We start from the raw sequence: 57,671 nt of genomic DNA, 5'->3' as shown, positions 1-57,671 counted from the left end.
CAATCCCAAAACCTATCAGATTCAGCCTTACACTTTTTATGTATGGCTTGAAGTCGATAATGATGAGGCATTTTGTCAATTTGCGTATAAAAAAACAGGTGTGTTAGTTTTACCCGGAAGCTACTTAGGGCGAAAGGGGCAAGGTAAAAACTATATCAGAATCGCTTTAGTTTATGATCAACAAAGCACGAAAAATGCACTTTTAGCACTTAGAGAATCTCTTAATTTATATCAAGAGGAGAAAATGTGAAAATTCATTTCATTGGCATTGGTGGGATTGGCATTTCAGGATTAGCGAAATATCTGTATGCGCAAGGTATGCAAATCACAGGTTCAGATATAGCACAAAGCAATGCGACCAAATATCTTGCGTCTTATGATATACCAATCAACATTCCTCATTCTGCCTCTGCTATCACCGATCAAGATTTAGTCATTCATTCTGCTATCATCAAACCCGATAATGTCGAGGTGCAAGAGGCTCTTAGAAAAGGTATTAAGGTATTATCAAGAAAAGAGGCATTAGCTTTTATTCTTGGAAAAAAACGCGTTTTTAGTGTTTGTGGTGCACATGGGAAATCTACCACGAGTGCAATTTTAAGCAGTCTTTTTCCACATTTTGGTGCAATTATCGGTGCAGATTCTAAAGAATTTGGCTCAAATGTGCGCGAAGCCAAAAGTGAAAGTATCGTATTTGAAGCTGACGAATCTGACAAAAGTTTCTTAAACTCTAATCCTTATTTTGCCATTATTCCCAATGCCGAACCCGAACATATGGAAAGCTATCATCATAATCTTGATGAGTTTTATGGAGCATATCATCATTTTATGCAAATGGCAACAAAACGGATTATTAACCTTGCAGATCCTTATCTTAAGGGTGTCAAAGACTTAGAATCTATCGTGCTTGACCCTCAAAATGATATTACAGACATCAGTTTTAACCTCTGTAATGATGAACCCCAAACGACTTTTACCTTAAAAAATTATGGCTCATTTAGCGTATGGGGATTTGGCGAACATATGGCTCAAAATGCAAGCTTAGCTATTTTATGTGCGATTGAAGAATATGGCGAAGAACAACTTCCACAAATCAAAGCCAATCTTGCTCATTTCAAGGGTATCAAAAAACGTTTTGATATTATCCAAAAATCTTCAACAATCATCATTGATGACTATGCGCACCACCCTACAGAGATTAAAGCAACACTCAAAAGTGTGAGAATCTATGCCGACCTCAAACAAATCAACAAAATCATCGCAATTTGGCAACCACACAAATACTCACGGGTATTAGATAATCTCACAGCATTTGTCGAATGTTTTGAGAATCTGTGTGATGAGCTTATCATTTTACCTGTATGGAAAGCAGGTGAAGCACATATTGATATTGACTTTGAAACACTTTTTAAACACTACAATCCTGTCTTTGCGACACATCTTAAAAGAGTGGGTGAATCGTTGCATCTTTATCAAGATCAAACGATGATTAAAACCCTCAAAGATGCTTTGATTATAGGACTTGGAGCAGGAGACATAACTTATCAATTACGGGGAGAAAAATAATGGGCTATATTATATTTCTGATACTAGTGTTTTTGAGTGTATTTCTTATCATAGCGATTTTTAAAACAAGTGCTACAATGTCTAACAAGAGCAAGAAAGTAATCGGTGTTTGTCTGCTTCTTGTAGCGATTCTAATCGGCATTTATAATCTGTGGCAAGAGCAAGAAAGTGAGCAGTTTGGACATATTCAAAGCGCATTTAATCAAGGTAAAGCAATACCTTGCGTATTTGAAGGAAAAGAATACCAAATCACTAATAACACTTTTAATTTCAACAATGGCACAATGAGCTTTTTAGGGAAGCCCTCTTCGCCATTTAATACCCTCATTATCCCGCTCAAAAATTGCAGCGTTAGCGAATCTGACAAAGCCGACAATGACAGAAAATAACATACTTGCTTCTAAACTTGACTTGCAAGAGTTTTTAGCAAAATTTGCGACTTTCTTTGCTCGTCAAAAAGATGTTTTTTTTGAAGGTGATAGGGTATTTTACGCAAAGATTCTCAAAGAAATTGAGCTATCACCGCCCTTAGCCCCGCCTCGTCTTTGCAATCTTGATACGCCCTTGATACACTTACAAAAATTTGGCACACTTAAATTTGATGAAATCTTTGAAATGATAAAACTTGTGCGTTATTTTGTTGCACTTAAACATAGTATTCTCCCGTCTTTACCCTACACTTTTCAATGGCTTGAAAAAATCCAAATCCCCATAGCCATTAAAGAAATGGATTCTATCTTTACACTTGAAGGTGAGCTTAAAGAGGGTATATATGAGCAAATTGATTATCTCAAAAGGCAGATTCAAAATACAAAAGGACATATCAATCAAACACTCAATCAATTGTTACACTCTGCTAAACTCGCACCTTATTTAGTAGATTCATCAGTGCATTATCTCAACGAAAATGAATGCTTTTTGCTCAAAGCGGGCTATCACCATGCTATAAAAGGTATGATATTGGAGCGTTCAGCAAGTGGGTTTTTTTACCTTTTGCCCGATGTGATTATGACGCTTAAAGAGCGACAAAACACACTCAAAGATAGTCTCGAAACAAGCCTTTATGAGGTTTGTAAATCTCTTTCAAACACACTACACAAACATCTCCCATTCTTGCGTTTTTTAAATAAAAGCTTTGATCAGTGGGATCATATTTATGCGCGTTTATGTTTTGCCAAAACTCATAGCCTTGAGTTTGTTTATGAAATGTCCAAAAAAACACCCATTATTCTCAAAGACTTTTGCCACCCTGCTCTTGCAAATCCTAAGGCGATTGATTTAGAATGGGATAAAGATCTTTTGATGATTACGGGTGTGAATGCTGGGGGCAAAACAATGCTCCTTAAATCTGTGCTTAGTGCGTGCTTTTTGACGAAATTTCTCCTCCCGCTCAAAATCAACCCTCACAAATCACAAATCCCCCATTTTAAGCATATTATAGCCATTATCTCCGATCCTCAAAATAGCAAAAACGATATTTCAACTTTTGCAGGTCGTATGCTTGAATTTTCGCAGATTCTCCAAACTCAAAATATGCTACTTGGCATTGATGAGATTGAGCTAGGCACAGATGCGGACGAAGCAGCGAGTCTTTATAAAGTCCTTTTAGAACATCTTTTGCAAAACAATACAAAGATTCTACTCACCACACACCACAAGCGGTTGGCTTCATTAATGGCAAACAATCACAGAATCCAGCTTTGCGCAGCAATGTATGATGTCAAGGCTCAAAAGCCACTTTTTTCGTTTCTCTATGGAAGCATTGGTAAAAGCTATGCGTTTGAAACAGCCCAAAATTATGGCATTCCTAGCACACTTATCACACAAGCAAAAACATTATATGGTCAAGATAAAGAGCGTTTGAATGATCTTATCCAACGTTCAAATGAGCTAGAAATGCAACTACAAGAAAAATCCGCTGTTTTAGATTCTCACATCAACACATATAAACGGCAGATTGAGAATCTTAACGATGAACGCACCGCACAAAAAAATGAATTCCAAACGCTTAAAAATGCGCTTGAACAAACCTACAATCAAGCACTACAAACACTTAAAAATGCACTCAAATCTCAAGATTCTAAACAAATGCACCAAGCAATGAATAAAGCTCATCATATCATCAAAACTGATGCCAAACATTCCCTTCCACCCCTTCCGCATTCTGCTAAAATATCTCCTCTCAAAGTGGGTGATTTTGTCAAATATGGCAACACACGAGGAAAAATCATCGCAATCAATAAAGATACCTATAGTGTCGAGCTTGAGAGTGGTTTTAAACTTAAAGAAAAAAGAGAGAATCTCAAACCTTTAGGCGCATTTATCCCCACATCATCACCGCAAAAATATCAAGGATTCAGTAAAGCCAAAAGTGTGGGGGTGAGCTTGGATTTGCATGGAATGCGTGGTGAAGAAGCCATTGAACGACTTGATATTTTCCTTAATGATGCGCTTATAGCAGGTTATGATGAAGTGCTTGTCTATCATGGTATTGGCACAGGTGTGCTAAGTAAATTAGTCAAAGAATATCTGTGCCAACACCCAAAGATTCTATCCTTTGACGATGCTCCACCACAAATGGGAGGATTTGGCGCAAAAATCATTAAACTCTAGCCCTTTCTTGTTGTGTGATAATCCTTTTTAGTTTAAGATATTTCACGCTACAATTAAGATTTTATTTTTATCTCACTCTAAAGGATAGTAAAGATGTCTCTTTTTTCTGTAAATCTGCCTCCATTGCCTGATGATGTCCCTGTTTATCGTATCGAGGATACTCCATTACTCAAACGAGCAAAGAATCTCTATCTTTTCACTTTTTTATTAGCAATCATCGGCAATGTATTGCTTCAGATTATGCTAATGAATAACAACTCGGTTGAAAGTTTTTTATTCATCAGTTATGCTACTAATTTTGTGTGTGTTTTGTCCCTATTTCTTACATTTTTTTATCTCTGCAAACTTTCACTGCGTAAGATTCTTTTCAAACTCTATATAGTGGTTTTTGGTATCTCATTTGTTGCGAGTGTGCTAGGCTGGTTTTTAGGTATAGATACTAAAAGTATATTAGAGAATCCGGAAATATCCTCAAGCTCTTCATTTCAAATCTATATGTTTTTAGTTTTGATTATGCTCGTCATTGATTATGTCTTGATGTTTAAAATTGCCAAAGAACAAAGCTTTATCCTCCACCAAGAAGGATTCTTAAAAGGAGCTAAGATCATACTATGGAGTTTTGCTGTTATGGGGTTAAGTGTATTTCTGCTTTTTTGGGGATTAGCTAGTGCATCTAATGGAATTACATTAATCGCATCTGTAATAGTCATAGCAGCCAGCATTGCTACGCTTGTGGGTTGTGCTTATTATCTCATTGCTGTGTTTAAAATCAACCTTATCATTGCCTATGGCGAACAAACGCCCAATCCTTTATGATAGAAAACTTTAGGATTTATATATGCAACAACAAAAAATTGAGATTTACTTCAAACACACGCTCAAAGATTCTATCGTAGATATGTTGCTTGAAGATGGCTATGATGACTTTTTTTACATTCATTGCGCCAAATACGCTTCAAGTATGTTTTTGGCAAGCCCTAAGGAACAAGTGGGCGGGCGGCAAGAATATGGGATTTTTAGAATATTTTTGACCGATGATGACAAGGCAAAATTTATCATTAATAAGCTTCTTCAAGCTTTTGGCAAAGAGCATATGAAAATCTATACTTATTGGGTGGAAAGCCATTAATACTTTAAGAATCTCACATCTTAAAATTATGTTGGGATTCTAATCCATACCCTACAAATTCATTTCACAAATCCCAATTTTCATAAAGCTTTGATTGTCTTACCCCTTCATACAGCACTGCACCGACACAAGTCGCGAGGTTGATACTGCGAGTATGAGGTGTCATTGGCATTTTATAAACATTATCCGCAAAATTTTTCAGAATCTCCGCATTAAGCCCTGCATCTTCTCTTCCAAAATACAAATACCCCGCTTGAGCAAGAGGAGCATCATAATAAAGTCTCTTTGCCTTCGTGCTAAAGAAAAAATGTTGCTGCGCATCAAAGGGGTGAGATTCCCAAAATGCGGCTAGATTCTGCCACTCATACACACTTAAAGACTGCCAATAATCCAACCCTGCCCTTTTGAGCTCTTTTTGAGATGTGCTAAAGCCTAGTGGGTGTATGAGATGCAAAACACTTCCACTTGCCACACACAATCGCCCGATATTACCAGTATTTTGTGGGATTTGCGGCTCTACAAGCACGATATGAAACGGATTGACACCTTTATCTGACATTATTACTCCTCAATTTTTCTTTGCTAGAATTTTTAGAATCTTGCGCCACTTTTAAACTCTTTTAAACTCATCAGTCAATGAGTAATTATATAGATTCTTTGTTTTCAAAGAAGTTTCAATGCAAATGAGTTGGCAATAATTTAATACAAACATCATTTTTGTTACTTTATGACAATACAACCGCTCAAATCTGCGGATATTCATAAAGTATTACTAAATCCTAATTAAATTTCTAGGATAATCACGCATTTAAATTTTAACACATAAGGAGGTCTTGCGATGAATTTTCTTACATCATTGCCTGAAGGGTGGCAATTTGCTATTCAGCTGATTGTCGTATTAGTATGTCTTTTCTATGGAGCGCGAAAAGGGGGGATTGCCTTAGGGCTTTTGGGTGGTATTGGGATTTTAATGCTTGTATTCTGTTTCCATATCAAACCGGGCAAACCTGCTATTGATGTGATGCTCACAATCCTTGCTGTCGTTGTGGCGAGCGCAACCCTGCAAGCAAGCGGAGGGTTAGATGTGATGCTACAAATCGCAGAACGGATTCTTAGACGCAATCCAAAATTTTTAACAATCCTTGCGCCTTTTGTAACATGTTTTTTGACAATCCTTTGTGGCACAGGGCATGTGGTTTATACGATAATGCCTATCATTTATGACATTGCTATTAAAAATGGAATCCGCCCCGAACGACCGATGGCAGCGGCTTCAGTATCAAGCCAAATGGGAATCATCGCAAGCCCCGTAAGTGTAGCGGTTGTGAGCCTCACCGCAATGTTACTTGCAGCTGACCATAAACTAGCAGGTTTTGATGGTTATATTAACCTTTTGCAAATCACAATCCCTAGCACACTTGTCGGGGTGCTTTGTATAGGTATCTTTAGCTGGTTTAGGGGCAAGGATTTAGACAAAGACGAAGAATTCCAAAGAAAAATTCAAGATCCTGAATTCAAAAAATATGTCTATGGGGATTCAAAAACTTTGCTCGGCGTAAAGCTTCCTAAGAGCAATTGGGTGGCAATGTGGATTTTCTTAGGTGCGATTATAGCTGTGGCAGGGATTGGTGCTTTTGAATCTGTCAAACCAAATTGGGGACAAAAACTCTCCTATGAAGCGACAATCCACGAAGACACAACTATCAAATGGACACCTAATGGTGAAAACAAAGGTGTGGTTGATATAGCCAAACTCGGATTTGACCAAAAGAAAAAAGAAGGCGAAGAAATGAGTAAATTTAAAGCCGCCATAGAATCTGGAGAGATTCAAGTAATCCCTCAAAAAGATAAACTCGGTAATCCTTCTATTGATTATATTTCAATGGTAAATGTGATTCAAGCATTTATGCTTCTTGCAGGTGCGCTTATCTTGATATTTACCAATACAGACGCGAAAAAAATCGCAAACAACGAAATCTTTAAATCTGGTATGATTGCGCTTGTAGCGGTGTTTGGTATCTCTTGGATGGCAGATACAATGTTTGCCGTGCATACACCAATGATGAAAACTGCACTTGGAGGCGTGGTGCAAGAGTATCCTTGGACTTATGCGATCATGCTTTTGCTCATTTCTAAATTCGTCAATTCTCAAGCCGCAGCACTTGCAGCATTTGTGCCACTTGCGCTAGGTATCGGTGTAGAACCCGGCATCATCGTAGCATTTGCCGCAGCTTGTTATGGATATTACATTTTGCCAACCTATCCTAGCGACTTGGCGACAATCCAATTTGACCGCACAGGCACAACACATATTGGACGATTTGTCATCAATCATAGTTTTATTATTCCCGGACTTCTAGGAGTATTCAGCTCTTGCTGTGTAGGATATGTGCTTGCAAAAGTAGCAGGATATATTTAAACCATAGCTTGGTGTAAGCAAGATTTGTTATAATCTTGCTTACATTGCCAAACGAAGGATTAAATAATGCAAGAGCAAACGCCTTTTCAAAGTAAGACATTACAAAACATCAGCAAAATCACCACACATTGGATTCCCATTGCGCGTTATCGCCGCAAGGCTAGAAATGCTCTCTACCACAAAATAAACCTCTCTTTCAATCAATGGCTTTTGTCTCAATACCGCAAACAACATCAAGAAGAACTTCTTAATGTCGATATGGCGGTGAGCTTAGGAGATGCGTGCATAGCAGCACATTATCTGCAAAAATTCGGTTTGCGGGAGTTTGCCTCGCCGTTTGATTGGATGATGTGTTATACTCTTAAAGATATACAGAATCTACTTGCAAATGATTTTGAAGGATTTTTTGTGGATATTCAAGACAAAGAAGGTTTTGATGCAAATAATCACTGCAGGCATATCACTGATATGCGTAATGGTATGGTATCCATTCATACATTCAGAAAAGACCGCAGTATTGCATCACAATATCCTCTTTTTATAGAAACGATGCGGCGTAGATTTAACAATCTCATATCACACATCCGCCAATCACGACATATTTTATTCGTTACCACGCGTAGGCATGATCAAGAATCTTTTAATGAGTTTTTATCCTTTATGTCCAAATATCACGATGCACACTATACGATTCTTAATATCACTAACGCGAAAGAGACAACAGATTCTATCCTTTCTCCTGCCCAAAGAAGCGTCATTAAGCTTAACGCGAAGCTTACAATTATCGAATATTCTTTTGTCAATACCTTTCCTCATTATGAAGTATTACAATCCTTGCTAGGAAACAATACAAAAGTTACGGGGGGGGGGGGAGTCGCATAATATCAATACAAATTCACCTAGTGAGCTAGATTCTCAAACTTGCTCATTTTTACACCAGACTTCTCGCAAAGATTTTCACGATATTCTTATTAAACGCAACAAACAACATATTCTCATCTTTTGGCAAATCCCCATTGTGTGGCTTCCTTTTTTGCAAAAACCTTTATTATTCCGTGTGCGATTAGATTCTATCTATGGTGAGCGAGGGGATTGGATAGGTAATTTCATACAATGGAGCAAGATTATGCCTTTAATCATTATCAAAAAGCAAAATACGATAGATTCTCAAAACTCTCTTCATACTGAAGATGCAAAACCTACCATGATTGATGATGAATTACTTCAGGAGCCAAACACAGAATCTCCTAGTTAAACAAGAGCATAACAAATGACAATATCAAATCAAATGATGCAGCTCTACAGAGAGGTTACACGAAAATATCGGTAAAAATGGTGTTTGGCGTTTGATATTTTTACAAAAATGGACAATATCTTTTCCTTCTTGAATGCAATCTTTGAGGATTGATAGAATCTTAGGCGCGTCATCTTTAGGGATATGTTTAGGCGCGCTAGAGGGCGTGGTAAAATGCTTGTGAATTCTATACACAAGCATTTTATTAGTAATCTCTACAATCAACGAATCAATAGGTATCTTAAAAAACATAATATGTGCTTTTGGGTTAATCGACATATAAATCGTATCAATACCTGAAACTTTTGTCGTTTGTGAATCAAAAAAATAAAGGCTTTTGTTGTAATTATCCTCGAAAGTCTTTAACATCAAGTCTAAAACTGCAATCTTTTGCGAAGTCGTGTAAAAATTCCCAATGGGTGAAAAAGCAAAATGCAAGAGCGATTCAATCGAATACCACTCCACACTTTCAAAACCATAATCAAGGATATGTTCACAACGTCTTTTTCGCAATGCCACTGCTTGAGGTGAATTACCAAATTTGTAGGGAAAAGTAACAATTTTATCACGATATGCTGGACCAGGAAAACGCGAGTGTATCACAAACCGCCGATCGTATTCCTTTTCTAAAATATATTCCAAACCACCTTCATAGCCTTTATCAATGATTTTTATTTCACTTTGAGGAATATGCTCAAGTAAGGCTAAAAATTCATCTTTATCACATTCTTGGTCCCACACGCGCTCCGAATAACGAAAAAATCGTGTGATAGATTCTAACACTTCTTTGGGGGGATCTTTGCACACACTTTTATCAATCCAAGAAGTCAAAGTGCGCCTATCTTTACCAATAATAGAAGCAAAGCGCGACACGCTTAAACCTGAACGTTGATAAATCATAATCAGCTTGTCTAAAGTATCCAAAGATATTTTTCCTTATAAATTGCACATTTTTTGTTCAATTATAACATTTATGACTAAAAATTGTCTAAAGAAAACAAAAATTGTTCAAAACAATTTTCTCCATTCAATGTTAGAATAAACACTCATAATACAACAAAAGCAGATAATTTCATCTGATTATCGACCAAAGATTCTAAATTTAATTAAAGGTGTTTGACAATGGATATACAAAAAATGTATCAAGAAAAGCTCACAAGTGCAGACAATGCTGCAAGTGTGATAAAATCGGGTGATTGGGTTGATTATGGTTGGGCGATCACTGCTCCTGTGGCAATGGATAAGGCATTAAGTTTGCGTATTAAAGAACTCAATGATGTGAAGATTCGCGGAGGAATCTTAGTGCAAATGCCTGAAGTCTTCAAAGTCGATACCAAAGGGGAGCATTGCTCATGGCACACTTGGCATGCTAGTGGCATCGGCAGAAAATTGATTGAGCAAGGATTGGGATTCTATATACCTATGCGTTATTCTGAACTTCCTCGTTACTACAAAGAAATCTCTGCTACGCCTAATGTAGTCATTATACAAGTTACTCCTATGGATAAACACGGATATTTTAACTTCGGACTTAGTGCCTCACACTTATCTGCTTGTATTCAAGAAGCAAAGACCGTGATTGTTGAAGTCAATGAAAATATGCCTCGTTGTCTCGGTGGATTTGGCACAGATGTGCATATTTCAGAAGTAGATTTTATCGTTCAAGGGGATAATCCTCCTTTGATTGAAGTGCCATCTGCTGAAATTACCGATGTCGATAAAGCAGTCGCAAAGTTGATTGTCGAAGAAATCTCTAATGGAGCGTGCATACAGCTCGGTATCGGTGGTATGCCTAATGCCGTAGGCTCTTTTATCGCACAATCAGACTTAAAAGATTTAGGAGTGCATACTGAAGTGTATGTCGATGCGTTTGTAGAAATGACACTTGCAGGAAAAGTTACCGGTAGTAAGAAAAATATCAATCAAGGCAAACAAACCTATTCTTTTGCTATGGGAACAAAAAAACTTTATGACTTTCTAAATAATAATCCCGAGTGTATGAGCGCACCTGTGGATTATACAAATGATATACGCACAATCTCGGCTTTGGATAATTTCATCTCTATAAACAATGCCGTAGATATTGATTTGTTTGGACAAGTCAATTCAGAATCTTCGGGGACACGTCATATCAGCGGAGCAGGCGGACAGCTTGATTTCGTATTGGGAGCGTATTTATCAAAGCATGGCAAAAGCTTTATTTGCTGCTCTTCGACAATCAAATCCAAAGACGGCACAATCAAATCCAGAATCTTACCCACTTTGCGTGAGGGAAGTATTGTTACAGCTACAAGAGCTAATGTGCATTATCTTGTTACCGAATACGGCAAAGTAAATCTCAAAGGCTTATCTACATGGGAAAAATGCGAAGCAATCATCTCTGTGGCGCACCCTGATTTTAGAGAAGATTTGATTCAAAAAGCAAAAGAGATGAAAATTTGGCGACAAAGCAATAAGATTTGCTGATTTAATGAGATAATTAAGACAATGGAAAATTGAGAATCTATGCCAATAGCGCAGATTCTCAAATGATTTAGTGATTTAGGCTTGGAACTCTTTTAAAAGTAACTTTTGTGTATCCATAATACTAATACCGCGTTGAAGAACATTTTGAGCAATACTTTTTGCCTCGTCCAAAGAGTGCATCACACAAGTGCCACATTGAAGAGGATTTGCTTCGGGGATTGCTTGAGCATTTAAAATATCATTCATACTTGCTTCCCATGCCCTAAGGACACTATCATCACTAGGTGTGCCAATCACACTCATATAGAATCCTGTCCGACAACCCATTGGCGAAATATCAATAATCTCGGCTTGAGCATCATTCAAATGATCCCGCATAAAACCTGCAAAGAGATGCTCTAAGGTGTGAATGCCTTTTTCAGAGAGAATCTCCTGATTTGGCACACAAAAACGCAAATCAAACACGCTAATCTTATCTCCTTTAGGTGTTTCCATCACCTTCGCAAGCCTCACTGCTGGGGCTGGCATCTTTGTATGATCAACCTTAAAACTATCAAGTAATGGCATAAAAACTCCTTTTTAAAAAATCACGCGCATTATAGCACAAACAAAAGACTTACAAATAGATTCTCTCACACTAAAACGCTTGATTTAGCCGATAAAATCGCGAATATTTTGAGCCAAAAGTTTGAGTAACCTTTCCCTTGCATTATCATACGCCCAAGCGACATGCGGTGTAAGGAGTAGCTTATGGGCGATAGAAGTATCAAGCAAAGGGTGATTAGGCTTCATGGGTTCAGATTCTAAAACATCTGTTGCAAAATACATTTCTTTAGTTTTAAGAATCTCCGCTATGTCTGCTTCATTGACAATACCGCCACGACCGACATTAATCAAAATCGCTTGAGGCTTTAATAATGGTAGATTCTCACGATTAAGCAGATTCTTTGTCTGGTCGTTAAGCGGAGCATGAATCGAAATAATATCATTGGTCGATAAAAGCTCTTTCAGACTTTGTTGCGTATAAGTGCTGTCATTATTTTTCCCACTTGTAGAATAATAATGCACCTTTGCTCCAAAACAACTCACGATTTGCGCAACGCGTTTGCCAATGCTTCCTAAGCCAATAATCCCCCATTTCAAGCCTTCAATCTCGCGTAATCCCTCATTGATATGCACAAAGATTTCACTTTTACACCATTGTCCGCTTTTACAATAATCATCGTAATAACCGATTTGAGCAAGCAGCGATAATGCCATAGTGAGTGTGTGTTGAGCGACTGATGTTGTCGAGTATCCCGCGACATTTTTTACCGCAATACCTCGTTCTTTCGCATACACCAAATCCACATTATTCATACCCGTAGCACTGATACAAATAAGCTTCAAATCTGGTAATTCAGAGAGAATCTCTTTGTCCAAAACGACTTTATTTGTGATGACAATTTCTGCACCTTGACATCGCTCAAGTGTTTGTTCTCGTTTTGTGGAAGGATAGATTGTCAAAGAACCAAGCTTTTCAATCTCGCCTAAATCGCATTTTCCCAATGTGTCTGCATCAAGTATGACTATTTTCATTTCAAATTCCTTTATGGTTTGATTTTGAGAGTATTTGGATATAATAACATCAATTTTATTTTTAGAGGACAAAAATATGCGAAAAAATGCCAAAGTTGTTCAAATATTGCTCGATTCTCTACCATTTATCCGAATCTTTCGCGGGCAAGTTATCGTGATTAAATATGGCGGTGCGGCACAAATCAATCCTGAACTAAAGGAAAAATTTGCACTTGATATTGTAATGATGTATATGTTAGGACTAAAGCCTGTTATCATACATGGTGGAGGCAAACGCATCACACAAATGCTTGAAACGCTCAATATCAAAAGTGAATTTGTCGATGGCTATCGTGTTACTTGTCTAGATTCTATGAAGATTGTTGAAATGGTGCTTAGTGGAGAAATCAATAAAGAGCTTACCGCTTTTTTGAATTTTCACGGAGCAAAGGCAGTCGGTGTAAGCGGCAAAGATGCACATTTACTTGAAGCAGTGGCAAAAGATAATGGCAAATTTGGCTATACCGGACATATCACAAAAGTCAATCCCGAATTTTTACATAATATCATCAATGATAATTTTGTGCCTATTATCGCTCCTATTGCTACGGGTGAAAGCTCCGGACACCCGGGCTATAATATTAACGCCGACATTGCCGCTTGTGAAATCGCCAAAGCACTCAAGGCACAAAAGATTGTTTTTCTTAGTGATATTCAAGGTGTGCTTGATTCTGAAGGGAATCTGTTTTCTTCGCTCACTCCCACAGAGATTCAGACTTTGCAAAATAATGGTGTCATATATGGAGGAATGATTCCCAAACTCCAAGCTTGTGTGGATTGCGTCCAAAATGGTGTCCAAAAGGCTCACATCATTGATGGGCGTGTGGAACATTCTTTGTTGCTAGAGCTTTTCACCACACAAGGCATTGGCACAGAAATTTGCAACGATCAAATCATGCAAGATTAATCCCATGCAGTTAGAATCTTATCATTACAGCATTATTAAGCGTATGTGGCTATGGTTTGAGATGCGTTCTTTAAACAATGATACCAAACAAATCATCACACTGATTTCTGTCATTTTGTTTATGGAAAAAGATCGTTTAGAATCATTACTTGATACGCTTCCTGATATTTTGCGCCCATATCTTAAACCGCATTTGGTGCAAAGGGTTTTTAACCGCATTATTTTAAAGCTCCAAAAATATAAGAAAAATCAGCAAATCTTTATGCAAGATCGCGACAGAATCTTTGACTACCTTGCATCAAATATCCAACTTTATGGCTTAGTGCTTGATATATTTGCCGGCAAAGAAAATGCACCGAATTTAAATATCATTGAACAAATTGTGCGTAAAAAGTTCGATAAAAATTATCAACTTAATCGCACTAACCTGCGATTATTGTCTTATCAAGAAAAATATTGTCAAGTAGAAGAGCCAAAAAATCCACCCACCAAAAAATAAATTTAAATCTTTCAAACCTTAAAAGAATATTAAAGTCCATCTTCTAAAAATCCTTTAAAGGTAACTTTATATTATAATTCTCTACCAAATCTTGAAATTTATTTACCTAAAATTTTGTATTATTTTACGATATATATTAAGGTGTATATACAACTATTTTTAAATAGTCAGGGTCTTATGATTGCAAAACAGATTTAAAATACGGGTGAGCATAAGGCTTTTATCTAATAAATGTTTTATCGCCACTTCTCTTTAATTTTAAATATCAGAAGCCCTTTGTGAGCATTTGGTTGAAGGATATTCTGCCTTTGCACACCCCAAAATATTGTTTTCAATGTGTTTTTATAACATCTCTCAAGTCCTTAAAAACACTTATCAAGAGTTTTTATATTACAAATAAGCAAATTGCACAAGGAGAAACGATGAAAAATCTACTTTTAACTTTAGTAGCTTTTATGATAATTTTTGCAGGTTGCAAATCAAACCAACAATCTCAAAATGCAAATATGAGTCTTCCTGTATCAATGCAAAAGGTTACCCCGCAAGCAGTGAATCTTAGCTTTGAATATCCTGCAAAACTTAAAAGTCTTCAAAGCGCAAATGTTTATGCACGGGTAGAAGGCACATTGACAGAAAAGTATTTTAGGGAAGGGGATATTGTCCAACAAGGGGATAAACTCTTTAAGATTGACCCTACGCGTTACATCACCAAAGTTGATATGGCAAAAGCACAATATGCAAATGCCCAAGCCAACCTCACTAAAGCAACAAAAGACTGGAAAAGGGTAGATAAACTCTACAAACAAGGGGTTTATACCATAGATCAACATGACGAATCTTTGTATAACTATCAATCTGCTCAAGCCAATCTCGCCAATACTAAAGCTGCTCTTGATGATGCCCTGATTGATTTAGGCTATACCGATGTAACGGCTGATTTTACCGGGCGCACAAGTATGAGGAATTACGATGTAGGCGCGCTCGTGGGCAGAAGCGGGGGCAATGATATTTTGACTACTATCACGCAGCTAAGTCCTATTTATGCAGAATTTTCTATCCCTAACAATGACTTTTATTATATGAGAGGGCTAAATAAAGAAAATATCCAAGTAGAATTCATATTGGGCAATGGCAAAAAATATGATCATATAGGGAAAATGGATTTTCTTGATAGTGTTTTAGATCCCCAAACCCTTTCAATCAAAGCACGCGCAATTGTCGATAACAACGACTATAAGCTTTTGCCTAATGAATTTGTTCGTGTGCGATTACAAGGTTTTGAAGCTCAAAATGGAATAGCAATTCCGCAAAGTGCATTGATGCAAGATGCACAAGGAAGCTATGTCTTTGTCGCACAAGATGGTAAAGCCGCTACTGCACGCGTTACATTAGGACAATCACTCAAAAACAACCAGATTCTCGTAATGAGTGGATTAAAATCTGGAGATATTCTTATCACAAGTGGTTTATCCAAACTTCGTGCAGGAATGGGCGTAGTCAATGCAAACTCCAACCCAAACACTAAAAATGACAATCAAAAAAGCGACTCTCAAACAAAAAATCAGCAGGCACAATAGGGGGAAAAGATGATTTCTAAATTCTTTATTAATCGCCCTGTGTTTGCGATGGTGATTTCTATCATCATCACACTTGTAGGGACAATCTCTATATGGGTTTTACCTGTAGAAGAATATCCTCAAGTAGTGCCTGTGCAAGTGGTTGTGCAAGCGACTTATAATGGTGCAAGTGCAGAGGTTATTGCAAACACCGTAGCAAGCGTGTTAGAAGATTCTATCAATGGTGTGGAAGGTATGCTTTATATGCAAAGCTCCTCTTCATCAGCAGGAAGTCTTAGTATCAATGTGTATTTTTCTAATGACACCGATCCTGATATGGCAACCGTCAATGTCAATAACCGCGTGCAGTCCGCCTTGAGCCAGCTTCCCTATGAAGTCCAAAGGCTCGGTGTAACGGTGCGCAAAAGATCTTCTACCATTCTTACCGTTTATGCCCTACTATCAGAAAACCCAGCGCATGATGAAATTTTCGTCGCAAATTATGGAATCCTCAATGTTATCAATGAGCTTAAAAGAGTGCCAGGTGTAGGTGATATAACAAATTTTGGACAAAAAGACTACTCTATGCGGATTTGGCTCGATATTGACAAGCTTTCTGCAAACAACATTACACCCGCTGAAGTTGCAAACCTCATCACAGAGCAAAACTCCCAATTTGCAGTAGGTTATTTTGGACAAGAGCCTGTCAGAAATGATTTGGTTTTTACCTACACGGTAACGACGCAAGGACGATTCGTAAGTCCTGAAGAATTTGGCAATATCATTTTACGCGCTAATCCCGATGGCTCATCTCTCCGATTGAAAAATGTCGCGAGAATCGAGCTAGGGGCAAAAGATTACAGCGTAAGCCCAAAATTTAACGGCAAACCCGCCTCTGCATTTGGTATCAATCTCCAGCCCGGGGCAAATGCCCTTGATGTGGCTGAAAATGTCGAAAAAAGAATGCAAGAGCTTGCAAAAGATTTCCCCGAAGGTATGCAATACAGAATCGCCAAAGATTCAACAGAATTTGTAAAAATATCAATCAAAGAAGTTGTCAAAACTTTCATTGAAGCTATTGTGCTAGTAGTAATCATCATTTACTTCTTCTTACAAAATTTCCGTGCGACAATTATCCCTGTGATTGCTATCCCTGTTTCTATTATCGGTGCATTTGGTGGTATGTATGCGCTAGGATTCTCTATCAATCTTCTTACGCTTTTTGGACTCGTTCTTGCGATTGGGATTGTGGTAGATGATGCAATCATCGTGATAGAAAATGTCGAACGCATCATTCATAATGAAAAACTCCCCGTGAAAGAAGCGACAATCAAAGCAATGAATGAGATTCAAGGTCCTATCATTGCCATTGTGCTTGTGCTTTGCTCTGTGTTTATTCCTGTGGCATTTATCGGTGGTTTTGCAGGAGCAATTTATAAGCAGTTTGCTATTACCATTGTGATTTCAGTGATCATCTCTGGTTTTATTGCTTTGACTTTAACACCAGCTTTGTGTGTTTCGATTCTTAAAACAAAAGAACCCAAACCATTCTATGCAGTGAAACGATTTAATGATTTCTTTGATTGGCTCACACATAAATTTAGCGATCAAATTGCACGTGCTTTAAAGCGAGGGACGGCTTTACTCTTAGTGTTTGTAGCTATCATAGGAGCAAGCTATGGACTTCTAAAAACATTACCTTCCGGACTTGTCCCTGCTGAAGACAAAGGTGAATTGCTCGTATTCTATCAACTCCCTCCTGCTAGCGCACTTTCACGCACAGCTAGTGTGGCTGATGGAATCTGGGAATTCTTAGGAAGCAATCCTAATGTCAAGCAAGCGATGCTCATACCCGGCTTTGATATGTTAGCAAGCGCACAACGCACAAGCGGCGGAGCAGCATTCATTACATTAGAAGATTGGGATAAGCGTAAAAAAGCAGAGCAAGGCTCTTTTGCACTAGCTCAAAGCTTTATGGGCTATCTCAATCAAAAATTTGATGCTTTCATTTTAGCTCTGAATCCTCCTGCTATTATGGGCTTAGGACTTGCAGGAGGTTTTGAAATCTATGTCCAAGACAGAAGTGGCGGGACAATCCAACAATTAGAATCTTATGCTAATGCCTTAGCTGCTGCTGCAAATCAAAGACCAGAGCTTACAAGTGTGCGAAATATGCTTAGCACAAATATTCCGCAATATTATATCACGCTTGATAGAGATAAAGCAAAAGCCTTAGGAGTAAGTGTCAATGATGTTTTCACGACCTTACAAAGCACTTTTGGGAAATATTATGTCAATGACTTTAATCTCTATGGCAAAACTTACCAAGTCAATGTCCAAGCTGAATCCCGCTTTAGAGAATCTCCGGAAGATTTAAGCCAAGTGTTTGTCAAATCTTCCAATGGAAACTTTATCCCTATCAGCACACTCGTAACATTTGAACGAATCGTAGGTGCGGATATTATCGAACGATTCAACCTCTTTAATGGAGCAAAAGTAATGGGTGAAGCGCAACAAGGCTATTCAAGCGGTGATGCACTCAAAGCAATTGAAGAAGTCGCTAAAGAAGTCTTACCCGAAGGCTACACGATTGCTTATTCAAGTATGAGCTACCAAGAAAAGGCGAGCAGCAGCACAGGAGCATTAGCATTTGTGTTTGGGCTTATTTTCGTATTCTTGATTCTCGCTGCTCAATACGAACGATGGCTCATGCCTTTAGCAGTGCTTACAGCTGTGCCTTTTGCATTGTTTGGCGCACTTTTGGCAACTTATATTCGGGGATTAAATAACGACATTTATTTCCAAATCGGACTCATCACGCTCATTGCACTTGCAGCAAAAAATGCAATTTTGATTATTGAGTTTGCCCAACAGCTCAAAGAACAAGAGGGTAAAAGTATTGTAGATGCTGCTATCCATGCGGCAAGGCTAAGATTCCGACCGATTATGATGACCTCATTGGCTTTCTCTATCGGGGTTTTACCCTTAGCACTAAGTAGTGGGGCGGGTTCAGCATCAAGACATGCTATCGGCACTGGGGTTATTGGGGGAATGCTTGCTGCGACCTTTATCGCGATATTCTTTATCCCTCTGTTTTGGACATTCTTTGCACGACTAAGTGATTGGCTCAAATCAAAACGATCATAGAATCTACACAATCCCTTGACTCATTGCGCTAAGGGATTGGATTCTCTCTTCTAAGCTAGGGTGCGTGGCAAACACACCTTTAAAGCCCGAGAGAAAAAACATATGCGAACAAGCCTTTGCTTTGGCTTTGTGAGCCTAAATCACGTGTGTAAGCCAATAAAGCACCACGGCACGAATGACAATAAAAAGATAAACCAAAAAATGGAATCCAACCAAAAGTTATAAAAAAATAAGATTACATTATCTCCAAATTGATTCCAAAAATCAAAATGCGCATTATCTAAGGTTATCCCGCATATTTTAAAAAAATTTACTATAGAGCTTAATACAGATTCCATTATCACTCCTTGTTAGCTCTTTTAAAGTTATTGTGCTTTATTATATTTTGGTTTGGCATTTTAAAAACACAGAATCTAAGATTCTGCAATTAAAACTGCACTTTAAGCTGATTATATAAACTCCCTCTTATATCACAAAAAATCACAGCCATCTGCTAAATCCAAATCCAAACTCTAAACCAATCATCGCTTGTAAGGCTTGGGGATAGGTGCTTGAAACACCATAGCGGTTTTTGGCCATTGAGCGGGCAGCATCAAGATGAGTGAAACTCAAATGAAGCTTTGCATATAGCCCATAGAGCTTGTTTTTATGTAATCCTATAAAAGCTTGTATGTGATGATTATTGGGCTTAAGACTTACATAATCACTAGATTCATAAGCAAACTCATCGGGGCTATAACGAGCAGGATAATAATGAAATCCATACACGCCATATTGATAAGAAGCCCCATACTCAAAGGCGAGATTATTGCGTAGCATATATGAGCCACTTAGCCCAAGCCCGAGTGTGAAAAGCGTAGAACTTGGCACGCTGTATTTTTGATCAAAAAACAAGGATTGAGCCCCTACTACAATGCCTAGAAAGAATGGATTATGTGTCTCACTTTTAAGATTCTTAGCAAAGAATAAAGTCGTATCAATGTATCCGCTAAAGGCGTTAAACGAATCTTTATCATAGGCAATTACCTCATTTTGCGCGTTTTTGACATGAGCATTAAGCAAATTGAGATTGAGATTCCAAGTAAAGCCATATTGAGGGTTGTATCGAGAAAAAAGTGTGCTGATGCCCGCACCTTGTAACGCTATATCATGCAAAGAAGTGTTATGCACTCCCGCTAATGCTCCCAAGCCTATCTTATAATCACTGCATTTGTCTTCATCACAGCGATATTCTGCCTTTAGGAGAGATAAACCCACGAAACATACAATCAAGATTCTGTGCAATTTAACTCCCTACTTAAAAATTACCATAATAAAATGATAATAGCTATTATAAACTTATAAAATACCAAAATCACTTAATTGCTTTATAGCAATAGGATTGTTAGAAAATTATTTGCACCTGATGAATAAAAAATAAAACCAAAAAGAATTTCGTTAGATTCTAAACTAGAATCTAACGCTTGAGATTGATTGCTTCTTTGACTAAATCATCGCCTGTGGTGAATGCTTTGGCGTTCATCGAATAACCCCTTTGCATAACGATAAGCTCTGTCAAAGCATTTCCCACATCAACATTACTTGTCTCCAAATGTTTGTATAATACCGAACCATACTTGAGATTTAATCCGTCCCAGCCTAGAATCGGACGCCCACTCACGGTATGAGCATCGCCATTAACAACCATTTCAGTCATTTCGAAAAGATTCCCACCGACTTTCTTTAAGCCTTGATCATTGACAAATGCAGCGATACCAACGCGTCCCATAGGCTCATACGCACCATTATCAAACGCTAAAAAGATAATGCCATCTCTATCGATTCTCACATCTCTCAAATGCCCCTCTGCGCGTCCATCTTGATCTTTACTTAATAATTCAGAATCCCGATAGACAAAATTTGAACTTTGAGAATCTTTTGCACCTGCAATATTGTATTGCAATGTTTTATCACCAAATATCAGCTCCACAGGCTCTGCTTCAGGTTTGCCCTCTGCATCAAAAGAGATATTATGAATCACATAATCCGGGCTTACCATAATCTCCCCGTGTTGGTCAAACACCGCAGAGCGCACTTCCCATTGTTCTTTTGTCGGTGGATTCCCTTCAGAATCTCCCGAAGATACCATAAAATACCGACTTTGCACGAGGAATTTTTTACCGCTTTCATCATAAATCTCAACATTGGTTTGATAACTCGGCATTTGGATAAATTCACTATGAAAACTATCGCCTCTAAGTGCTTGCCAACCGACAGAGTCAAGCTTTGGATCACTTGAACCACTACTCACGATTTTGCGATAAAGCTTGCCCTCATAGCTCACAATATCATCGACTTGATAAGTCGTATTGCTTTCATAGGCAGGGGGCATACTTTTTTCTGCTGAGCCTATTTCTTCCCAATTTCCCTCATTGATAGGATTATTACCAGCTTCATCAATCCTGCGATAAATTTTACCCTCATACTCAACCACATCGCCCTCAAAATAAGTTGCATTTTCACTCCATTGGAGCAAAGCCCCCGTATCGAGAATCTTCCAATTTTCTTGGTCCAAAAAGGGATCTTCACTTTTACCTAGCTCACCGGTGCGTAAAAATACTACGCCTTTATATTGCACAATTGCGTTTGTATCATAAGCTTTATTAGCATTGAAATTCACCCCTATACCGCTTTTAAAATGATCGTTTTTACCTTTGAATCCAAGCTTTTCAAACAAACTCCCCCCAAGCTCAATATCAAGATTCTTATAGGAATTATTGCGGATTTCTAAGCTCACCTTTTCGCCGACTTTCCCATCAATATCTTTACTAAGCTCCAAGTCAAGCCCTAACTGTTCACGAAGCAATTCTTTAAGCTCATTAAATGTCCTAAATTCACCTGCTTCTACGCCTCCTTGTCCGTATTTAAAACTAACGACTTCTTTTTTACCCTCTTTATTTAAAATAATCTTTGCTTCATTATAGCTCGGAGTATTGAGCGGTGTGTCATCGGTGGCAAAAGCATTCATATCGGTATTCATAAAACGCTCTTCATCGAAGCTCCCATCGGGCTTTTTGAAAAATATCGAAGCAGAAATTACATTTTCATTTTTATTGAGATTTGTTGTAATATCAAGCTTAGTCGTCAAAACCGGGCGATAGTAGAGATTTTGAGGAATATACATCGGTGTCAATTTACCCGAAGAAAGTGCTTGTGTGTCGATTTCCTCATCTTTATTAGAAGTATAAATCCCCTCTTGAATCTTGCCAAGATTCACACCATATAAATAATACCCGCTTGAATTGACAATATACCCCTCACCATCACGCAAAAACGAGCCATCACGCGTAAAATAATTTTTTTGCTTTTTCTCATAGCCATCGTCTTTGATTTCAAACGAACCGCTTTTTTGCTCACCGACAACAAACCAACCCTTGCCCTCATAAGCCACATGAAACTCACCATCACTTGACTTATAGCTCCCGCTCTTTGTGGAGATTCCATTGCTGGATTTGGTCGCTCCATAATTCATATCGTTATTGATTGGAGAATTGGAATTAAGCGTGTCCATATTAGCCGTGAAAAGACTTTCAAATTGCGGTTGATTCTCTCGATAACCAATCGTATTCACATTGGCAATATTATTAGAGATAGAATCAAGCCCAAATTGATGCGTTTTGATTCCACTGAAAGAATTTACCATTGTTCCATTCATAGATTGTGATCCTTGTTGTAAAACTCAATCGCACTATCAAGAGGCAAAATCATATCGCCCATACGAAGCATAGGTATGCCTTTATCAAAGATGATGCTTTGCACTTCACCTCGCCCTACTCGCGCAGTGTGATATTGTTTGGTCTGCTCATCAAGATTATATTCTGCTCGAATATTATAAGTGCCATCATCGACTTGCTTGCCTTGCTCACTTATTGTATCCCACACAAATTCCAAATACCCACTTTGATTCGCCCGATCTTTGAGCGAAATGCTTTTGACCATTTCGTTATTACTATTAAAAATATAAATCATTGGATCGCCCTTTTGAGGATCGATTTTTTGATCAAAATAAATAGAGAATTTCACGGGTTTATTTTTTTCCACATTCACACCAAACACATCGGTTTCTGCGACCTTACCAATCATTGAGACGGTGTTTAAGGCGTTGAGTTGAGCGGTGGCGACATTTGATCTTGCAGTATCTTGCATACCTTGATTTAATGCCTCCAAAGATTCTTTCATCTGTGCTTGAAACTCTTTAAGCTCTTTATTCGTTTCTTGTGTGCTTTTCATCGCTTCGGCGACTTCAACCATCGTCTTTTTATTTTGCTCTTGCATTTCTACTTGCGTAAGTTGCGCTGTTTGGGTAATAATCTTATCAGTCTCCATTGGGGCAGTAGGGTCTTGATTCTTAAGCTGTTCCAAGAATAAACGCATAAACGCATCATTATCAAGTTCATTAATATTGCGCACTTTTTCTTTTTCTTTGGCAATTTTTGCCGCGCTTCCTGTTACCTCTCCTAAATCAATCGCCATTTTCAGCTCTCCTTATTTAAGCATATTTGGGCAATACGATATTCATCGTATCAATTCTTTCATTTTGAGAATCTTCTAAGCTATTTTTGTTCCCTTCTTGCGATGAGGAATCATTTGCAGAAGTATGTTGTTGCGATGAATCTTTACTCCCACCGCCATTTCCTCCCTCACTAGAAGTAAAACTCAAATCGACATTATCAAACCCCATTTGATTGAGATTGTTTTTAAAATCTACTTGATTTTGCAAGAACAATCCCATTGCAGTAGAGTTTGAAACCACTTGAATGTGCAAATCCTTGCCCTTCTTGGAAATCGTAACTTCCAACGCCCCAAGATTCTGTGGATTAAGCTCCATTGAGAGCTTCGTAATCGGTGGCTTATAATTTAACACCTCTTCTTTGAGTGATTGGGCAAAATTACGCACAGATTCTCGTGCAAGATGCGAACGATACAGAATCTGTGTGCGCTGTGTATTTTGCGTGCTTACACTTTCTTGAAATGAAGCTTTGGAGCTATTTGATTGAGCCTTTGTCTCTTTAGTCTCTTGTGTTTTTTCTCCTCGTGTGTTTGCCTCTTTTTTATTCTCACGCAAGATTTCTTCAAAGGATTGTGGTTCTAGCTCTTCCTCACCCAAAAGCGCATTTGCCAATGTCGCACTACTTGCACTTAAAGACTTTTCTGTTTTTTGCTCACTTGCTTTATAAGCATCTTTGAGATTCTTACCACTTTGATTCTTAGACTTTTGATCCTTTTTGCTCAATTCCTTGACCTTACCTGTTTCAGTAGCAACTAATGTCTCCAAAAGGCTATCTCTTGCATTTTTTGTCTGCATCTTGCCCTGTGAAGAGAGTTTAGGCGCAGTCTTTGGCTCGGATTCTAGAATCTGTTCTTCAAAGTCCATATCCTCAACATCTGCAATCGCCTCTTGAGAATCTTGCACTATAGATTTAGGCTCTCTAATCACTTCACCATTCTTTTTAGCTGCATTTATTGCACTTGCCTGTTCGAGTTGAGGCGATTTTTGCTCATTTTTTTCTCCTTGAGCGACTTTTGTAGTGAGAGATGATTTTTGCTCTTTAGGTTTTTGTGCTGTTTTTGATACCTTTTTACCTTTTTTTGTTTTGGGCAGATTCTCATCAGAATCAATATTCACATCTTTTTCGCTCACTTGACTTTTAAGGCTTTCTTTCTCTGTGCGCACACTTTCTTTGATACCTTGCGCAATGCGTCCTTTTGAATCTTGACTGACAGATTCTAAAACTTCCCCTTGCGCGAGATTCTGCATATCTTTAGCTATGCGTGTAGCCTCTGTCTCACTCACACGCTTTTGTGCTGATTGCTCATTCAAAACCTTCGCATTTTGGGGTGCATCTTTACTCTTTAGAGTATCTTCAAGGACTTGAGAAGAAGCTTTGTCTTTGCCTATTTTTACAGAATCTTTATCCGATCGGGGGTCTGTCCTTTAGAGAAACTTTTGCGTCAGCTGTGTCATTGTCTGATTTTTTTTCAGGATACACATTTGAAATTTTGCTCGTGATATTTTTAGGTTTTTTTACTCCTCTTTGGACAATCGCAATGCGATCGGTATTGTTTTCATATTCGTAATTAATCGCTTCTTTTGCTGAAGCTGGAATCGTGCGAGGCTTTTGCACAGGTGCGCTTTGTTGGGCTTCTTCTTGTGCTAAAAGTGTTTGGATTACAGGATTCTTAGTCGTTTCAGGGAGACCTTGAGCAGTAATTTTAGTCGGGTTTAATCCCTTTGCTTGAGCCAAAGACTGCACATCTGCAAGTGTCTTTTCACCTTCAGTTTCAATCTTTTGCGCTGCTACCGGAGAAGGCATAGACTGAATCACAGGCGTTCTTGCTGCAGATGCAGGCAAAGGTGATGTGTCTTTAGCAACACCACCTTTTTGTGCATTCTCCGTCTTGCCTAAAGATGCAGAAGCCAATGCTTGAAGCAATGGATTCTCTTCAGCCTTGAGATTTTCTTGCGATGCTTTAGCGATTTTATCTTGCAAACCGATTCGAGAATCTTTACTCGAAGTATCTTTGACTTCAAAAGGTGTGGAAGATAAGGACGATGTTTTTGATGTCTTCTCACTCTCTTTACTCAATGTCGGAAGTGTGTTGCTTGATTTTTCATCATTTAAAGCCTTTGATTTATGAGCCTCTTCACTCAAGAGATTCTCAAATCGGCTATCTTGGTCTTTAGATAATACAGACTTCTTATCCCCAATCACAGAATCTTTAGGGTTCATAATAGGGGTATTTTGCACAGCAGTATCAATCATCTTTAACTCCTCTAATAGATTTTTCTTTTGCATTAGACAAGCAAAATATATTCCTAAAATAAAGAGTAATGATTTTATGGCACAAATAAATCAACCACTTCTCGATTGCAAGTTTCAAGGGGATTAAGACACGGCGCATAGTCCTTTTCTATCCTCGTTCCAAACTGCCAATCAGAGGATTTTATATGACAACCACTCATAAGTAACAACAAAAATAAGGATAAGATTCTTGCAAACATTTATAACCTCCATAGAGATTTAAACAATAAAACAATCATGATATTACTCACTCAAAGCTTATGTCTATCATAAGATTCGCAAATACGCATCACTTTTATGCTATAATCCATACACAAGGAGACTTATGTATCGCATTATCACTCACATTGCCTTTGTGATTTTACTATCACACACATTTTTTTCGAAACTCTCTGCAAAAAGCGGATTTGAAATTTATGGTGATGTGATGCAGGTTTTGCCAGTCGCAATGATGGCATACAGCTGGTATTTGAAGGATTATCAAGGCATCAAAGAGCAAGCAATCGGTGCGGGCGTAACGCTCGTTAGCACACATATTATCAAAGAAGGCTTTGTGATTCTCTCGCGTTCTCACCCGAGCTATGCGCGCATATCCCAACGCCCCAATAATGGCAGTTTCAATGGATTCCCCTCTGGACATACTTCATGGACTTTTTCATCAGTGGGATTCTCTCTCAAACGTTATGGCTGGAAGCTCGCCTTACCCACAGGGATTATCGCCACTTCTGTGGGTATAAGCAGAATCTATGCCGAGCGACACACCACTACACAAGTGATCGCCGGAGCGATTCTCGGATTTGGCACTTCTTATCTGATTGCTTCAAAATACCAAAATCCCACGCAAAACATCAGCTTTTATACGGATAAAGCCTTTGATGGCACGCCAAGCTACCATTTTCAGTTTATAAAGCGATTTTAAACTAGTGTTGATTAGCCCTAAGCTTAATCATCTCATAAACTAAAGAAGAGCGATTCTTATGAGTGAGAAAATCAGGATTGATCTTTTGATGCTCTTGTGCGGGAAGAACGACAAGAATCTTGCCCGGGTGGGTTAAGTCTTTCCTCTGATAAAACATTTCTTGAAACTTAGCAATACTTACTCTCATATTACCAAAACTAGGGTCAGCCAAATACACAAATTGAGAATCTTGCCCTTTATAAACGCTAAAATGCTCCATATCGCGGACATTGACATAAATAATCACCGGAACTTTAAGCCTTGCAAGAGATTGTAAATCTAACGCCAACCCTGCAGTTTTAAAACCTTTTTGCTGGGCAAAATATGCCAAATCCGTAAAAGAAAACGACACCTTTTCTCGCAATTTTTCATCAGATTCTATGCGCTCTTTTTGTGTAATATCAATACCCTTTGAAATCAATATCGAATCCAAAATATCCCTCTCGCTCACATCTTGCCCATAATAATAAGTCAAAATTGTCGAAAGCGAAGCACTCCCGCAACTATAATCATACTGCTGTTTAGCGAGATTTTTATCTTTAAATTCCGCCCACGAAGTAACGCCTTTTTGTAACATCATAGATTCGTTGTGCATATAGACATCACTAAGGCACATGCCACACAAAAGCCCCCACACAAATAAAAAACGCATCAGATTCTGTAAGAAAGTGTAAGATTAATAGCATTACTAGAATAAGTATGCGTATCTAATCGCTCTATATCTGCAAAGAAAATAAGTTTTGTTTTAATCTCATAAGCCATACCAAACATATACCCCACTGACGAACCCGCCGAGCCGACTACGACATCATTGAGACGATCTTTTGTTTGATATTGATAACGCACACCAGCATTTAAAGAAACATAGGGATTAACCGCAAAATAAACCATAGGACTAAGAGAAAAAATATCTGCATCATTGATTTTCGCTTCCTCAAATCGCTTTGGGAGATTCAGTCTAAAACTGCCTTGTAGCAAGAAAACGATAGGATCGACCGTGTAAAAAGTTGTCGCAAAGAGTGAATAGCCTTTTGCATATTGCAGATGCTTTTTTGTAGCAGAAAAATAAGTCTGATCTACAATATCAGCACTCCCACCGACAAGTAAAGCAGGGAGTTTTCCCTCCTTTTTCGCCTCCACAAGGAATCCAAAATTTAGTGAGCCAAAATCCCCATGGCTTTGCTGACTAAAGATTCCATTATTTTCTGCATAACTATTTTGCCAAAAGGCATTCAATGTGCTAAATAACTCCACGCGTTTAGAGATGCCATATCGCGCATTAAGTGAGAAATTTAAATAATCTTGATTAATATTTTCATATCCTGCAAAAGGGATAGAGATATAAGAACCATCTGGCATTTGAAAAGGAATAGGACTTAGGGAAAAGTTTTTACGCTGTAAATTGATATAAGAAAATGAGCCAAGAATCTTGAATTGATGCTTAGGAGTGAATATCTCATCGACACTCACGGGCTTCGCATAAAGGATAAAAGGCAAACATAAAAGCAAGATTCTAAATTTTTGCATTAACACTCTCTTTTCAATTTTCATTAAATTAAATACCAAATCCCCATAGACACTTTTAAAGCCTAAAAGCATCTATGGATTCTCATCTAAAAACCAAACCCTAGCTCAAGCCCTGCCGTGTAACTCCTACTTTGTGGATAATATGCGATATTATTGGCAACATCATTCAAAGACTGATATTTGAGATTTGCTTTCATATAATAATGCACATTCTGTGTAATATCATAGGCAAAGCCTAGACTACCACGCAAGGTATAGCCACCTTGCGCCCTGATACGAGAACTAGAAATGCCATAAATCCCATAAAACCCATCAAAAACATAGTCATAGCCTAAGCTGTATTCGATACGAAGCTTTGAGCTTTTCCTTACTATTCCATCAAGTTCTAATCCGACTTGATGAACAATCGTTTTAATACCATTATCTGAAGAATAGTGAGAAATCGCATTGTTCAATGTATAGACAACATTAAGATACAAGGGGCGATGAGATGTGAGGAGATTCACCCCTACCTTGGGACGCGCTTCAACAAACATTGCGGTGTTTTTATCAAAATCCCTCCCCATAAGTGTAAGAGATTTGCTAGAAGCGTTGCTTTTTGCTGCACCTGCATGACCTGCAATGACAAACTGAAAGCGTCCTTTTGGAGTAGCACCTCGATACTCAAGATTAAGATAGCCTCCATAGTTTCTTATATCATCTTCCGCTTGGTAGGCGGCATAAATGCCACCCACACCGATTCTAAACCTATCCTGACAAGATTCGCAAATCTCGCAACTTGACGGATCACTTGCACACATTGCACCGATAATATATCCTGCTGCAAACGACATTAAACCTCCTTAAGATTTTCGGCAAGTTTTATCGCCGCCAAATTTTCCAACCTTTAACCCATTTATAAACATCTTTACCTACTTCCATAAGAACAGCTGTTGCTATTGTGGTAGCGACAAATCCCTCCCCCTGTGTCAAAGCCATTTCTTCATCTGAAAGTGTGATGACATTGACATCAGAAGAATCAAATAAAAATGCCATTTCTGCTTGTGTCAAAGCTGTGTTTTGCATACTTGGAGATTGAATCTTTATAGATTCTGTCGCACATAATGAACTTGTCCCTAAAGTCAAACTTAATACAAAAACTGAAAAAATCTTCTTCATAAAAAACCTCCTAAAACAAAAATTTTATTCTTAAAAATTCATTTAGCTTATAAGTATTTTTACTTAAAAACTAAACTTTATTTATAAGAATGATTATTATACTAATTAAAACTTAAATGATATTTAATAATGATTATTATTGATTGATATTAAATACTATAAAGAATCTATGAGTATTTTGTATCACAAAAACATCTCATAGATTCTAAATTTTAGATTCTAAAAACCAAACCCTAGCTCAAGCCCTGCTGTGTAACTCCTACTTTGTGGATAATATGCGATATTATTGGCAACATCATTCAAAGACTGATATTTGAGATTTGCTTTCATATAACAATGCACATTCTGTGTAATATCATAGGCAAAGCCTAGACTACCACGCAAAGCATAGCCTCCATTAAGCTTTAAAGTAGTATAGGAATTATCATAAGACCCCCCAACGACATAATCATAACCTACGCCATATTCGATACGAAACTTTTCGCTTTGCCTTACTATCCCATCAAGATCTAATCCGACTTGATGGATATATGTCCTAATTCCATCATCTAAATCCATATGAGAACGAGTGCCATCAAATGTATAGGCGATATTAAGATACAAGGGGCGATGAGGTGTGAGGAGATTCACCCCTACCTTGGGACGCAGCTCGACAAACACCGAAGTGTTTTTATCAAAATCCCTCCCCATAAGCGTAAGAGATTTGTTGGAGGCATTACTTTTTGCTAGCCCTGTGCGACTGATACCGACAAATTGGAATCGAGCATTAGGAGTAACGCCTTTAACTTCAAGATTCAAATAACCTCCATAATTCCCTATATCATTTTGCGTCTGATAGTTCGCATACATACCGCCTATGCCTACTCTTACCCAACTTTGGCAAGATTCGCAAATATGGCAGTCGATTGTATTGCCTGCACATGCTAACATTATCCCGGCACAAGCACTAGCAAAACTAACCAAAAACATTCAATGCTCCTTAATTGATCAATTAAAAGGGAGCTTTGCCACTCGCTGTAAATCGACATCCTTTCCCGCCTGTCAATCTACAAAAACCCCATTTAACCGCACCTATACCAGCACTTACAGCAAAACTAGCAGCAAGTGTCGCAAAGAATCCCTCCCCCTGTGTCAAAGCCATTTCTTCATCTGAAAGTGTGATGACATTCACATCAGAAGAATCAAATAAAAATGCCATTTCTGCTTGAGTCAAAGCTGTGTTTTACATACTTGGAGATTGAATCTTTATAGATTCTGTCGCACATAATGAACTTGTCCCTAAAGTCAAACTTAATACAAAAACTGAAAAAATCTTCTTCATTAAAATCTCCTATAAACAAAAATTTTATTCTTAAAAAATTCATTTAGCTTATAAGTATTTTTACTTAAAAACTAAACTTTATTTATAAGAATGATTATTATACTAATTAAAACTTAAATGATATTTAATAAATTTTATTAAATAAAATGATTAATGATTTTTAGGGATTTCTGTGCGAGATATTTAAGTGGATTTAGATATTTTAATGCAAATTTAAAGAGCCAAAATAAACTCTAGCCTTTGTTATAAGGCTAAAGAACTAAGGGAATATTTGAAAAATTGTGCAAATGTGAAACCATATTTTAAGAGATAAATTTATCTCGTAAATTGAATTTATCTAAAGAAGCTTATTTAAGCACCTTAGGCAATGTAATGCCTCTTTGCCCTTGATATTTGCCTTTTTTATCTTTATAGCTCACTTCACACGCTTCATCTCCTTCTAAAAAAAGCACTTGAGCAATGCCCTCATTAGCATAAATCTTAGCCGGTAAAGGCGTGGTGTTGCTGATTTCAATCGTGATATGTCCTTCAAACTCTGGCTCAAAGGGTGTTACATTGACGATAATCCCACATCTTGCATAAGTGCTTTTTCCTAGACAAATCGCCAAAACATTGCGCGGGATTCTAAAATATTCCATTGTGCGAGCAAGAGCGAAAGAATTTGGAGGCACGAGACAATAGCCACTTTCTGCAGCATCGACTTCTATGACATTTTTTTCATCGAAACTTTTAGGATCGACAAGTGTTGCACCGATATTAGTAAAAATCATAAATTCATTGCCCACGCGAATATCATAACCATAGCTAGACAAACCATAACTCACGACATTTTTCCCTATTTGTTTCTCGCAAAAAGGCTCTATCATACCCTTTTGTCCCATTTCTCTAATCCATTTATCCGACTTCAACCCCATTTTTTACCTCACTTTAGCAAAATTACTAATGACTATTTTTTGAAAATATGGTATTATAGCGCAATTTATTTTAGAAATTTTCAAAAAGGTCGCCCAATGAATCTACAAGAAATCAAAAAGATTATGGAGCTTTTCGACAATAGCGATATAGCCAAATTCAGCATCAAGCAAGAAAATTTTGAGCTTAAGCTGCAAAAAGCCGGTGCAAACACGCAAATCACCACTATCCCTGCAACTCAAATGCAAAATGCCCCTGTCGCTTCAATCCCTGCAAGTGCGCCATCTCCGACACCAGATATAACTCCTGCAAACACACCTTCTAAAGGTGCAGAAGGGCATTTCATCACTTCTCCTATGGTGGGGACATTCTATCGTTCTCCATCACCCGGAGCTGCACCTTATATCAATGTAGGCGATAAAGTAAAGAAGGGTCAGACGGTTGGCATCATTGAAGCAATGAAAATTATGAATGAAATTGAGGCTGAATTTGATTGCAAGATTGTTGCTATTGAGGTAAATGACGGACAACCTGTCGAATTTAGCACAAATCTTATCAAAGTCGAAAAACTCTAATTTATGTTTAGGATAATGCAAAATGAGCACATCAGTTCAAACCAAAAAAATTGAAAAAATCTTGATTGCAAATCGTGGAGAAATCACACTCCGAGCAATCAGAACAATCCAAGAAATGGGCAAACAAGCCATTGCAATTTATTCGACAGCAGATAAAGATGCTTATTACCTTGATGTTGCTGATGCAAAAATTTGTGTAGGTGGTGATAAATCGAGTGAAAGTTACCTTAACATACCCGCTATTATGACTGCAGCAGAGCTTGTAAAAGCTGATGCGATTTTCCCCGGATATGGGTTTTTAAGCGAAAATCAAAATTTTGTTGAAATTTGCTCACATCACGGAATCGAATTTATCGGACCAACCGCTGATGTAATGATTCTTATGAGTGATAAATCAAAAGCAAAAGATGTGATGAAAGAAGCAGGTGTGCCTGTCATCTTAGGCAGTGATGGAGCTTTAAAAAATTACAAAGAAGCTGAAAAAATTGCCAAAGAAATTGGTTATCCTGTGATTCTTAAAGCTGCTGCAGGTGGTGGTGGTAGAGGTATGCGTGTCGTTGAAAAACCAGAAATGCTTAAAAATCTCTACCTTGCTGCAGAATCTGAAGCAGTAAGTGCATTCGGTGATGGCACAATTTATATGGAAAAATTTATCCGTAATCCCAAACACATTGAAGTGCAGATTCTCGCAGACAAACACGGCAATGTGCTTCATATTGGCGAAAGGGATTGTTCTTTGCAACGCAGACAACAAAAACTTATCGAAGAATCGCCAGCAGTTGTCCTTAAACCCGAAGTGCGCAAACGATTACTTGAGACTGCTGTCAAAGCTGCACAATATATCCATTATGTGGGAGCGGGCACTTTTGAATTTTTACTTGATGCAAATTATGAAGATTTTTACTTTATGGAAATGAACACGCGTTTGCAAGTAGAACATACTGTGAGCGAAATGATTAGCGGTCTTGACTTAGTCGAGTGGATGATACGCATCGCAGAAGGTGAAAAACTTCCCTCTCAAGAAAGTATTAACTTTAAAGGGCATTCTATTGAATGCCGTATCACAGCAGAAGATCCCGAGAAATTCTACCCATGTCCTGGTAAAATCACGCGATGGATCGCACCGGGAGGTGCAAATGTGAGACTAGACACGCACGCTTATAGCGGATACACCGTGCCTATGCACTACGATTCTATGATTGGCAAACTCATTGTGTGGGGAGCTGACAGACAACAAGCTATTAATCGTATGCACCGAGCTTTGAAAGAATTTTGTATCGAAGGCATTAAAACAACTATCCCTTTTCACATTAAGATGATGAAAAATCAAGATTTCCTTGCTTCCAATATCCATACAAAATATTTGGAACAAAATATGCTTGATTCAGAATAGGATCGGGGAGTAAATTTGATAAGGAGTAAATTATGAAAATTGATAGCAGTAGCACAAGTCAAAGCATTGCCCAAAAAGAGTTGAAAACATCTGAAATCAAATCAAAAAGCAAAAATGTTGAGCAAGATCAAAAAGTTGTCGATAGGAATGAAGTCAAAACAAACCCACTTGCCCAAAATATCAAGGATATTAATACCAATATCGGTCGGCTTCAAGTCGCTCAAAATACGCTTGATTCTATGGAGCCTGATGCAAAAAAATATGCTACCCTTGCACAAGAAAGCAAAGAAACTCTCGAGAAGAATGAACGAGATGATATTAAAAGTGAAATGGCAACGCTTAAGAAAAATATTGACAATACATTTAAAAAGGCACTCTTTGAGGGCAACAATGTTTTTAGTCAAAATATCAAAGATCGTGATAATAATATTATATTTGATGCTCAAAAACTTAATCCTAAGCTTCTTGATTCAGACGCACAAAAATTTTATGATACTCTTAAAGATCAACAAGTGCAAGTAAAAGATGCTATAAAAATCCTTCAAGATGATGCACAAGATAGCACGCAAAGAATTGCTAATGGCAAAACAACAGCAAAAAATGTCCAAGCCACAGAAGGATCTTTCTTAAAGAAATTTAGTAACCTCTTCCGCGTTTCTCACGACACAACCAAACTTAGCGAAAGTCGTGTTCAAGAGCTTTTGGCATAATGATTCCTTACAGCACACAATCAATCAATGATGATGATATTCATGCTGTTTGTGATACACTTCGATCCTCTCATCTCACACAAGGTGAGCGCACTTTAGAATTTGAAAATCGTCTTGCTTCCTTGGTCAATGCTAAATATGCCATTAGTTTTAACTCCGCTACTTCCGCACTTTATGCACTTTATGGTGCGTTTATGTATAAAGATTTTGCACATCTACTTTATGATACGCCTCTTACACATCCACCAGAGAAAATTTGTTTCATCACGACACCTATAAGCTTTGTTGCCACAACCAATATGATGCTCCAATGGGGGATTACGCCCATTTTTTGCGACATCAAGCCAGATGGGAATCTGGACGAAAATGCGTTGGAAAATCTTTTAAAAACACACCCTCAACGATCTTGTATTAAAGCCATAGTGAGTGTGGATTATGGAGGCAAAAGTGTAGAGATCAACAAGATTCGAAGTCTTGCCGATAAATATAAACTCACTTTCTTTTCCGATAGCTCTCATTCTTTGGGTGGAAGTTACCATAATCAGCCCATAGGCTCTTTGGCAGATGCAACTATCTTTAGCTTTCACGCCCTTAAGCCTATCACGACAGCAGAAGGCGGGGCATTGCTTACCAACGATAAAAAATTAGCCCATTTTGCACGGCTTATTTGTTCGCATGGGGTGCAAAAAAATGCTTTATGGGATTATGACTGCACACTGATTGGTATGAATCTGCGTCTAAGTGAGCTAGGAAGTGCCTTAGGGATTAGTCAATTACCTCGTTTGCAGGAATTTATCGCTCATCGTAGAGAAATCGCTAGATTCTATGATCAATATTTTGCGGGTAATAACTATTTTGAAACGATACCCATACCGCCACATATCCAAAGTTCTCATCACCTTTATCCTATTTTGCTTCGCCCTAACCTTTGGGAGAAGAAAGAACAAATCTTCCAAGCACTCTTGCAAAAAGGCTTAGGTGTGCAAGTGCATTATAAACCTATTTACGAATTTAACCTTTATCGTATGGTATTAGATGATGATATACAATGCAAAAATGCAAGCAGATTCTATCGTTCTGAAATCTCTATCCCCTGTCATCAGAATCTTCCCTTGCAAGAAGCTAAAAAAATCGCAGACACACTGCTTGACATCTGTCTCAAATGCTCTCAATAGAATCTATGATTTGATGAAAACAAAAATCTCACACAATTCTATTATTCATCTTTTACTTTGTCTTGATTATTTTTAACCCTCTCCAAATATCTTAAATAATAACCTCGAATTCTCTCTTTTGCAAGCTTTTGCATATCGGCAGCTTCGTCAAATTCATCAATAATCTCTTCACCTAAAAGTGTCTCAATACTATCTTCAAGCGTAACAATCCCGGCTAATTGCCCATAACGATCTTGCACTGCAAAAAAACGTTCATTCTTAGTGAGAAATAAATTAAGCAGATTCAAAACCGAAAGATTAAAAGGCACGATATACACTGGTTTCATTAGTTCAAAGATTCTTTTGTCTTTATTGTCCTCAATGGCTTCTTCTAAAATATCTTGAGCGCATACAACACCGATGATATTATCAAGATTCTCACCATAAATAGGGATATAGGAATGATGATAAGTGCCTTTCAGGCTAAGAGCTTCTTTGATTGTCGCATCATGGTGCAATGCAAAAACTACGCTTCTAGGTGTGAGTATATCAATGGTTTGATAATCTTTGAGTTTCAAGAGATTCTCAATAATACTCTCTTCGCGTTTGCTGATGGAGCCACCCTGCTGCCCTATCTGACTCGCTGCAAGAATCTCATCACGGCTAATGGCATTCCCTGCGCTTGATTTGACAAAACGCGTGATCAATCGAGAAATCGCTACAAGCGGATAAGTAATTTTAAGCAAATAATGTATGCTCAAAGTAACATAAGGAGCGAAAGTCTTCCAATACGCTGTCCCCAAAGTTTTAGGGAAGATTTCAGACACATAAATCAACACAATCGTAAGCAAAGCCGCTCCAAAAGTCTGCCATTCCAAACCAAAAACTTGTGCGACCTGAATCCCCACTCCCGTAGAAGTAGCCGTAACACCAAAGGTATTAAGCACCAAAATCGCCCCTTCAGCATCATCGACATTATTTTTCAAATGTCTAAGATAACCGCCAATTTTTGGATTCTTTTTTTCATAGCTCGCAACAAATGAAGGTGTGATAGAAAGAAACACAGATTCCATAATGGAGCAAAAAAAACATACCACAATAGCAATCATGCAATAAATAATAAGCAGTGTCATCACCTCTCCTTAGTGCCGCTGGACATTTCCCACGCTAAGCACAGCATTTGTTACATCTTCCAAACTCACAATACCGATAATATTTTCCGCATTATCTATCACTACAAATAAATGTTCCTTTTTGATGATAAAATATTCCAACAAATCTAACAAACCAAGGTCTTCATTGACTTTTGTTATATTTCTCGCAAGGTGTTTGAGAGACTTTTTCTTCTTGCCTTCGATTCTTGCTTGCATAATGCTTTTTCGATAAACCATTGAGCAAATATTATCGGGTGTTTCTGAATAAAGTGGTATGCGCGAATATTTATGTTCGCTTGTCGCTTTTAAAGCTTGTTTAATACTCATTTCTTCATCAAGAGAAAAAATCTCCTCTTTAGGCGTCATAATATCTTTAATTTTAAGTGATTTTTGTTCAATAAGATGCTCCAATATGTCGCCCTCTAGCTCATTAATTGAACCGCTTTTTTCTCCTAATTCCATAACCGCCAACACTTCATCGCGACTCATTTGGTTAGCGTCATCATTTTTAAAGATACGAGTAATAATGCGTGAAATATACACTAGCGGAAAAGTAAGCCAATAAAAGAAAAAAATCACATAGCAAGAGGGTAAAACGAGAATCCTCCAATAAGTCGCACCAATCGTCTTTGGCAAGATTTCAGAGATATACAAAACACTCAAAGTCATAATGATCGCTACGATACCTTGCCAACTCTCACCAAAAATCTCTACCGCCTGCGCACCTACACCTGCTGCACCCACCGTGTTAGCAAAAAGATTCACAATCAAAATTGCACCCAATGCGTTATCGATATTTTCCCTCAAATATCTAAGAATCCTTGCTGCTCTAGGGTGTGCCTTAGAATAGCTCTCCATAAAAGGCGGATTAATCGAATAAAGCACCGCTTCTAAAATTGAACAAAGGAAAGAAATCGTAATAGTCAGCATAAAGAAAGCAATCAATAAGCCCATAATAAACCTATCACTTCTATGAATTTTGTATTTTTATTTATCGCTGTTGAATTTTTGCGCAAGAATTATAGCACATTTGGTTAAAATCAAAGATTATTTTTAAAGAATCTTTGACTAATCCACCAAATGCAGCAAATGCCCATAGCCCTCTTTAGCCATATCTTCTTTGGGGATAAACCGCAATGACGCGCTGTTGATACAATAGCGCAAGCCGCCTTTGTCTTTTGGTCCGTCATCAAACACATGCCCCAAATGCGCATCGCCAGCACCGCTGCGCACCTCTGTGCGAAGCATTCCAAAGCTTTTGTCGGTGTGTTCTTGCAGCTTTGTGCCACTGATTGGCTGCGTGAAGCTAGGCCAGCCCGAGCCAGAGTCAAATTTGTCTTTAGACGAAAACAGCGGCTCACCGGTAATGACATCTACATAAATACCTTTTTGGTGGTTATCCCAATACTCATTCCTAAAAGCAGGTTCTGTGCCATTTTGGCGCGTAACATGGTATTGTAAGTCGGTGAGGCTTTTGCGCAATTGCTCATCGCTTGGGGCTTGGTAGGTTTTGGGGGCAGCCTGTGCCGCGCTTTGCCACGCATTTTGCCCCGCGCGCAAGCTCGTATCAGTCGCAAGCCGCGCTTTGGCAAATTGTTCCTCGCCAATATGGCAATAGCCATTGGGGTTTTTGTTGAGATATTTTTGGTGGTATTCTTCGGCTTTATAATAATTTGCCAAAGGTTGTAATTCAATCGCAATTTTTTGCCCTGTATGCTTAAGGGCGAGCTTATCAAGAGATTCTCTTGCAATCGCTTCATCATTACTATCAACATAATAAATCCCCGTGCGGTATTGCGTCCCTTTATCATTTCCTTGTTTATTTACCGAAGTTGGGTCGATAATCTGATAATACATCTCAAGGATAAAGGGCAAACTCACAACTTTTGGGTCATACACAATCCGCACAGCTTCGGCATGGTTTGTATTGCGAAAAACCACATCTTCATAGCTTGGATTTTTTGTATTGCCATTTGCATAGCCCACATCGGTCTGCACCACACCTTTGATTGAATCAAAATATTTTTCCACTCCCCAAAAACAACCTCCTGCAAGGTAGATTTCTTTATATCCGTCCATAGTATTCTCCAAATGTGTATGTTGATAGGGGATTTCTTCTTGTGTCTTTGCCTTATCTGTCCTTGCTTCATTATAATATGTCAAGGCAATAGCAAAACCTGCTACCAAAGCCGCTGCCAAAAAAATGCCTGCTTTCTTCATTGAGTCTCCCCCGTCTTTTATTAAGCTTCTAAAAAAAGTGTAGGAATTTTTGTTAAACACAAAGATAATTGATGTCAATTGAAAAATAGTTTATAATATAATAAACTTTCGACAATAAGGAGATAGAATGAGACTCTATCAAGACATTATCATAGCATTAATCATCTTGAGCTTGGGGCTATGGAGTGGTTGTAAAGATTCTCAATACAAATACTTCCCAAAGACTAAAGAAGAGCTTAAAAATCTTGTAGAAGATAAAAGTATCAATCTAGGTGAGATTGACACCTCATCTATCACCGATATGAGCTACCTTTTTGAAAAAACGACAAGGGTAGGAGTGGATTTCAATGGGTTAGAATCATGGGATACGAGCAAGGTAAAAACAATGCGTGGTATGTTTTATGAGGCGGATAATTTTAATCACCCGATAGGTTCGTGGGATGTCTCTAATGTCGAGGATATGGGCAGTATGTTTGAAGAATCTTGGTTTAATCAGCCGCTTGATTCTTGGGACACAAGTAAGGTCAAAAATATGAAAAAAATGTTTTCTGCAGCAAGGAGTTTTAACCAAAACATCAATGCGTGGAATGTCAGTAATGTCGAAAATATGAGCGATATGTTTGGCGGGGCAATAAGCTTTAATCAGCCTTTAAATCAATGGAATGTAGCCAATGTCAAAGATATGAGTTCTATGTTTAATAATGCAGAAAGTTTTAATCAACCCTTAGATTCTTGGGATACAAACAAAGTAGAAAATATGAAGGATATGTTTGCTTGGGCAATGAATTTTAATCAAAACTTACAATCATGGAATGTCTCTAAGGTGAAAAATATGCAAGGAATGTTTTATTATGCAATGAGCTTTAATCAGCCTTTAAATCAATGGAATGTAGCCAATGTCAAAGATATGAGTTCTATGTTTTATGAGGCGCGGGACTTTAATCAGCCTTTGGACAAATGGGATACGAGTAAAGTCAAAAATATGGAGAAAATGTTTTCTACCGCAACAAGCTTTAACCAAAACATCAATGCGTGGAATGTCAGTAATGTCGAAAATATGAGCGGTATGTTTTATCGAGCGTCTAGTTTCCGCCAACCTCTTGACCAATGGGATATAAGCAAAGTCAAAGATATGAGTGCTATGTTTCTTGACTCTACGCCGCTCAACATTGACTCATGGGAAATTGATAAAGCAAAGGTCAGCACACGCAATATGTTTCTCATGTATCAAGGCTATGAAGAGAGCATACCCAATCCTTTTGTGCCAAAATGGTATGATGAAACATTGATTAACGAACAGGATATTACAGAGGCTGTATCGAGTTGCTTTAAGTGGGGGATAGGCTGTGAAGTCGATAAAATCAGCTTCAAAGTGCCTTTTGACGCGAAAACAAGCACAATAACATTTTTCAAAGGTAAAGAACAAGGGTATTTTGAGAATCTATGCCTACCGCACCCAGAGGAAAATAACACAAAGCGCACAAAGAAAATTTATAATGAGCTTAGGCAATGCCTAAGCCACCATAAAGTCGCACAAGAAACGCTTATGACTACGCATTTTAAGGATATATATATTGCCACGCATACAGGTGAATGCGATGGGGATCTCAAGTATCATGTGGGAGATGAGTTAGAATCCGAAGTCTTCCAGGAAGGGCTTGAAGCTTTCTTTTTACTGCTTGATGCTTTTAATATTCCCCAAATAAAACCAAACTACTTAAAATGCGATCAATGCCCATAATTTGGGTTTAGGCTAAAAATCAATTAATGTTTTGTGAAATATCTTACCCCACAGATACATTATCGCTCTGTCAACAATATAGAATCCCACAAAACAAACCAAAGGGATAAAAATGAAAAATATAAAAACTTCCATCAAGTTGATTATCCCTTGATTTTATATCTTTATAGAGATTTGAGAAATTGCACTAAAACACAATCAATGATATATTAAAATTTCTTTTTATTCACATCAGCGAGAATCTCATCGGCAATGCGATTGACATTATGCGAAATCGTATCGGTATTATTGACAATCTCGACATTTTCTTGCGTAAGATTCTCAAGCTGCGCGACAGATTCATTAATCTGACTAATCCCTTCTGTTTGCGTCTTGATTGATTCACTCATTTCATTAATGCCTTGCACCAAGATATTGACATTTGCTTCAATCTCATTTAAAGATTTGCCTGTGCGTTCTGCAAGTTTGCGCACTTCATCAGCAACGACTGCAAAGCCTCGTCCGTGCTCCCCTGCTCTAGCTGCTTCAATCGCTGCATTAAGAGCTAAGAGATTAGTTTGGTCTGCAATGTCTTTAATCACACCCACGATATTTTTAATATCCTCTGCTTGATGCGTTACCTCAACCGTTTTGTCTGAAACATTACCCATTGATAAAGTGATCTCTTCAATCGTTGATGCTGATTGTTGCAAAGAATCTGCTTGCGTTTGAGAACCATTGGTGAGCTTTTGCATAGAATCTTTTAATGCGTCAGATTGCGCCGCTAATTCTTTTGCAAAATTCGCACTTGTCGCTAGAATCTTGCGCATTTCTTCACCTAAAATATTTGTCGTAACTTCAACATTTCCTTGAGCATTTGGCACTTCTGTCGTAAAATCTAAGGATTTGTAAGATTCAAACACATGGTGAATCTCATTCATATTACTACCCACTTTATGTTGCAAAACATCAAGCATTGCGTTAAGCACATTTTTAAGCTCAATCAACTGCGGGTTGTTGGGATTCTCAATAATCCTTGCGGTTAAATCCCCCTCTTCTACTGCTTTGGCAGTTTTTGCAGATTGTGCAATGGCTGCTTTGTCTTTTTCTAAACCATGCTGGATACCCTCTATATTTTGATTGATTTCTTTTGCCATGATGCCAATTTCATCATCTGCTTTTAATTTAAGGAGTGCCGGAGGTGTATCGACCTCATGGCGAAGATATTTAAAGAATCTAAAGAGAAGGGCAGAAATACCTTGAAGTCGTGCGACAATCTGCACTCGGACAAAAACAAACATCGCAAGTATCACGATAACTACAACTGCGATATTCGCAAGTATCATAATCGTCCTTAGCTTTGCCACAGAAGCATAAATTGAACTCTCCGGTGCAGAGACAATCAATGTCCATATCCATTGATTATGCCCAATAGGAATAGTCGCCACTGCTGTATAACTCATCTCACCCAATGAATTGATATAGCTAAAAATGCCCTCAATTTGATTTTCAATCGCGTGTTTAAGGTCATTCATTGTCGGGCTTTGATTCACTTCTCGTAAATATTTGCCCAAAAATTCCTTTCTGCCATGTCCTGCAATAGTAGAATCTGTCGCATACACACCCTTAAAATCACCCTTATAAATAGAATTTGTAGAATCTTGTAAAATCGCATTGATATTCAACAAACCAATAAACACACCAACGACACCGATAACCGCACCATCTTTGTCAAAAATAGGTTGATTCATACCCAAGCCGAAATATTCTTTATCATTGATTTTTTGCCAAGTCGGGCTTCCGAGCGTTGGCTTGCCTGTTTCAAAACATTGCTGCACACTTTTAAAATCTGTGAAAACACTATTTGCCGATATAATGCTTACTTTCTTTTGCTCATCTTTGAATGCCAAAACCATAAAATCACCATTAGGTAAGCGATGTTGAGGATTGATAATCTTATCTCCCTTGTATCGAGAATCTTTAAGATAGACATAACCAAATCTTCCCCATTCGTTGCTGTTAAGTATGTCAATCACATCATTCTCTAAAACAGCCTGCTCACCTCTTTGCACATTCCGCTTTACATAATGCTTACTCACATCGACAGAGGCATAAATTTCATTAAAGATCCCTCCTATAAAATTTGCCTCACGCTTAGCAGCATTAGTAAGCATCTTGTTTGCCTCTTGTGTCTGAATCGTCTGCAAAGTCATCACCACAATAATGGTAACAATTGATATACAAACAACCAATATACCTGTCAATCCCAACATAAGCTTTGTGCCAATACTTACTGAACGATGTTTCAAGCTTCCCCCTTTAAATAAAAACAACATAATAAAATCAAGATTTTAGATTTGCTAATTTTGCATCAAAAAAAATAAAAAATAACTTTAATTTAACCTTTTTGTTGGCTCATCTTTGCACAATCGTAAATAAAGAAACTTTAAGCTCATTTTAAATGTATTTCTATAGAATCACCCGTTCTACTTGAAATTTCATTCAAAGGCTCAACTTATGCGTATTATTTTACAGATTCTCCTCTTTGCTGTGATATTTTTACTCCTCTTTTTTGTAGCAAGATGTGCAATGGCAAACGCATTTATCCCTTTAGAATTAGCACAAGACCATTTTTCTGATTTCATTTTAATGTTTGCATTAGGTAGCGTAGCAGATTTGCGTGTCATCTCTATTGGATTCTTACCCTTGCTTGTTTGCGCCTTGTTTGCAGTGATATTTTCATCAAGCTATGCTCAAAGGTTAATAAATTATGCGGGGGGGGGGGCAAAGCTTAAAATTTAAAAAGCTTTATCTTTATTTTTCCAACTGCTATATTGGTTTATTTGCTTTTATTTGTATCTTTTTTGTTTTTGTCAATTTTTATTACTATCAAACCTATCAGAGTCATATCACAAGTTTTATCTTTGCACTCAAAGATGATGACACAAGCACGATTCTAGGGATTATTTTTAGAGATTATCCTACTATATTGTTGCTTTTTATTTGTGTGATTTTTAGTATTTTTTGCGTATGGCTCAATACCAAATTTCTCCATCTGAATCTGCCCTTAGTCCGTCTCAAATTTCGCATCGTCTTGACATTATTTCTTGTCTTTATGATGTTGTATATCTTAGCTCTAAGAGGTCCTTTTAAGCATGTTACAATGAATAGAAATCTCTATCGCTTCTCTACTATTGAATCTTTTAATGCCATTGCGCTTAATCCCATGATGTCTTTTGCGTGGGCATATCAACATTACAAAAACAAGGGGCAAAAATTTGAGCCTGTAAGCAATGATGAAAGTGTCCTTTTGCAAAAAAAGCTTTTTCCACTTTTTATCAAGACATCAAAAAATGATTTTGACAAACCTCATATTATGGTCAATCTTATGGAATCTTTTGGAGGGAATCTGTTTGCATTTCACAATAAAGACCTTAATCTTTTAGGAGCATTAGAAAAACACTTTGAGCAGGATTTTGTATGGCATAGATTCTTATCCTTTGGTAATGACACTATAACTAGCCTTTCATTTTTATTTTTTGGCAAACCTTCCCCCCTAAATAGATCATTTGATTACAGCAGATATTATCTCCCTTATACACCAATAGAAATCTATAAAAAGCAAGGCTACAAAATCATTTTTCTTAATGCTGGCAATCGCTCATGGTATGATATTGGAGAATATATGAAACGACAAGGTGTTGATGAAGTCATTGATGAAATCGTTTTAATGAAACATTATCCACAATCCGCCAAAACCAGATTTGGTTATGGACTTTTAGACGAATATATGTATGAAGAAGCATTTTCTTTGCTTTCTGATGCCAAAGAGCCACTTTTGATTATTGCTCTAAGCACAAGTAACCACCGCCCCTTTCCAAAAGTTTATGAAAGTGTAAAACTTGAAGCAATCCCCATATCACTCTCACAGCTTTTCCCGATAAGATTGTATGAAAATATCAACACCTATGCTTATGCAAACAATGAATTCGGCAAATTTCTCGATAAAGTCAAACAAAGCCCATTAAAAGATCATCTCATTATCGCAGCTGCTGGTGATCATAGAGTGCGCGATATGCAGACGGATTTTATAGCAGACAAAGCCCTAAGCTTTAGTGTGCCTTTTTATCTGTATTTGCCAGAATCTTATCGCAAAAATATCGTTTATGACAGCACACGCGTAGGCTCACACAAAGATATTTTCCCGACACTTTATGCGTTTTCTTTAAGCGAAGTAGAAGTGCTAAATCTCGGCGGACGCAATCTACTAGGAGAAATCACAGATTCAAAATATGAGTTTGGCTACAATACAAGCGTAAGCATTGACAAAGAGGGTATCTACCCTGATAATTCCAAAGTAGGCTATGGATTCCTTAACCCAACAAGCTTACAAAATAACAAAGAATCTTTTGAAATCAACCCGCAAAAAGAAGAATTTTTGAGAGATTATAAAAAGTTTTTAGATTATCAACTGCGGTATAGGTTGATTAATCTGCAAGAACAAGATTAAGACATCGCACAAAAGGCTTTGCTTAAACAAACTAAAGTTCCATAAAATTTTTTAAAATCTTTTTGCCCTTTTGGCTCAAAATAGCTTCAGGGTGAAATTGCACACCATAGATAGGAAGCTTTTTGTGTCGTAATGCCATTACAATACCTTGCTTGTTTTGGGATAAAACCTTTAGTTCTTTGGGCATTGTTTTAACATATAAAGAATGATACAAACAAACGCGAGTTTTGCGAAGCTTTTTAAAAAGTTTGTCTTTTTTAAATTTTAAAACACTTGTTTTTCCATGCGTTGGGTATTTAAGCTTGGCAATTTTCGCACCAAATGCAAAAGCGATACACTGATGCCCCAGACAAATGCCTAGAATCTTTTTTTGCTTTTTAAAATGTTTGATTGCCTTGAGGCTAAGTCCTGATTCTTTAGGAGAATGGGGACCCGGAGAGATGATAAGATGAGAAAACGCAAATCTTTCAAGCTCTTTAGCATTGCTAAACGAATCATTTTGAATAATTGTGCATTGATAACCAAGCTCTTTAAGATAATAAACCAGCTCATAACTAAACGAATCGTAATTATCAATCAATAGAATCTTTTTCATTCAAAATAACCTTTTTTGCTCCGCGCACAGAATTGATACAATAAATCTCACGCGCATTTTGTAAGTCTTCTTTAAAAAGCACTTTTTCTTTGATAAGCCCCAAATCAAGCAAAAATTGCCGATAGATTCCATTCAGCAAACCGCTCTGCAAGGCGGGTGTGAAAAACTCATCTCCCTCTCTCAACACAATATTTGACCTTGTTCCCTCGCAAAGTTCGTTATTGTTGTTCAAAAATGCTATGTCATAGCATAAATTTTGCTCCCATTTAAAACTTTGTTCTTGATAGATTTTTCGTAAAGAGCTTTTGTGAAATAGCTTATCACTGATTTGAAGTGGCATATTGCTTAGAAGCAAAACATCACTTAAGCTATCTTTTAGGGGGTAAAAATGAAAGCTTAATGCGCCATTTTTGTGGAGAATCATTTTTAGGATTCTATTACCCTTTTTATCACTTTTAAAAGGATACAACAAAGCATTTTGACAAGAAAAAAGCTGATGATTAAGCTCAAAAAAAGATAGATTTTGCAAAGTCTCTAAAGCGGCAGATTCTCTATCTAAATAGGGTTTTAATCTATCTGTCTTAAAACCAAGCTTCAAAGCAGAATCAGCAAGCCTTTGCAGATGTTCTTTAAAAAACAAAACGAAACCATTCTTATAAAGCATTGTTTCAAAAAGATAAAAATCTTTTGGTTTTAGAATCTTTGCCTTAAGCTTGAGTTCTTTAAACTCTTGCTTTTGGCTACTTTCCCAAACCAAACCGCTACCAACGCCATAATGATAGAGCGCATTTCTTTTTTCAAGTGTGCGTATCGCAACACTAAATGTGCTTTTGTTTTTATGAATCACACCAATAGCCCCACAATAGATTCCCCTATTTTTGCCTTCTAACTTTTCTATCAGCTTGATTGTTTCAAGCTTTGGAGCTCCTGTGATAGAACCACACGGAAAAAGAGCAGCAAAAATATCATAAAAAGAAACTTGTTTTTTGAGCTTTCCTTGCACACACGAAAACATTTGATGTAAGCTCGGGTAAGTTTTGAGCCTAAAAAGTTTAACTTTTTGGCTGTGTTTTTTAATCAGCTTTGAAATATCATTGCGCAACAAATCGACAATCATCACATTTTCGCTTAAATTTTTGCTATCTTTTCGTAGAAAATTTTTATTCTTTTCATCTTGCAGGGGGTCTTTTGCCCTTTTAATCGTGCCTTTCATAGGCTTTGTGATGATTTTATTTTTATGTGTTTTAAAAAATAATTCGGGCGAAAAAGATAGAATCTCTAAACAATCACTTTTCAAATAAGCCCTGAATTTGGTATTTTGCCTTTGCAACAAAAGATGAAACAACGCAAAAGAATCAAGCTTTGTTTGAAAGCTAAGTTTTTGGGTGAGATTCACCTGATAACTTTGCCCTTTTGCAATCGCGTCTTTAACGCTTTTGAAGTTTTTTGCATAAAGGGATTTATCGAGAAAATGTTTAAAACTTGGGATAAAATCCTCCTCATCAACCTCCAAAGGCTTAAAAATCTTTCGCTGTTTAAACGCATAAAAAACGCAATAAGCTTCTTTGCTTTGATAGCTTGAATCGTGCAAATAATGATAAAATTCATACTGCAAAAAACCCACAAAAAAGTATTCCTTTTTGTATTGCTCTATGAATCTAAAAACTTCTTTGCTTTGGCTTTGGTTATATGCTTTTAAAATCTTTTGCAAGTCATAATACAAAAACTTGCCAAAAATACAAAAATCGTTTGCCATTGTTCCTCTCAAGATTGCGTGCTTGCAAAAGACTTTTTGATAAAAATAATGCTCAAAACCACACATAAACATTCCGCCACAAAAGCGGTGAGAAAAATACCCTTTAAGCCCCAAAAATAAGACAAGCTAAAAATAAGCACCAAAGGAATCAAAAGGTTTTGAGACAAACTCAAAATGAGCGAAAAAGTGGGTTTGTTGATAGCGGTTAGAAGCGAGCTTGTAGAGAGATTAAACCAAGTTATCAGATAATTCAACGCATAGAGCAAAAGCGCAAAAGAGGCGAGATTGAGCAAATCTTCATCACTTTTTTGCGCAAAAAACTGCACGAGTTCATCGCTAAAAGCCATACAGAGCGCAAAAACAAACAAACAAAAGATAAAAGCTGCCGCAAAGGTATGCACAATCAAAGATTTTAGCCTTGCGGTATCTTTTCTTGCATAATTAAAACCAAGTGCAGGTTGGATTCCTTCGTTTAAACTCATCAAAAGCAAAATCACAAAGGTATCGATATACGACACAATACTAAAAGCAGCCACACCCACAGCACCAGCGATTTTTAGCAAAAGTGCATTTGCAAAAAGAGCATAGGTTGAACCCGAAATATTGCCAAAAAATTCACTGCTGCCGTTATAAAAAATATTCCATAAAATTTTAAAATTCAATAATACTTTAGAAAATTTCAGCTGCAAGTCCATAAACAAAAAGGGCAAGAACCCAAAAAGTGTTGCAAGGCTAAATCCAATACAAGTTGCGAGTGCAGCAGAGTAAAGCCCTAAGCCAAACTCTACAATAAAAAGATAATCCAAGCCAATATTTGTCAGAGCCAAAACCACATTGATAAACATTGTGTAAATGTTTTTTCCACAGATTCGCAAGAATATATCTAGCGCAAAATAGAGTGAGATAAAAGGCATAAAATATAAAAATACTCTGCTAAACTCTAATGCAGATTCTTTAAGAGAATCATGCGCATTCACAAACCCCAAAAGCAAGGGTGTAAGAAAATAAAATATCACACTCATCACCAAAGCAATGACAAAAATCACAACCAAAGAGGTGCTAAAAATAATCCCCGCTTCTTTGATTTTTTCTTTGCCAAGTCGCATCGAGATTTGCACCCCAGCACCCACCGCGACCATATCGCTAAGCGCAAAAGACATCGCGATAAAAGGCATTACAAGCCCCATAGCCGCAAGAGCCTCTGCACCTAAGAACTTGCCGACAAAGATTCCATCAACGATGAAATAAACAGAGAGCAAAACCGCCCCGACCATATTGGGCAAAGAGCAACGCAAAAGCAGATAGAGTGGGGATTTAAGATAGAGATTTGTCATTGTTTTGTCTTAGATTCTAAGTTTTTTGCTTATTTTTGATTTCTTCTTGCGTGTTTGATAATCCACATTTGCGCTTTGCTATTGCCTGATTTTTCCCATTGTGCAATAATATAATCTGCCTTATCTGGTGCGTCTTTATATAAATCATTCAGGTTATTCCCCACGCTTTTTTGCACAAACTTTTCAGAATCATCTTTAAGATTCGTAAGCAAAGTTGTGTATTTTTCAAACTCATCTAATGCAACAAATAATTTTTGCGACCAAGGGAGGCGGATTCTCACACCCTCGCTTGCAAGCCGCCGCACATGGACATTAGAATCCAAACTCCACTTAATTAGCTCGTCCATCACCTCTTTTGGGTGTTCTTTAAGCAAAGGACGAATCGCATATTCACCGGTAAATCGTTTCGTTAGCTCTTTACAAAACGCAAGCGACAAACGCCAATTTTCATTCCCACACCGCTCCACATATCTGCCAATAGGCCACAGCCACCAACCAAACTGAAACATTCCCTCGCTCTTGCTTAACTCTTCTCCAAGAATCTTAAAAAATACCTCAATATTTTTAGAATAATCATCACTCATACTCTTTTGCATTGCATCAACAATACAATCAAATCGTGCAAAAAGCTCTTTATCATCTAACTTGCCAAGCAGAGAATCTACAAAAGTTTTTGCCTCAAATTCGGGCATTACCGCAAGGATTTTTTGCGACAAATCAAGAATATATGTATCATTATAATGCTCTTTGTGTTTCATCGGTTTCCTCTAAGTTTTTTGCATTATAGCATGATTTAGCTCTACTCACGCTTTTGCACCCCTTGACAAACACCTAGTGGAATGCTTTATAATGCCCATTGCATTTAAAAACAAGGAGCAAAAAATGAAAAATCGCCGCGACTTTTTGCAAGATTCACTTGCATTTGGAGTGCTTAGCACAGCGATTTTATCGGGGTTTGCGGGCAATGCGTTCGCAGATTCTAACACCACAAACACAAAAGGAGCAACGATGAAAAATGTGCAACTAGGAAACCTCAAAGTCAGCCAGCTTGGGCTTGGTTGTATGGGTATGAGCTATGGCTATGGACAGCCAAAAGACGAAAACGAGATGATTGCGCTCATTCACAAAGCGCACGATTTGGGCGTTACATTCTTTGACACCGCCGAAGTCTATGGTCCCTACACCAACGAAACGCTTGTTGGCAAGGCGCTTAAGCCCTTTCGCGACAAGGTCGTTCTTGCAACCAAATTTGGAATCCGCATTGAGAGCGGCAAGCAGATTGTCGATAGCAACTTGCAACAGATTCGCCGCTCGCTCGAGGGCAGCCTAACGCGGTTGCAGACAGATTGTGTCGATTTATATTACCAACACCGAGTCGACCCCAAAGTCCCGCCGACAGAGGTTGCCGCTTTGATGCAAGAGTTTGTCAAAGAGGGCAAGATTAAAGCGTGGGGAATGAGCGAAGCGGGGGTTGAGAGCATTAAAAAAGCACATTCTGTGTTTCCGCTTGCCGCGGTGCAAAGCGAGTATTCGATGTGGTGGCGCGAGCCAGAAAAGGAGCTTTTAGAGCTTTTAGAATCGCTTGGTATCGGCTTTGTGCCATTTTCGCCGCTTGGCAAGGGCTTTTTGGCAGGCAAGTTTAATGCCGATTCAACCTTTGCTAAAGATGATTTTCGCAGCACCGTGCCGCGGTTTGAAAAAGAAAATTTGCGGGCAAATATGGCTTTGCTTGAGCAAATCCGCGCGATTGCGGCGCAAAAGAACGCGACACCCGCACAGATTGCCCTTGCTTGGGTGTGTGCGCAAAAGCCCTTTATCGCTCCCATTTTTGGCACGACAAATGGAAGTAGATTGGTTGAGAATCTGCAATCTCTCACACTCACGCTTAATGCGCAAGATTTGCAACAAATCAATACCGCACTTGCAAAGATTCCAATTAGGGGCGAACGATACAGCGGCGAGGCAGCAAAACGCGTGGGGAAATAGCGCGCGCTGGTTGCCCAAACAGGGGCAAAATATGGTATAATAGCGGGCTAAATAAATGTGCGAATGCCCACTTAGTGTTGCAAAGACGCATTGTGAATGGAAAAACTATGCGCCAAAACGCACTTTTGGCATTTTGAGGAGTGCAATTGACATTAACTTTGGAGCGACAAAACCTCTTTTACCAAAGCGATACTTTGAGCGATAAAAAGGCTTTGTTTTTAGATTCACTAAAAGGCAAATCCCTAGCCTACAAACGCTATTCTAAAAGCCCTTTGCGTTATGGTGGTGGGAAGTCATTAGCTGTTGGGCTCATCATCGAGCATTTCCCCGATGATATAAAAAGGCTGATTTCGCCATTTATGGGTGGAGGAAGCGTAGAGATTGCAAGCGCAGTTGAGCTAGATTTAGAAGTCAAAGCCTTTGATATTTTTGATATTTTGGTGAATTTTTGGCAGGTTTTATGCGCAGATTCTCTAAAACTTTATGATGAACTCTATAAGCTTGAACCCACAAAAGAGACTTATGCAATCATCAAAGAAGAGTTAAGAAGGCATTATAAAAATGAGATTTCCTTAGATTCTCTAACCCTTGCGCGGGATTATTATTTTAATTTTAACCTAAGCTATGGACCCGGTTTTTTGGGTTGGATAAGCAAGATTTATGAAGACAAAACCCGCTATTTGAATGCTTTGCAAAAACTAAAAGATTTGGGACAAGATTCTAGGCTGCAAAATCTAAGTGTGGAGTGTGAAAGCTTTGAGCAAGTCTTTAGAGCGTATCCTAATGACTTTTTTTATTGCGACCCGCCTTATTTTTTAGAGGGAGATTCTAAGATGTTTCGCGGAATCTATCCGATGCGTAATTTCCCGATTCATCATAATGGATTCAAACACGAGCTGTTGGCAGAATGTCTTAAAAATCATAAGGGGAGATTTATTTTAAGCTATAATGATTGTGCTTTTGTGCGCGAGGCTTACAAAGATTTTAAAATCTTAGAACCCAAATGGCAATACACAATGGGACAAGGCGAAACACGCATTGGCAAAAATCGCGTAGAAAGAGGTGATACCGATAATATCAAACAAAGCCACGAGTTATTGATTATAAAGGAATGAGAGATGAAAATTTCAGAAGTCAAAACTGCATTTAAGATTGCTGATGTGGAATTTGTAGAGGGTAGCACGAGATTAAATTTTAATTATCTTAAAGACTTAAAAGATGAAAATGGCAAAGCTTTACCCCAAAAGATTCTAAGCGAAAATGTCGCAAGAGTGTATTTGATTGTCGTTAATGGTGAGATTAAAAAAATCGGCGGAAGCCAAAGTGAAGGAGGCATTAAAAATACTTTATCGATTTATCGTGATGGTGGCATAAAAGGACGCCCAAGCATAAGAAGTTTTGGTGTGTGGTATTTTCTCTATCATACGATTCTAAGCGGTGCAAAAATTGAATTTTATATGATTTTTCAAGAAAATTTTGAGAAAAACATTAAGGGGCTTTTTGGGCTTAAAAAGATTCCTAATGCGTATATTTCTTACAAGCTCATCGAGCAATGTTGTGTGGAGGATTATTTGAGTGTAGAAAATGGCAAATTCCCCGATTGGAATGTGCAGGAGCAAGGCTTGGATTGGCCACTTGACATTAAAAACCAACATGCAGAAATCCAGCTCAACGCCCAAAGTAGAGACAAGAAAGTTAAAAGAGGTGAAGCGAAGCAATAGTCATCAAACAAATCAATCCAAAAGCCAAACTTTTTTGGGTTTTTGGCAGAATATATGACAAAGGATTTTTATGAATCATAAAATATGTCAAAGTTGCGGTATGCCCATAACTTCAGAGGAACAATTAGGAACAAATCAAGACGGAAGCGTTAGTCTTGATTATTGCAAATTTTGTTATGAAAATGGCGAATTTATAGACAAAGTATCGATGCAGGAGTATATACAAATGTGTTCTTTATATGGCGCACAAGCAGGAATGACAAATGAACAAATGAAACAATATTGCACTCAATTATTCCCAACATTAAAAAGATGGCGGGAGATATGAATTAGATATTTGATATAAAGAATCAACACATAACATTCTAGCTCAATGCCCAAAGCAGAGATAAAAAAATTAAAAGAGATGAGACAAAACAACAAACCCAACCACAGGAGAACACCATGCAAAGCCTTTTATCACAGCGCATTCAAAAGACACCGCCGTCTTTTATCCGCAGTATCTTAAAAACAACACTCGATTCTGAAATTATCTCTTTTGCGGGTGGGTTGCCAAACCCCATCTCATTTCCCAAAGAAGAGCTTTTAGATTCTATGCAAAAAATCGTGCATGATTATGGCGATAAGGTCTTTCAATATTCTATCACCGCGGGGATCATTGAATTACGAGAATTTATCGCACATTCTTTTAGCCAAAAACATGGCTTAAACCTTACGCACGAAAATGTCCTTATCACCACAGGTTCGCAACAAGCGCTTGATTTAATCGGCAAAGTTTTTATCAACGAGGGTGATAATATCATCATCGAAAAGCCAAGTTATTTGGGTGCGATTCAAGCTTTTTATCAATACCAACCAACCTTTTGCCCGGTCGAACTTACCCCAAATGGGCTAGAACCAGAGGGCTTAAAAGAAGCCCTAAAAACGCCCACAAAACTTGTTTATAGTATTCCAAATTTTCAAAACCCCACCGGCTTGACTTATAGTGCGCAAAATCGCAAAGAGATTTGCGATATTTTATGCGCACAAAAGCTTGTTTTAGTCGAAGACGACCCATATGGCGCGTTGCGTTTTGAAGGCGAGAGCCTGCCCTATATTGGCATTGACAAACACCCTTTTAGCCTCGTTCTTGGCACTTTTAGCAAAACTTGTTCGCCTGCAATGCGGCTAGGATTTATTATCTCAAAAAATACCGAGATTCTCAAACAACTAAGTGTTGTAAAAGAAGCAAGCGACTTGCACAGCAATACCTTTGCACAATATTTGATTTGGGATTATCTAAAGCATAATGACTATGAAAAACATATTGCAAAAATTCGCGCTTTATATCAAGCTCAAGCACATGCAATGCTTGAAGCAATGGAGCAATATTTTCCTAAAAATGTCTGTTGGACAAAGCCAGAAGGAGGTATGTTTTTGTGGGTTACGTTGCCCAAAAACATAAGCGCGATGCAACTCTTTCCCAAAGCATTAGAACAAAAAGTCGTTTTTGTGCCGGGCGATTGTTTTTATATTAACAGCAAAGACATCAATACAATGCGCTTAAATTATACTAACGCGTCTTGCGAGATGATTTATGAGGGGATTAAAAGACTTGGGAATGTGCTAGGCGAAGTGTGCTAGATTAGACACGGATTTTTACAAAAAAATATTAAAATGAGTGCAAAGAATCGATAGGAGATATAATGGACGAATCGGCATTTTTCTCATTTTTGCTCTATGCGGTGATTACCGCGATTACGCCCGGACCCAATAATATCCTTGCCCTCAATGCAATGATTAGCTATGAACGCAAAGACGCGAAGATTCTCATTCTTGGAATCTATGTCGGTTTTGCGATTATGATGATTGTATTTGGTTTTGGCAGTGCGATTTTGGGTGCGTTGCTTGAATCTATTAATGATTATTTAAAATATCTATCCGCTTTATATGTGCTGTATATTGCGTATAAAGTTGTGCGCAGCCGCGCGCCTGTGCCGGTGGATTCTAAGCTTGCAGATTCTCAAACAAACGCACAAAAAAATGTAAAATCTACAAATAACAATATTGGCTTTTTTGGCGGAATGGTTTTGCAGTTTGTGAATGTCAAAGCTGCATTATATGCAATTACGATTCAAAGTGCGTTTGTGCTGCCCTATTATCAAAGTCTTTCGATGAGTGGATTCTTTGTCTTACTTTCAATCATTATCAACTTTGTGGGCATCTTTCTTTGGGTGATTGGCGGGGCGGTTTTTTGCGAATTTTTGCAAAAATATTATAAGCCGGTGAATTTTATAATGGCATTTTTACTGCTTTTAAGTGCTGTGCAGATTTTGATAGGATAGACTTGTAGCATAACCTTAATGATAATTTTATAAATTATCCTCCCCCTAGTGCAGATTCTCTCGCGCCCTCTTGACAAACACCTAGTGGTATGCTTTATAATGCTAAAATATCAATACAATTTGAACTCAAGGAGACCCTTATGCAATGTTATGTGATTGACGCATTTAGCGATAAAATCTTTGGCGGCAACCCCGCTGCTGTGTGCGTCTGTGAGCGGTGGCTTGATGATGCTTTGCTGCAAAAGATTGCGAGCGAACACAACCTATCTGAAACCGCGTTTTGCGTGCCGCAACCCAAAAACGCAACCTATCAATTGCGCTGGTTCACCCCTGCGGGTGAAATCGATCTTTGCGGACACGCGACACTTGCGACAGGATTTATCGTTATGAACTTTATCGATTCTGCCGCGCAACAAGTCGCGTTTGAGACCAAAAGCGGAATCTTGCAAGTGCGCAAAATGGGCGATAAATACGAGATTGATTTGCCAAGCTTTGCGCTAAACCCGCTTGCGCTCACAAAAGAGCGCATAGAGCAGATTTATGCCGCGATTGGCTTTGCGCCTATCGAAGCCTATTTGGGGCGCGATTTGGTTTGCGTGCTAGAAAACGAGCAACAAGTGCGCGATTGCACACCCGATATGTCAAAGGTGCTAGAGCTCGAGGGTGTGCTGTGCCATATCACCGCGCGCGGGGATTCTATAAAGTCAGAATCTACGCAAGGTTTATTAAATTTTGATTGTGTCAGCCGCAGCTTTGCGCCCAAACACGGGGTGAGCGAAGACCCGGTGTGTGGCTCGGGGCATTGTCATCTTGTCCCGCTTTGGAGCAAAAAGCTTGGCAAGGCGCAGATTTTAGCGTATCAAGCAAGCAAACGTGGGGGCGTCTTAGAGTGTCGCGACAATGGTGCGCGGGTGAGCCTTGCGGGGAACGCAGTGCTGTATTCAACCAACACAATTGCGCTTGAAAATGCGTAAATCAACCTAAAAAAGAGGCAATATGACTTATACGATTATCGAAGCAGAACGCAAAAGTGGCATTAGCTCGCGCAAGATTCGCTTTTGGCTCGATAAGGGGCTGTTTCCGCATTTATATAAAGACAAAAATGGCGTAAGATATTTTAGCGAAAAAGACATCGATTGGCTTTGTTGGGTCAATCTCTATCGTGCGCTTGGAATGAGTATCAAAGATATTCAGCATTATAAAAATCTTTGCGATAAAGGCGAAAGCACTCTTGAAGAGCGGCTAAAGATTATTCAAGCACAAAAGGCAAAAAATCTTGCCGAAATTGTAAATTTACAAGTCGCAATTGCGATGCTTGAATATAAAGAACAGCTTTATATCGAACTTACCAGCAAAGGTAAGACAAAATATAAACCCCGAAGCTTTCGCGAATGCAAAGAGATTTTAGACAAAGAGGTTAGGCAAAAGCTAAACCAAGAAAAGGAAAAAGATGAAAAATAAAACTTGTAACAACCAAAGACGCACGATGCTTAAAGATTCTCTCACTCTTGCAGGTGGGTTAGGAATCTTTGGAGCATTTGGCGCAGAAGCCCTCGCGCAAACACCCCAAAAAACCAAAGAACAAGGAGAAAAAATGCCCACACGATTTGAAAAAGGATTATAAGCTATGTATCTCAAACAGATTAAAATATTTATGAATCAACATAATTATGACAAAACATATTGCTCACATTTTGATTATCAAGTATTTTTCATAGGATATTTTTTGTCGCATAAAATTAAAAAATTAAAATTTATGACAGACAATACTTTTAATAGCATTGATATTATCATAGGAGATTCAACACCAGATATTGAACTTATAGAAAAAAGACTCACTATACACAGCAAGTTTGACGCTCATCAGTATAATCAAGCAAATGAAGAAAATCGATGCAAGTATTACATTGACTTGATAAAAAATGCACTTTATCAAATATCACGCATCAAAAGTATCCCATTAAAGCAACTTATAGGATTTTGCGATGATTTGATTGAATCTAAGTTTGTCTATCGTTGGAGATTTAAAAAGATATATGTTCCAAATCTCAATCTCACGATTTCATTCAGTTGCGAACTCAACACACAAGATTTCAAACTTATAGCCACTGCCTTTAGCGCAAATGATTCGCAACCAATATGCAATGGGCAAGTGATAAGAACCAAGCCCGATGATATATTCTTTTCTCTTATCTCTCCAAACATACAAATTAAGGACAATCAAATACTTATCACTTCAAAATGGCATACTCCCTTAGTATCCCTAAACCTATTAGATTTATCAAAAGGTTCTCTAGTCGTTGATTTTCCCAAGACCCCCTACCCCAATGATATAAAAGCGACTGAAAATTTTTATCAACTCCAAAAAGAATTGAGATACAACAACTACGAGTTTAAGTGATTCTCAAATTTGCAATTGATTTCCGCAAAAAATAATCTCCAAATTGTAAAGGTGTGCTTAAAGATTGTGATGCTATCATTTACCCCACATTTCTTCAAAGGACAAGCAATGTTGCACACATTTAGAATCTTTTATCTTTGTGATGCTTATATGTCTCAAGGATTAAGCTTTAAAGTCATTAATGGGG

The 57,671-nt window shown here is 38.0% G+C and carries 55 protein-coding genes and 1 pseudogene (1 of these 56 running past the window's edge); 32 read left to right on the top strand and 24 right to left on the bottom strand.

The annotated features are described in order from the left end of the window. From LS68_RS06595 to LS68_RS06570, 6 genes are all read left to right on the top strand, one after another. On the top strand, positions 1-250 hold the final stretch of the coding sequence (locus LS68_RS06595; RefSeq protein ID WP_034369260.1) for a succinyldiaminopimelate transaminase. 902 nt of this gene lie to the left of the window's left edge; 250 of the gene's 1,152 nt are visible here — the last part of the coding sequence; the start codon falls outside the window, past its left edge; its stop codon occupies positions 248-250. Then, positions 229-1,566 (top strand): UDP-N-acetylmuramate--L-alanine ligase, encoded by a 1,338-nt coding sequence (gene murC, locus LS68_RS06590; RefSeq protein WP_034369257.1) that lies wholly within the window; start codon positions 229-231, stop codon positions 1,564-1,566. The genes LS68_RS06595 and murC overlap by 22 nt, the downstream gene beginning before the upstream one ends. Beyond that, positions 1,566-1,955 carry a hypothetical protein gene (locus LS68_RS06585; protein ID WP_034369254.1) on the top strand — a complete coding sequence of 130 codons (390 nt, stop codon included), beginning with the start codon at positions 1,566-1,568 and terminating at the stop codon, positions 1,953-1,955. Before murC ends, LS68_RS06585 begins: the two co-directional genes overlap by 1 nt. After that, the gene (locus tag LS68_RS06580) at positions 1,942-4,179 is read left to right on the top strand and encodes an endonuclease MutS2 (RefSeq protein WP_034369251.1); all 2,238 of its coding nucleotides are present in this window, start codon (positions 1,942-1,944) and stop codon (positions 4,177-4,179) included. Before LS68_RS06585 ends, LS68_RS06580 begins: the two co-directional genes overlap by 14 nt. A gap of 93 nt (positions 4,180-4,272) precedes the next feature. Further along, positions 4,273-4,995 carry a hypothetical protein gene (locus LS68_RS06575; RefSeq protein ID WP_034369249.1) on the top strand — a complete coding sequence of 241 codons (723 nt, stop codon included), beginning with the start codon at positions 4,273-4,275 and terminating at the stop codon, positions 4,993-4,995. A gap of 22 nt (positions 4,996-5,017) precedes the next feature. Beyond that, complete coding sequence (locus LS68_RS06570) at positions 5,018-5,308, top strand: DUF3240 family protein (RefSeq protein WP_034369246.1); 291 nt, start codon at positions 5,018-5,020, stop codon at positions 5,306-5,308. 64 nt (positions 5,309-5,372) lie between these two features. On the opposite strand, the gene LS68_RS06565 is transcribed toward LS68_RS06570, so the two are convergent. Next, positions 5,373-5,867 (bottom strand): tRNA (cytidine(34)-2'-O)-methyltransferase, encoded by a 495-nt coding sequence (locus tag LS68_RS06565; RefSeq protein WP_034369243.1) that lies wholly within the window; start codon positions 5,865-5,867, stop codon positions 5,373-5,375. 279 nt (positions 5,868-6,146) lie between these two features. Here LS68_RS06565 and LS68_RS06560 point away from each other — a divergent pair, with 279 nt between their 5' ends. From LS68_RS06560 to LS68_RS06550, 3 genes are all read left to right on the top strand, one after another. Further along, on the top strand, positions 6,147-7,727 hold the full coding sequence (locus LS68_RS06560) for an anaerobic C4-dicarboxylate transporter (RefSeq protein WP_034369240.1): 1,581 nt from the start codon (positions 6,147-6,149) through the stop codon (positions 7,725-7,727). Positions 7,728-7,793: 66 nt separating this feature from the next. Continuing rightward, positions 7,794-8,609, top strand: coding sequence for a DUF1796 family putative cysteine peptidase (locus LS68_RS06555; RefSeq protein WP_138091245.1), 816 nt, complete (start codon positions 7,794-7,796; stop codon positions 8,607-8,609). 151 nt (positions 8,610-8,760) lie between these two features. After that, positions 8,761-8,982: a hypothetical protein gene (locus LS68_RS06550; RefSeq protein WP_138091243.1), complete on the top strand. Its 222-nt coding sequence runs from the start codon at positions 8,761-8,763 to the stop codon at positions 8,980-8,982. Between the two features lie 24 nt (positions 8,983-9,006). On the opposite strand, the gene LS68_RS06545 is transcribed toward LS68_RS06550, so the two are convergent. After that, entirely contained in the window at positions 9,007-9,945 is a 939-nt protein-coding gene (locus tag LS68_RS06545; RefSeq protein WP_241993700.1) for a hypothetical protein, read from the bottom strand. A 198-nt stretch (positions 9,946-10,143) separates the two neighbouring features. On the opposite strand from LS68_RS06545, the gene LS68_RS06540 reads away from it, so the two are divergent. Continuing rightward, positions 10,144-11,487 (top strand): butyryl-CoA:acetate CoA-transferase, encoded by a 1,344-nt coding sequence (locus LS68_RS06540; RefSeq protein WP_034370691.1) that lies wholly within the window; start codon positions 10,144-10,146, stop codon positions 11,485-11,487. A 75-nt stretch (positions 11,488-11,562) separates the two neighbouring features. On the opposite strand, the gene luxS is transcribed toward LS68_RS06540, so the two are convergent. Together luxS and LS68_RS06530 are read right to left on the bottom strand one after the other, a co-directional pair. After that, positions 11,563-12,054 (bottom strand): S-ribosylhomocysteine lyase, encoded by a 492-nt coding sequence (gene luxS, locus LS68_RS06535; RefSeq protein WP_034370694.1) that lies wholly within the window; start codon positions 12,052-12,054, stop codon positions 11,563-11,565. An 84-nt stretch (positions 12,055-12,138) separates the two neighbouring features. After that, positions 12,139-13,065 (bottom strand): D-2-hydroxyacid dehydrogenase, encoded by a 927-nt coding sequence (locus tag LS68_RS06530; protein ID WP_034370697.1) that lies wholly within the window; start codon positions 13,063-13,065, stop codon positions 12,139-12,141. Between the two features lie 76 nt (positions 13,066-13,141). On the opposite strand from LS68_RS06530, the gene argB reads away from it, so the two are divergent. From argB to LS68_RS06510, 4 genes are all read left to right on the top strand, one after another. Then, on the top strand, positions 13,142-14,011 hold the full coding sequence (argB, locus tag LS68_RS06525; RefSeq protein ID WP_034370699.1) for an acetylglutamate kinase: 870 nt from the start codon (positions 13,142-13,144) through the stop codon (positions 14,009-14,011). Continuing rightward, on the top strand, positions 13,971-14,510 hold the full coding sequence (locus LS68_RS06520; RefSeq protein ID WP_241993699.1) for a hypothetical protein: 540 nt from the start codon (positions 13,971-13,973) through the stop codon (positions 14,508-14,510). Before argB ends, LS68_RS06520 begins: the two co-directional genes overlap by 41 nt. Positions 14,511-14,932: 422 nt before the next feature. Further along, a complete protein-coding gene (locus LS68_RS06515; protein ID WP_034371284.1) occupies positions 14,933-16,087 on the top strand; it encodes an efflux RND transporter periplasmic adaptor subunit in 1,155 nt (384 codons plus the stop codon). A 9-nt stretch (positions 16,088-16,096) separates the two neighbouring features. Next, positions 16,097-19,213 (top strand): multidrug efflux RND transporter permease subunit, encoded by a 3,117-nt coding sequence (locus tag LS68_RS06510; protein WP_199741492.1) that lies wholly within the window; start codon positions 16,097-16,099, stop codon positions 19,211-19,213. A gap of 480 nt (positions 19,214-19,693) precedes the next feature. Here the strand turns inward: LS68_RS06510 and LS68_RS06505 are convergent, their stop codons facing one another. The 5 genes and pseudogenes from LS68_RS06505 to LS68_RS06485 form a co-directional block, all read right to left on the bottom strand. Continuing rightward, entirely contained in the window at positions 19,694-20,497 is an 804-nt protein-coding gene (locus LS68_RS06505; protein WP_034370704.1) for a hypothetical protein, read from the bottom strand. A 172-nt stretch (positions 20,498-20,669) separates the two neighbouring features. Further along, the gene (locus LS68_RS06500; protein ID WP_034370707.1) at positions 20,670-22,907 is read right to left on the bottom strand and encodes a flagellar hook-basal body complex protein; all 2,238 of its coding nucleotides are present in this window, start codon (positions 22,905-22,907) and stop codon (positions 20,670-20,672) included. A gap of 17 nt (positions 22,908-22,924) precedes the next feature. Beyond that, positions 22,925-23,725 (bottom strand): annotated as a pseudogene (gene flgD, locus LS68_RS06495) (flagellar hook assembly protein FlgD); the annotation flags it as partial. A gap of 16 nt (positions 23,726-23,741) precedes the next feature. Then, on the bottom strand, positions 23,742-25,073 hold the full coding sequence (locus tag LS68_RS06490) for a flagellar hook-length control protein FliK (RefSeq protein ID WP_052100254.1): 1,332 nt from the start codon (positions 25,071-25,073) through the stop codon (positions 23,742-23,744). Positions 25,074-25,164: 91 nt separating this feature from the next. Beyond that, positions 25,165-26,016 (bottom strand): hypothetical protein, encoded by an 852-nt coding sequence (locus tag LS68_RS06485; RefSeq protein WP_034370713.1) that lies wholly within the window; start codon positions 26,014-26,016, stop codon positions 25,165-25,167. Positions 26,017-26,380: 364 nt separating this feature from the next. Here LS68_RS06485 and LS68_RS06480 point away from each other — a divergent pair, with 364 nt between their 5' ends. Then, entirely contained in the window at positions 26,381-26,974 is a 594-nt protein-coding gene (locus LS68_RS06480; protein ID WP_034370716.1) for a phosphatase PAP2 family protein, read from the top strand. Between the two features lies 1 nt (position 26,975). On the opposite strand, the gene LS68_RS06475 is transcribed toward LS68_RS06480, so the two are convergent. From LS68_RS06475 to dcd, 7 genes are all read right to left on the bottom strand, one after another. Next, complete coding sequence (locus LS68_RS06475; protein ID WP_034370718.1) at positions 26,976-27,665, bottom strand: C39 family peptidase; 690 nt, start codon at positions 27,663-27,665, stop codon at positions 26,976-26,978. After that, complete coding sequence (locus LS68_RS06470) at positions 27,665-28,540, bottom strand: outer membrane beta-barrel protein (protein ID WP_034371289.1); 876 nt, start codon at positions 28,538-28,540, stop codon at positions 27,665-27,667. Before LS68_RS06470 ends, LS68_RS06475 begins: the two co-directional genes overlap by 1 nt. An 86-nt stretch (positions 28,541-28,626) precedes the next feature. After that, positions 28,627-29,373: a hypothetical protein gene (locus LS68_RS06465; RefSeq protein ID WP_138091241.1), complete on the bottom strand. Its 747-nt coding sequence runs from the start codon at positions 29,371-29,373 to the stop codon at positions 28,627-28,629. Positions 29,374-29,401: 28 nt separating this feature from the next. Beyond that, complete coding sequence (locus LS68_RS06460; RefSeq protein ID WP_034370734.1) at positions 29,402-29,698, bottom strand: hypothetical protein; 297 nt, start codon at positions 29,696-29,698, stop codon at positions 29,402-29,404. Between the two features lie 219 nt (positions 29,699-29,917). Next, on the bottom strand, positions 29,918-30,667 hold the full coding sequence (locus tag LS68_RS06455) for a hypothetical protein (protein ID WP_034370736.1): 750 nt from the start codon (positions 30,665-30,667) through the stop codon (positions 29,918-29,920). 22 nt (positions 30,668-30,689) lie between these two features. Further along, positions 30,690-30,896, bottom strand: a complete 207-nt coding sequence (locus LS68_RS06450) for a hypothetical protein (protein ID WP_138091239.1) — start codon at positions 30,894-30,896, stop codon at positions 30,690-30,692. A gap of 470 nt (positions 30,897-31,366) precedes the next feature. Further along, positions 31,367-31,933, bottom strand: a complete 567-nt coding sequence (gene dcd, locus LS68_RS06445) for a dCTP deaminase (RefSeq protein WP_034370672.1) — start codon at positions 31,931-31,933, stop codon at positions 31,367-31,369. A gap of 96 nt (positions 31,934-32,029) precedes the next feature. On the opposite strand from dcd, the gene accB reads away from it, so the two are divergent. The 4 genes from accB to pseC are packed head-to-tail and all read left to right on the top strand — an operon-like array spanning position 32,030 to position 35,784. After that, positions 32,030-32,506 (top strand): acetyl-CoA carboxylase biotin carboxyl carrier protein, encoded by a 477-nt coding sequence (gene accB, locus LS68_RS06440; RefSeq protein WP_034370674.1) that lies wholly within the window; start codon positions 32,030-32,032, stop codon positions 32,504-32,506. A gap of 22 nt (positions 32,507-32,528) precedes the next feature. Continuing rightward, positions 32,529-33,899 (top strand): acetyl-CoA carboxylase biotin carboxylase subunit, encoded by a 1,371-nt coding sequence (locus LS68_RS06435; RefSeq protein WP_034370677.1) that lies wholly within the window; start codon positions 32,529-32,531, stop codon positions 33,897-33,899. Positions 33,900-33,931: 32 nt separating this feature from the next. Next, positions 33,932-34,609 carry a hypothetical protein gene (locus tag LS68_RS06430; RefSeq protein WP_034370680.1) on the top strand — a complete coding sequence of 226 codons (678 nt, stop codon included), beginning with the start codon at positions 33,932-33,934 and terminating at the stop codon, positions 34,607-34,609. Further along, entirely contained in the window at positions 34,609-35,784 is a 1,176-nt protein-coding gene (pseC, locus tag LS68_RS06425; protein ID WP_034370684.1) for a UDP-4-amino-4,6-dideoxy-N-acetyl-beta-L-altrosamine transaminase, read from the top strand. Before LS68_RS06430 ends, pseC begins: the two co-directional genes overlap by 1 nt. A 41-nt stretch (positions 35,785-35,825) precedes the next feature. Here pseC and LS68_RS06420 read toward each other — a convergent pair whose 3' ends face one another. From LS68_RS06420 to msrB, 3 genes are all read right to left on the bottom strand, one after another. Beyond that, positions 35,826-36,896, bottom strand: coding sequence for a CNNM domain-containing protein (locus LS68_RS06420; protein ID WP_034370686.1), 1,071 nt, complete (start codon positions 36,894-36,896; stop codon positions 35,826-35,828). A 9-nt stretch (positions 36,897-36,905) separates the two neighbouring features. After that, positions 36,906-37,871 carry a CNNM domain-containing protein gene (locus LS68_RS06415; RefSeq protein ID WP_052100252.1) on the bottom strand — a complete coding sequence of 322 codons (966 nt, stop codon included), beginning with the start codon at positions 37,869-37,871 and terminating at the stop codon, positions 36,906-36,908. A gap of 114 nt (positions 37,872-37,985) precedes the next feature. Beyond that, complete coding sequence (gene msrB, locus LS68_RS06410) at positions 37,986-39,137, bottom strand: peptide-methionine (R)-S-oxide reductase MsrB (protein ID WP_081950906.1); 1,152 nt, start codon at positions 39,135-39,137, stop codon at positions 37,986-37,988. A 127-nt stretch (positions 39,138-39,264) separates the two neighbouring features. On the opposite strand from msrB, the gene LS68_RS06405 reads away from it, so the two are divergent. Next, positions 39,265-40,878, top strand: a complete 1,614-nt coding sequence (locus tag LS68_RS06405; protein ID WP_138091237.1) for a BspA family leucine-rich repeat surface protein — start codon at positions 39,265-39,267, stop codon at positions 40,876-40,878. A gap of 209 nt (positions 40,879-41,087) precedes the next feature. On the opposite strand, the gene LS68_RS09930 is transcribed toward LS68_RS06405, so the two are convergent. Further along, positions 41,088-43,166 (bottom strand): methyl-accepting chemotaxis protein, encoded by a 2,079-nt coding sequence (locus tag LS68_RS09930; protein ID WP_277872312.1) that lies wholly within the window; start codon positions 43,164-43,166, stop codon positions 41,088-41,090. Positions 43,167-43,374: 208 nt separating this feature from the next. Between LS68_RS09930 and LS68_RS06395 the strand changes: the two genes are divergently transcribed. Then, a complete protein-coding gene (locus tag LS68_RS06395) occupies positions 43,375-43,659 on the top strand; it encodes a hypothetical protein (RefSeq protein ID WP_138091235.1) in 285 nt (94 codons plus the stop codon). After that, entirely contained in the window at positions 43,628-45,367 is a 1,740-nt protein-coding gene (locus LS68_RS06390; protein WP_081950935.1) for an LTA synthase family protein, read from the top strand. The genes LS68_RS06395 and LS68_RS06390 overlap by 32 nt, the downstream gene beginning before the upstream one ends. 31 nt (positions 45,368-45,398) lie before the next feature. Here LS68_RS06390 and LS68_RS06385 read toward each other — a convergent pair whose 3' ends face one another. Genes LS68_RS06385 through LS68_RS06370 form a run of 4 tightly spaced genes read right to left on the bottom strand, consistent with a single transcriptional unit; the run spans position 45,399 to position 49,810 of the window. Further along, positions 45,399-45,962 carry an aminodeoxychorismate/anthranilate synthase component II gene (locus LS68_RS06385; RefSeq protein WP_034371457.1) on the bottom strand — a complete coding sequence of 188 codons (564 nt, stop codon included), beginning with the start codon at positions 45,960-45,962 and terminating at the stop codon, positions 45,399-45,401. Then, positions 45,940-47,718: a bifunctional anthranilate synthase component I family protein/aminotransferase class IV gene (locus LS68_RS06380; RefSeq protein WP_034372458.1), complete on the bottom strand. Its 1,779-nt coding sequence runs from the start codon at positions 47,716-47,718 to the stop codon at positions 45,940-45,942. Before LS68_RS06380 ends, LS68_RS06385 begins: the two co-directional genes overlap by 23 nt. 8 nt (positions 47,719-47,726) lie before the next feature. Beyond that, the gene (locus LS68_RS06375) at positions 47,727-49,052 is read right to left on the bottom strand and encodes an MATE family efflux transporter (RefSeq protein WP_034371459.1); all 1,326 of its coding nucleotides are present in this window, start codon (positions 49,050-49,052) and stop codon (positions 47,727-47,729) included. Positions 49,053-49,081: 29 nt separating this feature from the next. Then, positions 49,082-49,810: a DNA alkylation repair protein gene (locus LS68_RS06370; protein WP_034371462.1), complete on the bottom strand. Its 729-nt coding sequence runs from the start codon at positions 49,808-49,810 to the stop codon at positions 49,082-49,084. Positions 49,811-49,934: 124 nt separating this feature from the next. Between LS68_RS06370 and LS68_RS06365 the strand changes: the two genes are divergently transcribed. The 10 genes from LS68_RS06365 (at position 49,935) to LS68_RS06325 (ending at position 57,484) form a co-directional block, all read left to right on the top strand. After that, positions 49,935-51,038 carry an aldo/keto reductase gene (locus LS68_RS06365; RefSeq protein ID WP_241993698.1) on the top strand — a complete coding sequence of 368 codons (1,104 nt, stop codon included), beginning with the start codon at positions 49,935-49,937 and terminating at the stop codon, positions 51,036-51,038. A gap of 146 nt (positions 51,039-51,184) precedes the next feature. Further along, positions 51,185-52,153: a DNA adenine methylase gene (locus LS68_RS06360; RefSeq protein ID WP_241993697.1), complete on the top strand. Its 969-nt coding sequence runs from the start codon at positions 51,185-51,187 to the stop codon at positions 52,151-52,153. A gap of 3 nt (positions 52,154-52,156) precedes the next feature. Then, positions 52,157-52,759: a restriction endonuclease gene (locus LS68_RS06355; RefSeq protein ID WP_034371529.1), complete on the top strand. Its 603-nt coding sequence runs from the start codon at positions 52,157-52,159 to the stop codon at positions 52,757-52,759. 70 nt (positions 52,760-52,829) lie between these two features. Then, entirely contained in the window at positions 52,830-53,087 is a 258-nt protein-coding gene (locus tag LS68_RS06350; protein ID WP_034371532.1) for a zinc ribbon domain-containing protein, read from the top strand. A gap of 116 nt (positions 53,088-53,203) precedes the next feature. Beyond that, the gene (locus LS68_RS06345) at positions 53,204-54,382 is read left to right on the top strand and encodes a PLP-dependent aminotransferase family protein (protein WP_034371535.1); all 1,179 of its coding nucleotides are present in this window, start codon (positions 53,204-53,206) and stop codon (positions 54,380-54,382) included. Between the two features lie 62 nt (positions 54,383-54,444). Further along, positions 54,445-55,083, top strand: coding sequence for a LysE family transporter (locus LS68_RS06340; RefSeq protein WP_138091233.1), 639 nt, complete (start codon positions 54,445-54,447; stop codon positions 55,081-55,083). A 140-nt stretch (positions 55,084-55,223) separates the two neighbouring features. Continuing rightward, positions 55,224-56,057: a PhzF family phenazine biosynthesis protein gene (locus LS68_RS06335; protein WP_034371538.1), complete on the top strand. Its 834-nt coding sequence runs from the start codon at positions 55,224-55,226 to the stop codon at positions 56,055-56,057. A 22-nt stretch (positions 56,058-56,079) separates the two neighbouring features. After that, positions 56,080-56,544: a MerR family transcriptional regulator gene (locus LS68_RS06330; protein WP_052100346.1), complete on the top strand. Its 465-nt coding sequence runs from the start codon at positions 56,080-56,082 to the stop codon at positions 56,542-56,544. Beyond that, entirely contained in the window at positions 56,534-56,707 is a 174-nt protein-coding gene (locus LS68_RS09585) for a hypothetical protein (protein ID WP_158621830.1), read from the top strand. Before LS68_RS06330 ends, LS68_RS09585 begins: the two co-directional genes overlap by 11 nt. A gap of 3 nt (positions 56,708-56,710) precedes the next feature. Next, positions 56,711-57,484 carry a hypothetical protein gene (locus LS68_RS06325; protein WP_034371540.1) on the top strand — a complete coding sequence of 258 codons (774 nt, stop codon included), beginning with the start codon at positions 56,711-56,713 and terminating at the stop codon, positions 57,482-57,484. Positions 57,485-57,671: the final 187 nt, after the last annotated feature.

Origin of the sequence: Helicobacter sp. MIT 05-5293 (assembly GCF_000765665.2) — a bacterium.
Lineage (GTDB): Bacteria > Campylobacterota > Campylobacteria > Campylobacterales > Helicobacteraceae > Helicobacter_C.
The sequence above is the reverse complement of the archived record's forward strand: the minus strand, read 5'-3'. Positions and strand labels throughout refer to the sequence as shown.

Bases quoted from the DNA above. Each gene is read 5' to 3' on its own strand.
- LS68_RS06585 (WP_034369254.1), top strand. From the start codon at position 1,566: ATGGGCTATATTATATTTCTGATACTAGTGTTTTTGAGTGTATTTCTT.
- LS68_RS06580 (WP_034369251.1), top strand. From the start codon at position 1,942: ATGACAGAAAATAACATACTTGCTTCTAAACTTGACTTGCAAGAGTTT.
- LS68_RS06575 (WP_034369249.1), top strand. From the start codon at position 4,273: ATGTCTCTTTTTTCTGTAAATCTGCCTCCATTGCCTGATGATGTCCCT.
- LS68_RS06570 (WP_034369246.1), top strand. From the start codon at position 5,018: ATGCAACAACAAAAAATTGAGATTTACTTCAAACACACGCTCAAAGAT.
- LS68_RS06565 (WP_034369243.1), bottom strand. From the start codon at position 5,867: ATGTCAGATAAAGGTGTCAATCCGTTTCATATCGTGCTTGTAGAGCCG.
- LS68_RS06560 (WP_034369240.1), top strand. From the start codon at position 6,147: ATGAATTTTCTTACATCATTGCCTGAAGGGTGGCAATTTGCTATTCAG.
- LS68_RS06555 (WP_138091245.1), top strand. From the start codon at position 7,794: ATGCAAGAGCAAACGCCTTTTCAAAGTAAGACATTACAAAACATCAGC.
- LS68_RS06540 (WP_034370691.1), top strand. From the start codon at position 10,144: ATGGATATACAAAAAATGTATCAAGAAAAGCTCACAAGTGCAGACAAT.
- luxS (WP_034370694.1), bottom strand. From the start codon at position 12,054: ATGCCATTACTTGATAGTTTTAAGGTTGATCATACAAAGATGCCAGCC.
- LS68_RS06530 (WP_034370697.1), bottom strand. From the start codon at position 13,065: ATGAAAATAGTCATACTTGATGCAGACACATTGGGAAAATGCGATTTA.
- argB (WP_034370699.1), top strand. From the start codon at position 13,142: ATGCGAAAAAATGCCAAAGTTGTTCAAATATTGCTCGATTCTCTACCA.
- LS68_RS06515 (WP_034371284.1), top strand. From the start codon at position 14,933: ATGAAAAATCTACTTTTAACTTTAGTAGCTTTTATGATAATTTTTGCA.
- LS68_RS06510 (WP_199741492.1), top strand. From the start codon at position 16,097: ATGATTTCTAAATTCTTTATTAATCGCCCTGTGTTTGCGATGGTGATT.
- LS68_RS06500 (WP_034370707.1), bottom strand. From the start codon at position 22,907: ATGAATGGAACAATGGTAAATTCTTTCAGTGGAATCAAAACGCATCAA.
- LS68_RS06485 (WP_034370713.1), bottom strand. From the start codon at position 26,016: ATGATTGATACTGCTGTGCAAAATACCCCTATTATGAACCCTAAAGAT.
- LS68_RS06480 (WP_034370716.1), top strand. From the start codon at position 26,381: ATGTATCGCATTATCACTCACATTGCCTTTGTGATTTTACTATCACAC.
- LS68_RS06475 (WP_034370718.1), bottom strand. From the start codon at position 27,665: ATGCGTTTTTTATTTGTGTGGGGGCTTTTGTGTGGCATGTGCCTTAGT.
- LS68_RS06470 (WP_034371289.1), bottom strand. From the start codon at position 28,540: ATGCAAAAATTTAGAATCTTGCTTTTATGTTTGCCTTTTATCCTTTAT.
- LS68_RS06465 (WP_138091241.1), bottom strand. From the start codon at position 29,373: ATGTCGTTTGCAGCAGGATATATTATCGGTGCAATGTGTGCAAGTGAT.
- LS68_RS06460 (WP_034370734.1), bottom strand. From the start codon at position 29,698: ATGAAGAAGATTTTTTCAGTTTTTGTATTAAGTTTGACTTTAGGGACA.
- LS68_RS06455 (WP_034370736.1), bottom strand. From the start codon at position 30,667: ATGTTTTTGGTTAGTTTTGCTAGTGCTTGTGCCGGGATAATGTTAGCA.
- LS68_RS06450 (WP_138091239.1), bottom strand. From the start codon at position 30,896: ATGGCATTTTTATTTGATTCTTCTGATGTGAATGTCATCACACTTTCA.
- dcd (WP_034370672.1), bottom strand. From the start codon at position 31,933: ATGGGGTTGAAGTCGGATAAATGGATTAGAGAAATGGGACAAAAGGGT.
- accB (WP_034370674.1), top strand. From the start codon at position 32,030: ATGAATCTACAAGAAATCAAAAAGATTATGGAGCTTTTCGACAATAGC.
- LS68_RS06435 (WP_034370677.1), top strand. From the start codon at position 32,529: ATGAGCACATCAGTTCAAACCAAAAAAATTGAAAAAATCTTGATTGCA.
- LS68_RS06430 (WP_034370680.1), top strand. From the start codon at position 33,932: ATGAAAATTGATAGCAGTAGCACAAGTCAAAGCATTGCCCAAAAAGAG.
- pseC (WP_034370684.1), top strand. From the start codon at position 34,609: ATGATTCCTTACAGCACACAATCAATCAATGATGATGATATTCATGCT.
- LS68_RS06420 (WP_034370686.1), bottom strand. From the start codon at position 36,896: ATGACACTGCTTATTATTTATTGCATGATTGCTATTGTGGTATGTTTT.
- LS68_RS06415 (WP_052100252.1), bottom strand. From the start codon at position 37,871: ATGGGCTTATTGATTGCTTTCTTTATGCTGACTATTACGATTTCTTTC.
- msrB (WP_081950906.1), bottom strand. From the start codon at position 39,137: ATGAAGAAAGCAGGCATTTTTTTGGCAGCGGCTTTGGTAGCAGGTTTT.
- LS68_RS06405 (WP_138091237.1), top strand. From the start codon at position 39,265: ATGAGACTCTATCAAGACATTATCATAGCATTAATCATCTTGAGCTTG.
- LS68_RS06395 (WP_138091235.1), top strand. From the start codon at position 43,375: ATGCGTATTATTTTACAGATTCTCCTCTTTGCTGTGATATTTTTACTC.
- LS68_RS06390 (WP_081950935.1), top strand. From the start codon at position 43,628: ATGCGGGGGGGGGGGCAAAGCTTAAAATTTAAAAAGCTTTATCTTTAT.
- LS68_RS06385 (WP_034371457.1), bottom strand. From the start codon at position 45,962: ATGAAAAAGATTCTATTGATTGATAATTACGATTCGTTTAGTTATGAG.
- LS68_RS06380 (WP_034372458.1), bottom strand. From the start codon at position 47,718: ATGGCAAACGATTTTTGTATTTTTGGCAAGTTTTTGTATTATGACTTG.
- LS68_RS06375 (WP_034371459.1), bottom strand. From the start codon at position 49,052: ATGACAAATCTCTATCTTAAATCCCCACTCTATCTGCTTTTGCGTTGC.
- LS68_RS06370 (WP_034371462.1), bottom strand. From the start codon at position 49,810: ATGAAACACAAAGAGCATTATAATGATACATATATTCTTGATTTGTCG.
- LS68_RS06365 (WP_241993698.1), top strand. From the start codon at position 49,935: ATGAAAAATCGCCGCGACTTTTTGCAAGATTCACTTGCATTTGGAGTG.
- LS68_RS06355 (WP_034371529.1), top strand. From the start codon at position 52,157: ATGAAAATTTCAGAAGTCAAAACTGCATTTAAGATTGCTGATGTGGAA.
- LS68_RS06350 (WP_034371532.1), top strand. From the start codon at position 52,830: ATGAATCATAAAATATGTCAAAGTTGCGGTATGCCCATAACTTCAGAG.
- LS68_RS06345 (WP_034371535.1), top strand. From the start codon at position 53,204: ATGCAAAGCCTTTTATCACAGCGCATTCAAAAGACACCGCCGTCTTTT.
- LS68_RS06340 (WP_138091233.1), top strand. From the start codon at position 54,445: ATGGACGAATCGGCATTTTTCTCATTTTTGCTCTATGCGGTGATTACC.
- LS68_RS06335 (WP_034371538.1), top strand. From the start codon at position 55,224: ATGCAATGTTATGTGATTGACGCATTTAGCGATAAAATCTTTGGCGGC.
- LS68_RS06330 (WP_052100346.1), top strand. From the start codon at position 56,080: ATGACTTATACGATTATCGAAGCAGAACGCAAAAGTGGCATTAGCTCG.
- LS68_RS09585 (WP_158621830.1), top strand. From the start codon at position 56,534: ATGAAAAATAAAACTTGTAACAACCAAAGACGCACGATGCTTAAAGAT.
- LS68_RS06325 (WP_034371540.1), top strand. From the start codon at position 56,711: ATGTATCTCAAACAGATTAAAATATTTATGAATCAACATAATTATGAC.